43 protein-coding genes, 1 tRNA gene and 1 pseudogene are annotated in these 56,217 nt (G+C 70.5%); 20 read left to right on the forward strand and 25 right to left on the reverse strand.

Going from position 1 to position 56,217, the window contains the following annotated elements; translation table 11 throughout:
- The 4 genes from QM638_RS05805 to QM638_RS05820 form a co-directional block, all read left to right on the forward strand.
- Nucleotides 1-3,913 (forward strand): S8 family serine peptidase (locus QM638_RS05805; protein WP_415141000.1); only part of this gene is annotated, 3,913 nt, incomplete at its 5' end.
- 64 nt (nucleotides 3,914-3,977) lie between these two features.
- A complete protein-coding gene (locus QM638_RS05810) occupies nucleotides 3,978-4,139 on the forward strand; it encodes a hypothetical protein (protein ID WP_415141001.1) in 162 nt (53 codons plus the stop codon).
- The gene (locus QM638_RS05815) at nucleotides 4,136-4,654 is read left to right on the forward strand and encodes a PH domain-containing protein (protein ID WP_415141002.1); all 519 of its coding nucleotides are present in this window, start codon (nucleotides 4,136-4,138) and stop codon (nucleotides 4,652-4,654) included. Before QM638_RS05810 ends, QM638_RS05815 begins: the two co-directional genes overlap by 4 nt.
- Nucleotides 4,655-4,709: 55 nt before the next feature.
- A complete protein-coding gene (locus QM638_RS05820) occupies nucleotides 4,710-5,621 on the forward strand; it encodes a tetratricopeptide repeat protein (RefSeq protein ID WP_415141003.1) in 912 nt (303 codons plus the stop codon).
- A gap of 73 nt (nucleotides 5,622-5,694) precedes the next feature.
- On the opposite strand, the gene QM638_RS05825 is transcribed toward QM638_RS05820, so the two are convergent.
- The 6 genes from QM638_RS05825 to QM638_RS05850 form a co-directional block, all read right to left on the reverse strand.
- Nucleotides 5,695-6,453 (reverse strand): NUDIX domain-containing protein, encoded by a 759-nt coding sequence (locus QM638_RS05825; protein WP_415141004.1) that lies wholly within the window; start codon nucleotides 6,451-6,453, stop codon nucleotides 5,695-5,697.
- Between the two features lie 9 nt (nucleotides 6,454-6,462).
- Nucleotides 6,463-8,694 (reverse strand): 1,4-alpha-glucan branching protein GlgB, encoded by a 2,232-nt coding sequence (glgB, locus tag QM638_RS05830; protein ID WP_415141005.1) that lies wholly within the window; start codon nucleotides 8,692-8,694, stop codon nucleotides 6,463-6,465.
- Between the two features lie 49 nt (nucleotides 8,695-8,743).
- Complete coding sequence (locus QM638_RS05835) at nucleotides 8,744-10,270, reverse strand: maltokinase N-terminal cap-like domain-containing protein (protein ID WP_415141006.1); 1,527 nt, start codon at nucleotides 10,268-10,270, stop codon at nucleotides 8,744-8,746.
- Nucleotides 10,267-12,108, reverse strand: coding sequence for a maltose alpha-D-glucosyltransferase (gene treS / locus QM638_RS05840; RefSeq protein ID WP_415141045.1), 1,842 nt, complete (start codon nucleotides 12,106-12,108; stop codon nucleotides 10,267-10,269). The genes QM638_RS05835 and treS overlap by 4 nt, the downstream gene beginning before the upstream one ends.
- Nucleotides 12,030-14,129, reverse strand: coding sequence for an alpha-1,4-glucan--maltose-1-phosphate maltosyltransferase (locus QM638_RS05845; RefSeq protein ID WP_415141007.1), 2,100 nt, complete (start codon nucleotides 14,127-14,129; stop codon nucleotides 12,030-12,032). Before QM638_RS05845 ends, treS begins: the two co-directional genes overlap by 79 nt.
- A 119-nt stretch (nucleotides 14,130-14,248) precedes the next feature.
- Nucleotides 14,249-14,692 carry a hypothetical protein gene (locus QM638_RS05850; protein WP_415141008.1) on the reverse strand — a complete coding sequence of 148 codons (444 nt, stop codon included), beginning with the start codon at nucleotides 14,690-14,692 and terminating at the stop codon, nucleotides 14,249-14,251.
- A 112-nt stretch (nucleotides 14,693-14,804) separates the two neighbouring features.
- Between QM638_RS05850 and QM638_RS05855 the strand changes: the two genes are divergently transcribed.
- Together QM638_RS05855 and QM638_RS05860 are read left to right on the forward strand one after the other, a co-directional pair.
- Nucleotides 14,805-15,488 carry a response regulator transcription factor gene (locus QM638_RS05855; RefSeq protein ID WP_415141009.1) on the forward strand — a complete coding sequence of 228 codons (684 nt, stop codon included), beginning with the start codon at nucleotides 14,805-14,807 and terminating at the stop codon, nucleotides 15,486-15,488.
- 3 nt (nucleotides 15,489-15,491) lie between these two features.
- Entirely contained in the window at nucleotides 15,492-16,829 is a 1,338-nt protein-coding gene (locus QM638_RS05860; protein WP_415141011.1) for a sensor histidine kinase, read from the forward strand.
- Here QM638_RS05860 and QM638_RS05865 read toward each other — a convergent pair.
- Nucleotides 16,819-17,217 carry a hypothetical protein gene (locus QM638_RS05865; RefSeq protein ID WP_415141012.1) on the reverse strand — a complete coding sequence of 133 codons (399 nt, stop codon included), beginning with the start codon at nucleotides 17,215-17,217 and terminating at the stop codon, nucleotides 16,819-16,821. The genes QM638_RS05860 and QM638_RS05865 overlap by 11 nt on opposite strands.
- 235 nt (nucleotides 17,218-17,452) lie before the next feature.
- Here QM638_RS05865 and glgP point away from each other — a divergent pair, with 235 nt between their 5' ends.
- Nucleotides 17,453-20,047 carry an alpha-glucan family phosphorylase gene (gene glgP, locus QM638_RS05870; RefSeq protein ID WP_415141013.1) on the forward strand — a complete coding sequence of 865 codons (2,595 nt, stop codon included), beginning with the start codon at nucleotides 17,453-17,455 and terminating at the stop codon, nucleotides 20,045-20,047.
- Nucleotides 20,048-20,101: 54 nt separating this feature from the next.
- Here the strand turns inward: glgP and QM638_RS05875 are convergent, their stop codons facing one another.
- Nucleotides 20,102-20,854 carry a hypothetical protein gene (locus tag QM638_RS05875; RefSeq protein WP_415141014.1) on the reverse strand — a complete coding sequence of 251 codons (753 nt, stop codon included), beginning with the start codon at nucleotides 20,852-20,854 and terminating at the stop codon, nucleotides 20,102-20,104.
- A 284-nt stretch (nucleotides 20,855-21,138) separates the two neighbouring features.
- On the opposite strand from QM638_RS05875, the gene QM638_RS05880 reads away from it, so the two are divergent.
- Nucleotides 21,139-24,987: a hypothetical protein gene (locus tag QM638_RS05880; RefSeq protein ID WP_415141016.1), complete on the forward strand. Its 3,849-nt coding sequence runs from the start codon at nucleotides 21,139-21,141 to the stop codon at nucleotides 24,985-24,987.
- Nucleotides 24,988-25,019: 32 nt separating this feature from the next.
- Entirely contained in the window at nucleotides 25,020-27,077 is a 2,058-nt protein-coding gene (locus tag QM638_RS05885) for an alkaline phosphatase family protein (RefSeq protein ID WP_415141017.1), read from the forward strand.
- Nucleotides 27,078-27,128: 51 nt separating this feature from the next.
- Here the strand turns inward: QM638_RS05885 and QM638_RS05890 are convergent, their stop codons facing one another.
- The 5 genes from QM638_RS05890 to glgX form a co-directional block, all read right to left on the reverse strand.
- The gene (locus QM638_RS05890) at nucleotides 27,129-27,776 is read right to left on the reverse strand and encodes a hypothetical protein (protein WP_415141018.1); all 648 of its coding nucleotides are present in this window, start codon (nucleotides 27,774-27,776) and stop codon (nucleotides 27,129-27,131) included.
- A gap of 116 nt (nucleotides 27,777-27,892) precedes the next feature.
- Nucleotides 27,893-28,441, reverse strand: a complete 549-nt coding sequence (locus QM638_RS05895) for an RNA polymerase sigma factor (RefSeq protein WP_415141019.1) — start codon at nucleotides 28,439-28,441, stop codon at nucleotides 27,893-27,895.
- 1 nt (nucleotide 28,442) lies between these two features.
- Entirely contained in the window at nucleotides 28,443-29,387 is a 945-nt protein-coding gene (locus QM638_RS05900) for a hypothetical protein (RefSeq protein ID WP_415141020.1), read from the reverse strand.
- Nucleotides 29,388-29,466: 79 nt separating this feature from the next.
- Complete coding sequence (locus QM638_RS05905; protein ID WP_415141022.1) at nucleotides 29,467-30,189, reverse strand: hypothetical protein; 723 nt, start codon at nucleotides 30,187-30,189, stop codon at nucleotides 29,467-29,469.
- Between the two features lie 226 nt (nucleotides 30,190-30,415).
- Nucleotides 30,416-32,560: a glycogen debranching protein GlgX gene (gene glgX / locus QM638_RS05910; protein ID WP_415141023.1), complete on the reverse strand. Its 2,145-nt coding sequence runs from the start codon at nucleotides 32,558-32,560 to the stop codon at nucleotides 30,416-30,418.
- Nucleotides 32,561-32,719: 159 nt separating this feature from the next.
- Between glgX and QM638_RS05915 the strand changes: the two genes are divergently transcribed.
- The 5 genes from QM638_RS05915 to QM638_RS05935 all read left to right on the forward strand — a co-directional run bounded on the left by QM638_RS05915 (nucleotide 32,720) and on the right by QM638_RS05935 (nucleotide 36,910).
- Nucleotides 32,720-33,496, forward strand: coding sequence for an enoyl-CoA hydratase/isomerase family protein (locus tag QM638_RS05915; protein WP_415141024.1), 777 nt, complete (start codon nucleotides 32,720-32,722; stop codon nucleotides 33,494-33,496).
- On the forward strand, nucleotides 33,496-34,041 hold the full coding sequence (locus tag QM638_RS05920) for a hypothetical protein (protein ID WP_415141025.1): 546 nt from the start codon (nucleotides 33,496-33,498) through the stop codon (nucleotides 34,039-34,041). The genes QM638_RS05915 and QM638_RS05920 overlap by 1 nt, the downstream gene beginning before the upstream one ends.
- A 139-nt stretch (nucleotides 34,042-34,180) precedes the next feature.
- Nucleotides 34,181-34,969 carry an electron transfer flavoprotein subunit beta/FixA family protein gene (locus QM638_RS05925; RefSeq protein ID WP_415141026.1) on the forward strand — a complete coding sequence of 263 codons (789 nt, stop codon included), beginning with the start codon at nucleotides 34,181-34,183 and terminating at the stop codon, nucleotides 34,967-34,969.
- Between the two features lie 19 nt (nucleotides 34,970-34,988).
- A complete protein-coding gene (locus QM638_RS05930; RefSeq protein ID WP_415141027.1) occupies nucleotides 34,989-35,954 on the forward strand; it encodes an electron transfer flavoprotein subunit alpha/FixB family protein in 966 nt (321 codons plus the stop codon).
- A 29-nt stretch (nucleotides 35,955-35,983) separates the two neighbouring features.
- Nucleotides 35,984-36,910, forward strand: coding sequence for a phosphotransferase family protein (locus tag QM638_RS05935; protein WP_415141028.1), 927 nt, complete (start codon nucleotides 35,984-35,986; stop codon nucleotides 36,908-36,910).
- 17 nt (nucleotides 36,911-36,927) lie between these two features.
- Here QM638_RS05935 and QM638_RS05940 read toward each other — a convergent pair whose 3' ends face one another.
- On the reverse strand, nucleotides 36,928-38,340 hold the full coding sequence (locus QM638_RS05940; protein ID WP_415141029.1) for a hypothetical protein: 1,413 nt from the start codon (nucleotides 38,338-38,340) through the stop codon (nucleotides 36,928-36,930).
- Between the two features lie 114 nt (nucleotides 38,341-38,454).
- On the opposite strand from QM638_RS05940, the gene QM638_RS05945 reads away from it, so the two are divergent.
- The 6 genes from QM638_RS05945 to QM638_RS05970 all read left to right on the forward strand — a co-directional run bounded on the left by QM638_RS05945 (nucleotide 38,455) and on the right by QM638_RS05970 (nucleotide 41,731).
- A complete protein-coding gene (locus QM638_RS05945) occupies nucleotides 38,455-39,735 on the forward strand; it encodes a glutamate-5-semialdehyde dehydrogenase (protein ID WP_415141030.1) in 1,281 nt (426 codons plus the stop codon).
- A gap of 27 nt (nucleotides 39,736-39,762) precedes the next feature.
- Entirely contained in the window at nucleotides 39,763-39,915 is a 153-nt protein-coding gene (locus tag QM638_RS05950; protein ID WP_415141031.1) for a hypothetical protein, read from the forward strand.
- Nucleotides 39,896-40,591: a nicotinate-nucleotide adenylyltransferase gene (gene nadD / locus QM638_RS05955; protein ID WP_415141032.1), complete on the forward strand. Its 696-nt coding sequence runs from the start codon at nucleotides 39,896-39,898 to the stop codon at nucleotides 40,589-40,591. The genes QM638_RS05950 and nadD overlap by 20 nt, the downstream gene beginning before the upstream one ends.
- Nucleotides 40,588-40,965, forward strand: coding sequence for a ribosome silencing factor (gene rsfS / locus QM638_RS05960; RefSeq protein ID WP_415141033.1), 378 nt, complete (start codon nucleotides 40,588-40,590; stop codon nucleotides 40,963-40,965). Before nadD ends, rsfS begins: the two co-directional genes overlap by 4 nt.
- A gap of 10 nt (nucleotides 40,966-40,975) precedes the next feature.
- Nucleotides 40,976-41,584, forward strand: a complete 609-nt coding sequence (locus QM638_RS05965) for a histidine phosphatase family protein (protein ID WP_415141034.1) — start codon at nucleotides 40,976-40,978, stop codon at nucleotides 41,582-41,584.
- Nucleotides 41,585-41,658: 74 nt separating this feature from the next.
- Nucleotides 41,659-41,731: transfer RNA gene (locus QM638_RS05970), tRNA-Ala, on the forward strand.
- Between the two features lie 601 nt (nucleotides 41,732-42,332).
- Here QM638_RS05970 and QM638_RS05975 read toward each other — a convergent pair.
- The 11 genes and pseudogenes from QM638_RS05975 to QM638_RS06025 all read right to left on the reverse strand — a co-directional run.
- Nucleotides 42,333-43,415: pseudogene (locus tag QM638_RS05975) on the reverse strand (recombinase family protein); the annotation flags it as partial.
- Between the two features lie 156 nt (nucleotides 43,416-43,571).
- Nucleotides 43,572-43,766, reverse strand: a complete 195-nt coding sequence (locus QM638_RS05980; protein ID WP_415141035.1) for a hypothetical protein — start codon at nucleotides 43,764-43,766, stop codon at nucleotides 43,572-43,574.
- A 5-nt stretch (nucleotides 43,767-43,771) separates the two neighbouring features.
- Complete coding sequence (locus QM638_RS05985; RefSeq protein WP_415141036.1) at nucleotides 43,772-44,440, reverse strand: hypothetical protein; 669 nt, start codon at nucleotides 44,438-44,440, stop codon at nucleotides 43,772-43,774.
- A 12-nt stretch (nucleotides 44,441-44,452) separates the two neighbouring features.
- The gene (locus tag QM638_RS05990; RefSeq protein ID WP_415141037.1) at nucleotides 44,453-44,926 is read right to left on the reverse strand and encodes a single-stranded DNA-binding protein; all 474 of its coding nucleotides are present in this window, start codon (nucleotides 44,924-44,926) and stop codon (nucleotides 44,453-44,455) included.
- 93 nt (nucleotides 44,927-45,019) lie between these two features.
- Nucleotides 45,020-49,906 (reverse strand): helicase, encoded by a 4,887-nt coding sequence (locus QM638_RS05995; protein WP_415141038.1) that lies wholly within the window; start codon nucleotides 49,904-49,906, stop codon nucleotides 45,020-45,022.
- A gap of 167 nt (nucleotides 49,907-50,073) precedes the next feature.
- Nucleotides 50,074-50,622: a hypothetical protein gene (locus tag QM638_RS06000; RefSeq protein ID WP_415141039.1), complete on the reverse strand. Its 549-nt coding sequence runs from the start codon at nucleotides 50,620-50,622 to the stop codon at nucleotides 50,074-50,076.
- 229 nt (nucleotides 50,623-50,851) lie between these two features.
- Entirely contained in the window at nucleotides 50,852-52,636 is a 1,785-nt protein-coding gene (locus QM638_RS06005) for a type IV secretory system conjugative DNA transfer family protein (protein ID WP_415141041.1), read from the reverse strand.
- Nucleotides 52,633-53,400 carry a hypothetical protein gene (locus QM638_RS06010; RefSeq protein ID WP_415141042.1) on the reverse strand — a complete coding sequence of 256 codons (768 nt, stop codon included), beginning with the start codon at nucleotides 53,398-53,400 and terminating at the stop codon, nucleotides 52,633-52,635. The genes QM638_RS06005 and QM638_RS06010 overlap by 4 nt, the downstream gene beginning before the upstream one ends.
- Before the next feature lie 164 nt (nucleotides 53,401-53,564).
- Nucleotides 53,565-54,047: a hypothetical protein gene (locus QM638_RS06015; RefSeq protein ID WP_415141043.1), complete on the reverse strand. Its 483-nt coding sequence runs from the start codon at nucleotides 54,045-54,047 to the stop codon at nucleotides 53,565-53,567.
- A 117-nt stretch (nucleotides 54,048-54,164) separates the two neighbouring features.
- A complete protein-coding gene (locus QM638_RS06020; protein ID WP_415141044.1) occupies nucleotides 54,165-54,734 on the reverse strand; it encodes a hypothetical protein in 570 nt (189 codons plus the stop codon).
- Entirely contained in the window at nucleotides 54,734-56,041 is a 1,308-nt protein-coding gene (locus tag QM638_RS06025; protein WP_415141046.1) for an ATP-binding protein, read from the reverse strand. Before QM638_RS06025 ends, QM638_RS06020 begins: the two co-directional genes overlap by 1 nt.
- Nucleotides 56,042-56,217 lie beyond the last annotated feature (176 nt).

The raw sequence follows: 56,217 nt of genomic DNA on the forward strand, positions 1-56,217 counted from the left end.
GACGGCGGCGCCCGCCTCGGCGGCGGGCGGCGCGGGCGACACCGTCGTGCGCGACTCCGGGGTGCGGCTCCCCGATCGACTCTCCGAGGACCGTGCCGAGGAGGTCACCGCGGCGGTCTCCGCGCACGGGCGGCAGGCCTACCTGCTCAAGCTGGACACCATGTCGACCGGGAGCCGGTTCCGCAAGGTCAGGCGAAGCTCGGGCCGCTCGTCGGCGAGGTCCGCGGCCAAGGCCCAGCTGGTCCGGGTCGAGGCCGCGCAGGACCGGGCGGTCGGCGACCTGCCGGGCCACACCACGGTGCTCTTCCGGACCCACGCCGCGCTCTCCGGGGTGGCGGTGATGACCAACGCCGCCCAGGCCGCGAAGCTCGCCGACGTCGCCGGGGTCACGGCGGTCTATCCGATCACGCCCAAGGAGCGCGACAACAGCTACGCGGTGCCGTTCCAGAACGTGCCGGCGGCGTGGGCCGGCGACGGCACCTCGGCGGACGGCACCTACCTGGGCCAGGGCGTCGTCGTCGCCGACATCGACACCGGGTTCGACTACACCCACGCGGACTTCGGCGGCCCGGGCACCGAGGCCGCCTATGAGACGGCACACGAGACCGCCGACAGCGGGGAGGCCCCCGATCCGGCGCTGTACGACGCGGACAAGTTCCTGGCCGGCTCGAGCGAGGACCTGGTCGGCGACGACTACGACGCCTCGACCACCGCCGACGCGACCCCGGAGGCCGACCCGGACCCGCTCGACTGCGCGGCGACGTACGGCGGCGATGGGCACGGCTCACACACCGCCGGCACCATCGCGGGCTACGGGGTCGACGCCGACGGCGCGACCTACACCGGCGACTACGACGAGGACACCGACTTCGCCGACATGACCATCGGCCCCGGGATGGCGCCGGAGGCGCAGATCATGGCGCTGCGGGTCTTCGGCTGCGAGGGCAGCACCGACGTCATCTCGCAGGCCATCGACCTGGCGATGGACCCCAACGGCGACGGCGACCCCTCCGATGGCGCCGACGTGATCAACCTGTCGCTGGGCTCGGACTTCGGCTCCCCGGACGACGCCGACGCGGTCACCGCGGATGCGGCCGCCACCGCCGGCCTCACGGTCGCCATCTCGATGGGCAACTCCGGCGACGTCTACGACGTCGGCGGCTCCCCGGGCGCCTCCTCCCAGGCGATCACCGTCGCCTCCTCGGTGGACGCGCAGAGCATCGTCGACGGCCTCGGCGTCGCCTTCGACGGCACCGACCAGGACCCGTACGCCGCGGAGCGCTCGACCGCCTACGACTGGACCGGCGCGGACCTGTCCGGTGAGGTCGCCGTCCCCACCGACAACACGACCGGATGCAGTTCCTTCGACGCCGACGACAAGGCGGCGATCGACGGCAAGATCGCGCTGCTCACCTGGACCGACGACGCGCTCGAGTGCGGCTCGGCCACCCGCGGCGCCAACGTCCGGGCGGCCGGTGGCATCGGGTACGTCTTCGCCAGCAACACCGAGGAGTTCAGCACCGGCATCACCGGTGACTCCCGGATCCCCGGTGTGCTGGTCGCCGCGAGCGGTGGCGACGCCATCCGGGCGGCGATCGAGGACGGCCAGACGGTGACGGTCACCGGCACCACCGCCAGCTCGGTGACGCAGACCATCACCGCGGACAACGACTCGCTGAGCAGCTTCTCCTCCCGTGGGCTGCGCGGGGACGGTGACCTCAAGCCCGACGTCACCGCCGTCGGCAGCACCGTCTTCTCGGCGCTGCCCGGCTCCGGCGACCAGGGCCAGACCATGAGCGGCACCTCGATGGCCGCGCCGATGGTGGCCGGCCTCGCGGCGCTGGTGCTCTCGAAGCACAGCGACTGGAGCCCCGCCCAGGTCAAGGCCGACATCATGAACACCGCCGACCACAGCCTGTACGTGGACGGCTCCGCGGACACCGACTCCGGCAGCTACGCGCCGATGCGGGTCGGGGCCGGCCGGATCGACGCCGGCCAGGCGCTGGCCAACGACGTCACCGCCGCCGTCGCAGACGACGCCGGCGCGGTCAGCGTCAGCTGGGGGAGCCTCGAGGTCGCCGGCACCGCCACCGTGACCAGGACCAAGACCATCGCGCTGAGCAACGCCGACACGACGGCGCACACCTACGACGTCAGCCTCGATCCCGCGACCGAGGTGCCGGGCGTGACCTACCGGGTCTCCAGCGACTCGGTGACGGTGGAACCGGGGGAGAACACTGCGACGGTGACCCTCACGCTCTCGGTCGACCCGACGACCTGGCAGAAGACCTACGACGAGACCAAGGGCGCTCTGGCCTCCGACGTACTCGACAGCGACGGCGACGAGTACCTGCCCCAGGGCACCATCGCGGAGTCGTCGGGCAACGTGGTCTTCACCGCGACCGACTCCGACTCCGACGCGGTCCCGTCGCTGCACGTGCCCTACTACGCCGCCCCGAAGCCGGCGTCGACGATGAGTGCGGCGAGCAGCCTGACGCTCAGCAGTTCCGGCACCGGCAAGCTCGCGCTGTCCGGCTCGGCGGTCTCCACCGGTGGCGACGACCCGGTGGTCTCGCTGGTGCAGGCCTTCGAGCTCACCGCGACCAGTGGGGCTCAGCCGGGCTGCGACCAGACGCAGACCACGCTGTGCCTGACCACCACCGCGGACCAGGGCTCCGACATCGCCGACGTCGGGATCACCTCGACCTACGGGCAGACGAGCGAGTCGTGGGCGGACAACGGGGCGGCCACCGAGCAGTTCGCGATCGTGACCCGGGGCGCGCACACCACCGCCGCGGACAAGAACACCTTCGTCATCTACCTCGACACCGACGGCGACGGGGTGCCGGACCTCTACACCGTCAACACCCACTACGGCGAGGACGACGTGCTGGTCTCGGCGACCTTCGACTACGCCACCGATGACAACGTCGACGTCGAGGTGCTCAACAACTACCTCGGTGAGGTGGACACCTCGTCCTACGACAGCGACGTGCTGGTGATCCCGGTCGCGATCTCCACCCTGGCCAGCTACGGCGTGACCGCGTCCGACCCGACGATCTCCTACGGCATCGCGGCGTACGGCGTGCAGGGCACTCTGGTCGACTCCGTCGGACTGAGCTCGGCCGGGGCGCCGCAGCTGAAGGCGAACGTCTACACCCCGGGGATCGCGGCGGTCGACGCCGATGGCGATGCGGTCGGCATCGATGCGCCCTCCGGCGCGGGTGCCGACACCGCGCTCCGGGTGACCCGGCACGCCTCGTCCTACGCCACCGAGGGCGGACAGGGGCTGCTCGCCCTGCACTTCCACAACGAGGTGGGCCAGAAGGCCCAGGTGGTCACTCTCAAGAGCGCCACCACGGTGAGGTTGGGCGCGCCCGCTCGGGTCCGCGCCGGCGCGCGGACGACGCTGACCGCGAAGGTCGCGACCGTCGACGGCGTGGCACCCACCGGCACGGTCACCTTCCGACTCGGCGGCACCGCGATCGGCACCGCCCGGGTGAGCTCCGGGCGGGCCGCCCTGGGCGTGCGCTGGCGCATCCCACGGCGGGCTCGTCTGGTGGCGACCTACACCGGCGACGGCCACTACGGCTCGGCGGCCTCGGCGGCCAGCACGCTGCGGGTCGTGGGGACCGGCACGGCGAAGGTGGCGCTGTCGAAGAGGACCGTCCGCAAGGGCGGGAAGGTGCGCGTCACCGTGCGGGTGGCGAGGGTCGGCGGAGTGCGGCCGACCGGCAAGGTCACCCTGGCGCTCGCCGGCACCCGGGTGGGCCGGAAGCGGCTGGTCGGCGGCACGGCGATCTTCACCGTCCGGCCGCGGCGGCTGGGGCGGCTGACGGTGCGAGCCGACTACGGCGGTAGCTCGTTGTTCACCTCGGCGCGGGCGAGCGCCAAACTGCGGGTGACGAGGTAGCGTGTGCGGCACGCCTCCGCGTGCCTCCCACGTCCCACCCGCACCTTCTGTCACGATAGCGCGCATGAAGAAGGTGATCATCGCCGTGCTCGTGGTCTTCCTCGGGTTCTGGCTCTTCACCGACCCGCACGGGTTGGCCACCACCGCGAAGTCCGCGGGCGGTGCCGGCTGGGACGGCGCGACTCAGATGTTCACCAAGGTCATCGACTTCATCGGCGACCTGTGAGCCTGGCCTCCGCCACCGCCCCAGACATCGCCCAGCACCTGCTCCGCGACGAGGGCGAGGTGATCGTCGACGAGGTCACCCACCACTGGGCGGCGTACCTGCGCCCGGCCGTCGAGGGCGTCCTCGCCCTGGCCGCGCTGCTCGGGGTGGCCGTGGTCGACACCCGGATCGGCTGGCTGCTGCTGCTCCTCGCGTGCGCGCTCGGCTTCCATGCCGCCTGGCGGGCCCTGGCCGCGCACCGGGACCGGTTCGTGATCACGAACATGCGCGTCTTCCGGGTGCACGGCGTGCTGACCAGCAACCTGGCCACCATGCCGCTCTCCCGGATCCTCGACATCACCGTGGTCAAGCCGTTCCTGGGCAGGATGCTCGGCTACGGCCACTTCGTCTTCGAGTCCGCGGCCCAGGAGCAGGGACTGCGCGACATCCGGTACGTCGCCCGGCCCTATCAGCGCGATCTCGCCATCCAGCGGGTGGTACAGCGCTCGGGGCTGCGCGGGCGGCAGGTCAACTGAGCACCTACCGAGATCCAGGCTCAGCCCGGTGAACGCCACGTCCTAGGATTGCGGCATGACGCAGCAGCCGTTCTCTCGTCCTGGAGCCGTCGACCTCTCCGCGCTCTCCCGGCCCGCTCCGGCCGCCTCGGGCGCGACCGGGGGCGCCTACACCGTCAGCGTCGACGAACAGAACTTCCAGGAGGTCCTGGAGGCCTCCGTCACGGCGCCGGTCGTCCTGGTCTTCTTCTCCCCGTCCCGCGCCCCCGAGAGCAGCACGTTCGCACAGGACGTCGCCAGCGTGGCCGAGGAGTACGACGGGCGCTTCCTGGCCGGTCTGGTCGACATCGACGCCTCGCCGCAGATCGCCCAGGCGCTGCAGGTGCAGCAGATCCCGCTGATGTACGTCCTGGTCGACGGTCGGCCGGTGACCCAGCCGATCCCCGGTGCGCCGCCGATCGACGAGTTGCGCACCTTCTTCAACCAGCTCGGCCAGCAGCTCACCGCCCAGGGGGTCGCCGGGCGGCACAAGCCGCGCTCCGGTGCGCCGGTGGCCGAGGGCGAGGAGGCCGGGGTCGATCCCCGGTTCGTCGCCGCCGAGGACGCGCTGGCCGCCGGCGACGTCGATGCGGCCATCGCCGAGTACGCCAAGCTGGTCGAGGCCAACCCGGCCGACAGCGAGGCCGGCGCCGGGCTCGCCCGGGCCGAGCTGATCAAGCGCACCCAGGGCGTCGACCTGAACGAGGCTCGGGCGGCGGCCGCGGCCAGCCCCGACGACCTCGAGGCACAGCTCGTGGTGGCCGACCTCGACGTCCTCGGCGGCCATGTCGAGGATGCCTTCGCCCGGCTGGTCGAGTTGATCCGTCGTACCCGGGACGCGGAGCGCAACACCGTGCGCGAGCACCTCATCCGCCTCTTCGCCGTGGTCGGCAACGACGACCCACGCGTGCTCGCCGGACGCCAGGCGCTGGCCTCGGCCCTGTTCTGATCGGCTCTTCCGGGCGCCTGTCTGATGGCCCTGTGCTGGGCGGCCGGCGATCGGGCAGCCACGAGCGGGTGGCTCAGGGCCGGCCGGACTCGGTGTAGCGCGGGCCGCCGTGCAGGGCGGCCAGGGCGGCCTCGACCCGTCGGGCGGTGAAGTCGGCCGCGCGTTCGCGCACCTGGTCGGGAGTGCAGAACTCGGCGGTGCGGATCTCACGCGGGTCCGGGGTGATGCGCTCGACGATCGCCGCCGCCGTCGTCCCACCGTCGAAGACCAGGCAGACCGCGTCGTCCCAGCCACCCCACGGTGGCAGCCAATCGGTCAGCACCAGCTCACCGGGCTCGACGGTCAGGTCGAGCTCCTCGCCGATCTCCCGGCCGGCGGCGAGACGCGGGGACTCGCCCACCTCGACCACGCCCCCGGGCAGGTCCCAGTCGCGCTTGTAGGTCAGCTGGCACAGCAGCACCCGCCCGTCCGGGTCGCGGATCAGGGTCTGGGCGATCGCGCGCTTGCGCGGCAGGAACGAGTTCAGCAGTGCCCGGAAGCCGTCCGGCTCGGTGACCGGCAGGTCGGTGGCCAGCCGGGCGTAGAGCACCCGGTCGGTCGGGGCGCCGTCGGGGTCCAGCGGTCCGCGCAGCACCCCCTCACGGTGCATGCCCGCCCAGGTGGCGGTGCGCTGCTCGGTCACCGCGTCGACCGCCAGGACCGCCTCCACCCGGGCGAAGCCGACCAGGGCGGCGGCCACCTCGTCTCGTACGACGTCGGCCGACTCCCCGGTGGGCCAACTGATGCGGGCGACACCCTCGGCGACGGCGGTGACGGTCGTCCGGGCGCTCACGGATCCACCCTACGACCCCGTGGTCTCATCGCCGCGCGGCCCGAGCCAGAGGGTGGCCAGCGGGGGCAGGACGAGCCGGGCGTGGGCAGGCTGCGAGCCCCACGGCTCGGCCACCGCCGTCACCGAGCCGAGGTTGCCGACACCGGAGCCGGTGTAGGTGGCGGCGTCGGTGTTGACCAGCTCCTCCCACACGCCGGCGGCGGGCAGCGCGAGCGGGTAGTCCTCCTGGGGCACCGCGGCGAAGTTGGCCACGCACACGATCGGCGAGCCGTCCCCGCCACGCCGGATGAAGGAGTAGACGTTGTGGGCCGCGTCGTCGGCGTCGATCCAGGAGAATCCGGCCGGGTCGGAGTCCAGCTCCCACAGTGCCGGGTGATCGGCGTAGCTGGCGTTGAGGTCACGGACCAGGGCGTGCAGCCCGCGGTGCTCGGGGTGGTCGAGCAGCCACCAGTCGAGCTCGCGCGACTCGGCCCACTCGGCCTCCTGGCCGAACTCGCCGCCCATGAAGAGCAGCTGCTTGCCCGGATGCGCCCACATGTAGCCGAAGTAGGCGCGCAGCGTGGCCAGCTGCTGCCAGCGATCACCGGGCATCTTGCGCAGCAGCGACCCCTTGCCGTGCACCACCTCGTCGTGGGAGAGCGGCAGCACGTAGTTCTCCGACCAGGCGTAGGTCAGCGCGAAGGTGAGGTCGTGGTGGTGCCAGGAGCGATAGACCGGGTCGTAGTGCAGGTAGTCGAGGGTGTCGTGCATCCACCCCATGTTCCACTTGAACCCGAAGCCGAGGCCGTCGTACGCCGTCGCCCGCGTCACCCCGGGCCAGGAGGTGGACTCCTCGGCGATCGTCACCACGCCGGGAACCCGCTTGTAGATGGTGCCGTTGACCTCCTGGAGGAACTGGACCGCCTCCAGGTTCTCCCGGCCACCGTGGATGTTCGGCGTCCACTGACCGGGTCCGCGGGCGTAGTCCAGGTACAGCATGGAGGCGACGCCGTCGACGCGGAGCCCGTCGGCGTGGAACTCCTCGGCCCAGTAGATCGCGTTGGCGACCAGGAAGTTGCGCACCTCCCGGCGGCCGAAGTCGAAGATGTACGAGCCCCACTCCGCATGCCAGCCGCGCTGCGGGTTGGGGTCCTCGTACAGCGGCGTGCCGTCGAAGCGGGCCAGCGCCCACTCGTCGACCGCGAAGTGGCCGGGCACCCAGTCCAGGATCACCCCGACCCCGGCCTGGTGCAGTGAGTCGATGAGGAACCGGAGATCGTCCGGGTCGCCGTACCGGCTGTCGGGGGCGAAGTAGGAGGTGACGTGGTAGCCCCAGGAGCCGCCGAAGGGGTGCTGCATCACCGGCATCAGCTCGACGTGGGTGAAGCCGAGGTCGGTGACGTAGCCGACCAGCTCGTCCGCCAGGTCGCGATAGCTGCGGCCGCGCCGCCACGAGCCGAGATGCAGCTCGTAGATCGACATCGGCGCCTCGGTGGCCTGCGTCTCGGCGCGCGCGGCCAGCCAGGCCTGGTCGCCCCACCGGTGGTGTGACTCGAAGACGACCGAGGATGTCTGCGGCGGGACCTCGGCATAGGCCGCCATCGGGTCGGCCTTCTCCCGCCACACCTCGTCGGCGCCGAGCACGACGAACTTGTACATCGCACCGGAGGTGACCCCGGGGACGAACAGCTCCCACACGCCCGAGGTGCCGAGCTGACGCATCGGGTGCTCGCGGCCGTCCCAGTGGTTGAAGTCGCCCTTGAGCCGGATGCCCTTGGCGTGCGGCGCCCAGACCGCGAACGAGGTGCCGGTGACCGGCTCACCGAACCCGTCGTAGTGGTGCACCCGGGCGCCCAGGACCTGCCACAGCCGCTCGTGCCTGCCCTCGTTGACCAGGTGCAGGTCCAGATCGCCCAGGGTGGGCAGGAAGCGGTAGGGGTCGTCGACCACGATCGGGTCACCGTCGTAGCTGACCCGGAGGCGATAGTCGGGCACGTCGTCCCCCGGGAGCACCCCGGTCCAGATGCCGTCGTACTCGTGGGTGAGCGGAGTCTCGTGCCGAACTCCGCCGGAGTCCAGATGGCTCACCACCACTGCGGAGGCGAGCGGCTTGAACACCCGGAGGGTCACGCCGTCCGGTCCCGGGTGTGGGCCGAGCACGGAGTGCGGGCTGCCGTGCCGGCCGGCGACCAGGAGGTCGAGCTCGGCGCGGTCGACCGGGGGCGGGATCCGGTCCACCGGGCGGTTCCTCGGGTGGTTCATCGGGGTCCCCGTTCGAAGCGGAGCGGAGCGAGCATTCGGATGGGGTGATTCATCGGGTGTCTCCGATCCGGGCCAGGGCGGCGAGCGGGATGTCGAGCCAGGTGGGGCGGTTGCGAGCCTCGTAGACGCACTCGTAGACCGCCTTGTCGGCCACATAGGCGTCGAGCAGGATCCGGTCGGTCTCGTCGAGCTCGCCGCCGGCGTAGGCGACCAGGAAGAAGTTGCGGTTCCGGTTGGCCCACTCCGCCGCCCGCAGCCGGAGCTGCTCGTCCTCGGCGCCGGCGACCAGACCGCGCAGCACCGCCTGAGGCACGTATTCGAAGGAGCGCAGCATGCCGGCCACGTCGCGCCACCGGGAGTCCGGGCGCAGGCGCTCGGCCAGCGGCTTGGCCGGCTCGCCCTCGAAGTCGACGATCTTCCAGCCGACCGAGGTGCGCAGGGTCTGACCCAGGTGCAGATCCCCGTGCACCCGCTGGACCTCGATCTCGCTCAGCCCGGCCACCTGCGCGAAGAGGGCCCGCAGGGTCGCGGCGTGCTCGGCCAGGGCCGGCACCACCGGCAGCGCCGCCTCGAGCCGGCGCGACATCGCCGCCGCGAGGTCGGCGGCGCCGGCCGCGCCGTACCGATCGGTGGGGAAGCGTTCGGCGAGGGTGCGGTGGATCTCGGTCAGCGCCTCGCCGAGCCGGGTCGCCTCGCCGGCGAAGTCGCCGCCGGAGCCTGCCGCGTGCTGCTCCGGCTCGGCGAACAGGGTCCGCACGCTGGCGAGGGCGAACTCCCAGCCGTCGGTGGCGGTGCGCAGGAACGCCTGCAGCATCGCCAACTGGATCATCGCGCCGCCCTCCGGGTCCTCGCCGGGCGGGACCGCGTCCAGCCAGCCGTAGAGCGGGGCGACGTAGGGATCGCCGGCCTCGGTGAGCGCGGCGCCGATGGCGATGTCCGGGTTCACCCCCGGGGTGACCTTGCGGAAGACCTTCATCAGCGAGTCGTCGCCGAAGGCGACCGAGGAGTTCGACTGCTCGCCGGCGAAGAGCGTGGAGTGCACCTCGACGTCCAGGTCGTGGCCGGGCAGCCGGTGGAACCGGAGTACGGCGTCCGTGGTCGGCGCGGGCGCGCCGGCACCGGTCCCCGGCTCACCGGTCCCCGGCTCCGCGGTCGCCGGCCCACCGGGGCCCTGCGGCGCGGTGGCCGCGAAGGAGCGCAGCCAGTGGGCCATCGCCGCTCGGTCGTGCAGCGCGTCGTAGGCGTGCACCCAGCCACGCTCGGGGTCCTCCCACCAGCCGACGAAGGCGTGGTCCAGCCGGGGCTCGGCGTGCTCGTAGAGCGCCAGCGGCACCTGATAGAGCTCCGTGTCGGGTCGGCCCGCCGGCTCGACGGCGGGGTCGGCGTAGGTCACCTCGACCAGGTAGATCACCACCACCGGATCGTCGCCGGCCTCGTCCTGGGTCCCACCGGGCACCTCGCCGAGCGAGGAGATGGCGGTCACGGCGAACTCGCGGCCCTTGCCGCCGAACCACCTGGTCCGGTGCAGGTAGCCGGCGAAGGTGTCGGCGAAGACGGTGGGATCGAGGCCTGTCACAGCAATGCTCCCTCCTGACCGGTGGAGTCCCCGGCACCGGTCAGCTCGAACCAGTAGAAGCCGTAGCCGGCCAGGGTCAGCTGGTAGGGGAGCTCGCCGATCCGGGGGAACGGAACCCGTCCGGTCACCTCGACCGGCACCATCGCCTCGAACCGGCGCAGGTCGAGCTCGACGGGCTGGGGGAACCGGGACAGGTTGTTGACGCACAGCATCACCTCGCCGGTGCCGTCGGCCCGCTCGTGCTCGCGGACGTAGGAGAGCACGCACGGGTTGGAGCCGCCGAGGTCGGTGAAGGTGCCCAGTCCGAAGGCCGGGTACTGCTTGCGGGCGGTGATCATCTTGCGGGTCCAGTGCAGCAGGGAGGACGGGTCCTCGGTCTGGGCGTCGACGTTGACCGCCTGGTAGCCGTAGACCGGGTCCATCACCAGCGGCCGGTCCAGTCGGCCCGGGTTGGCCATCGAGAAGCCGGCGTTGCGGTCGCCCGACCACTGCATCGGGGTGCGGACGCTGTCGCGGTCGCCCAGCCAGATGTTGTCGCCCATCCCGATCTCGTCCCCGTAGTAGAGCACCGGCGAGCCGGGCAGGGAGAGCAGCAGGGCGGTGAACAGCTCCATCTGGTTGACGTCGTTGTCCAGCAGCGGCGCCAGCCGGCGCCGGATGCCGATGTTGGCCTTCATCCGCGGGTCCTTGGCGTACTCGGCCCACATGTAGTCCCGGTCCTCGTCGGTGACCATCTCCAGGGTCAGCTCGTCGTGGTTGCGCAGGAAGATGCCCCACTGGCACCCACGCGGGATCGCCGGGGTCTGCTCCAGGATCTCCGAGATCGGGAAGCGGGACTCGCGGCGTACCGCCATGAAGATGCGCGGCATCACCGGGAAGTGGAAGCACATGTGGCACTCGTCGCCGACCAGCTCGCCGGTGGCCGGGTCCGGCCTGCCGCCGAAGTAGTCGACCACGTCGGCGGGCCACTGGTTGGCCTCGGCCAGCAGCACCGTGCCCGGGTAGTGGTCGTCGACGAAGCGGCGCACCTTCTTGAGGAACTCGTGCGTCTGCGGCAGGTTCTCGCCGTCGGTGCCCTCGCGGACGTAGAGGTAGGGGACCGCGTCGAGCCGGAAGCCGTCCAGGCCGAAGTCCAGCCAGAACCGCATCGCGTCCAAGATGGCGTCGTGGACGGCGGGGTTGTCGTAGTTGAGGTCCGGTTGGTGGGAGAAGAACCGATGCCAGAAGTACTGGCCGCGCACCGGGTCCCAGGTCCAGTTCGACGGCTCGGTGTCGACGAAGATGATCCGGGCGTCCGGGTAGGCGGTGTCGGTGTCGGACCAGACGTAGAAGTCGCCGTACGGGCCGTCGGGGTCGCTGCGGCTGGCCTGGAACCACTCGTGAGCGTCGCTGGTGTGGTTGACCACGAAGTCGATGATCACCCGGATGCCGCGGTCGTGCGCCGCGTCCAGGAACGCCTTGAAGTCCGCCACCGTGCCGACCTGGGGGAGCACGCCGGTGTAGTCGGCCACGTCGTAGCCGCCGTCGCGCAGCGGGGAGGGGAAGAACGGCGGCAGCCACAGGCAGTCCACGCCGAGCCAGGCGAGATAGTCGAGCTTGGCGGTCAGGCCGCGGAAGTCGCCGACGCCGTCGCTGTCGGAGTCGCTGAAGGAGCGCACCAGCACCTCGTAGAAGACCGCCGTGCGGTACCACTCCGGCTCGTCGTTGAGCGCCACCGCCGACCGGGTGCCGGGCTGGAGCAGGCTCGCCGCCTCCGCGCTCACCGGGGGCCTCGCACCGTCAGGATGTGCGCCGGCTCGACGAACGGGTCGAGCCGGACGTAGTTCTCCGCGCCCCAGGTCCAGTCGGCACCGCTGAGCTCGTCGTGGACGACGAACGAGTTGGCCGCGGGCAGGCCGAGCGCGTCCAGGTCCAGTCGGACGATGGTCTCCCGGGCGCCGTGCGGGTCGAGGTTGAGCACGACGATCACGGTGTCGGTGACCTCGCTGGTCTCGAGCAGGGCCTGCTCGTCCCTCGCGGGTCCTGCTCGACCGGCGGTGGCGACGCCGGCGCCTGGGGTCTCGCCGGTCGAGTAGCGAGCGTCGGCGACCGTATCGAGACCCGCGGCGGTCTTGGCGAAGCACAGCACGTGGTCGTCGTCGGTGGCCTGGACCGTCAGGTTGCGCAGGAGCTGCAACGCCGGGTGGGCGCGGCGGATCTCGTTGAGCCGGGTCAGGTATGGCGCCAGGCTGCGTCCCTCGGCCTCCGCGGCCGCCCAGTCGCGCGGCCGCAGCTGGTACTTCTCGGAGTCGAGGTACTCCTCGCTGCCCGGTCGCACCGCCACGTGCTCGCACAGCTCATAGCCGGCGTACACCCCCCAGGACGGCGAGCCCATCGCGGCGAGCACGGCGCGGATCTTGAAGGCCGCCGGGCCGCCGTACTGCAGGAAGCCGTGCAGGATGTCGGGGGTGTTGACGAAGAAGTTCGGCCGCATCAGGTGGTCCGAGGCGTGCGACACCTCGGCCAGGTAGTCCTCGATCTCGTCCTTCTCGGTGCGCCAGGTGAAGTAGGTGTAGGACTGGTGGAACCCGACCGAGCCGAGGCCGTGCATCATCGCGGGACGGGTGAACGCCTCGGAGAGGAAGAGCACGTCCGGGTCGCTCGCCCGGACCTCGGCGAGGAGCCACTGCCAGAACGCCAGCGGCTTGGTGTGCGGGTTGTCGACCCGGAAGATCCGCACCCCGTGCGACATCCACACCCGCACCACGCGCAGCACCTCGGCGGCGATGCCGTCGGGGTCGTTGTCGAAGTTGATCGGATAGATGTCCTGGTACTTCTTCGGCGGATTCTCCGCATACGCGATGGTGCCGTCGGCACGGGTGGTGAACCACTCCGGGTGGGTGCTGACCCAGGGGTGGTCCGGCGCGGCCTGCAGCGCCAGGTCGAGCGCGACCTCGAGACCGAGCCGGTTCGCCTCGGCGACGAAGGCGTCGAAGTCGGCGAAGGTGCCGAGATCGGGGTGGATCGCGTCGTGGCCACCGGCCGCGGACCCGATCGCCCACGGACTCCCGGGATCGCCGGGAGCGGGGTCGAGGGTGTTGTTCGGGCCCTTCCGGTTGACCTCGCCGATCGGGTGGATCGGCGGCAGGTACACCACGTCGAACCCCATCGCCGCCACCGCCGGCAGGCGCTTCGCGGCGGTGCCGAAGGTGCCGGAGCGCAGCTGGCCGGTCCTCGGGTCGGCGACCGCTCCCTCCGAGCGTGGGAAGAGCTCGTACCAGCTGCCGAACAGTGCCCGCGGCCGGTCGGCGTACGCCGGGAACGGACCCTCGACGCTGAGCAGCTCGCGCAGCGGATGGTCCCGCAGGATCTCGGTGAGCTCCGGCGAGGTCAGCGCGGCCAGCCTGGCCTCGATCGGCCGGGTGACGTCCTGCGCGGCGTCGAGGGCACCGCGCAGGACGGCGACCTCGGGGGCGGGGAGTCGGCCCGGGTGTTCGTCCAGGACCCGCTCGAGCAACAGCCGACCCTCGGTGAACATCAGCTCCACGTCGACCCCGGCCCGGATCTTGATCGGCGCGTCGTGCAGCCAGGTGCCCAGCGGATCCGACCAGGCCTGGACCTGGAAGGTCCAGGCGCCCTCGGCGTCCGGACGCACCCAGGCCTGGTAGCGGTCGGTGCCCGGCGCCAGCTCGGTCATCCGCACCGGCGCGCGCGGTACGCCGTCCGGCCCGGTCGCGACCACCTCCGCACCGAGCTGGTCGTGGCCCTCGCGGAACACGGTGGCGCGCACCGGGAACGGCTCGCCGAGGGTGGCCTTGGCGGGCAGCCGGCCCTGGTCGAGGAGGGGGGAGACGTCCATCACGGGAATGCGTCCGACCATGCGACCAACCTATCCGTCCCGTCCGGATCGGGGTGAGGACCCGCCTGATCGGATCGACGGCGTCCGGTCCGGCTCAACTGGGTTCAGCCGGGTTCAGCCGGGTCCGGTCTCAGCCGGGTTCAGTCGTCGGGGTGGGTCTCGCGCTCGAGGTCCGCGATGGTCGGGCGCCCACGGTTGCAGTAGACCTCGATCTCGACGGACCGCTGGCCCCGGCTGAAGGTGGCACCGACGTCGTCGTCGGGACCCGCCTCATAGCTGGTCGTTCGCCAACCGGCGGCCGGGGCGGCTCGCACCGCGGAGGCCACCACCCCGTGGCAGGCGGCGGTGAGCGCGCCGTACTCGCCGCGGAAGGTCCGCTCGAGGGTGGTGGATCCGGGCTGCGGGCTCGTCGCGCCGGACGGATCCACCTCGTCGACCGCCTCACCGACCGGGCCGTCGTGGTGCAGGCTGGCACCGACCGAGGAGACCGCGACGGTGCCGACGGTGACGGCCGCGCCGGCGGCGACCACCCAGAGCGCGACCAGGCCCGCCTGACGACGGGCTCGTCGGTGCGGTGGCGGCATCGCCCCATCATCGGACCCGGCGGCCCAACCGATCGTGAGGTGGAGGTTAAGCCGAGGCTAAGAGGCGCCGAGACCGGCGCGGACGGTGGTCGTGGAGTCTAGATTGACTGGCGTGGCCCAGGTCTTGATCGTCGAGGACGACCCGCAGATCAGGCCGCTGCTGATGCGCGCCCTCGATGAGCGGGGACATGCCGTCGCCTCGGCGGCGACCGGCATGTCCGGGCTGAGCGCCGCGGTGGAGACGCGGCCCGACCTGGTCATCCTCGACCTCGGCCTGCCCGACGTGGACGGCGGACAGGTGTTGACCATGCTGCGGTCGGTCAGCGACGTCCCGGTCATCGTCGCGACCGCCCGGGATGACGACCCGTCCCTGATCGCCTGCCTCGACGCCGGCGCGGACGACTACCTGGTCAAGCCCTTCTCCACCGCTCAGCTCGAGGCGCGCATCCGGGCGGTGCTGCGCCGGGTGGGCGGTGGCCGGCGGGAGCAGCCGTTGACGGTGGGCGGTCTGCGCATCCAGGTCGCCGCCCGGCGGGTCACCCTGGACGGCCGCGAGCTGGATCTCTCGCCTCGTGAGTTCGACCTGCTGCGTCATCTCGCCGAGAGACCCGACGAGGTGGTCACCAAGCGGGAGCTGTTGACCGATGTCTGGCACCAGGCATGGGGCGGCTCGGACAAGACGGTAGACGTGCACCTGTCCTGGCTGCGCCGCAAGCTGGGGGAGACGGCGGCGGAGCCGCGCTACCTGCACACGGTGCGCGGGGTCGGCGTACGGCTGGTCGATCCGACGGACTGAGCGATGCGACGGAGCATGATCCTCACCGTGGCGGCGGTGGTCTCGATGCTGCTGCTGGCGATGCTGGTGCCGACCGCGATCCTGTTGCGGGACTACGCGCTCGCCGACCGCGTCTCCCACGCCGCGCTGGGGGTCCAGGCCACCGAGACGGTGGTCTCCGGGCAGGACAAGGGCGCGGTGGCCACCTATCTGGAGCGGGTGAACCGGGACAGCCATGTGCAGACCACCGTGCTCTACCCGCCGTCGGCGGCCCACCCCGAAGGGGACGCGATCGGGCCGACACCGGGAGAGGACGACGACGTCGCGCGAGCCCGCCGGACCGGTCGGGCGAGCATCGAGGCGTCCGGTGGCGGGGCGGAGCTGCTGGTGCCGGTCTCGCTGGGCGGGAGCAGCGCGGCGCCCGCCGACACGCCGGTCGTCCGGGTCCGGGTGAGCCAACCCGGCTTCGAGTCCGAGATGGCCCGCAGCTGGCTGGTGCTCGCCGCGCTCGGGGTGGTCCTGTTCGCCGGTGCGCTCGTCCTCGCCGATCGGCTGGGCCGCTCGTTCGTGCTCCCCATCCGCCGGCTCGCGGAGTATGCCGGGGCGCTCGGCGGCCGGTCGGCCCCCGCGCCGGTGGCGCCCGCGGGCCCGGCGGAGGTTCGCGAGCTGACGGTGGTGATGAACCGGCTGGTCGGCCGGGTGGAGACCATGCTCGAGCGGGAGCGCAACGGTCTCGCCGACCTCTCCCACCGGCTGCGCACCCCGATGACCGCCCTCCGGCTGCGGATCGAGGGCATCGGCGACTCCGAGGAGCGCGAGCGGCTGAACGCCGACCTGGGGCAGTTGCAGGAGACCGTCGACCGGATCGTGCGACAGGCCAGGTACGCCGGCCAGGGCGGGGTCGCGCCGGAGTGCGACGGAGTCTCGGTGCTGGCCGAGCGGGCGCGGTTCTGGCGGCCGCTGGCCGAGGACCAGGGGCGTGACCTGGCGATCGAGGTCACCGCCGCCGCTCCGCGGCCGGTCGCCGTGCCGGAGGAGACGGTGCAGGCGGTGATGGACGCCCTGCTCGACAACGTCTTTACCCACACTCCCGAGGGCACCGCGGTCGCGGTGTCGATCGCCGGGCTCCCCGGTGGCGGCCTGGAGCTGACCGTGGACGACGGCGGGCCGGGATTCGCCACGGGGCTCGATCCGGTCGGTCGCGGCTCCTCCGGCGGCGGCTCGACCGGTCTCGGCCTCGCCATCGTGCAGCAGGCCGCCACCGAGTCCGGCGGCGGCCTGCGGTGGGAGTCCTCGCCGTCGGGTGGCGGACGTGTCGTCGTACGCTTCGGGCCCCGGTCCGACGAGGGGCTCAGCGGCTGAAGACCAGGGTCCGCACCGCCTTCCCGCCGCCGGCTCGCAGGATCGTCACCGTGAAGGTGTCCTTCCCGCTGGTGTTGCGGGAGCCGACGTCGCGGAAGTCGACCTCGTAGCGCCCGTCGTCGCGCTCCGCGGTCCGCTTCTGCTTCGTGATCAGCCGACCGTCATGACGCACCCGGAGCTTCCAGGTCGAGCCCTTCGCCACCCCGTCCAGGTCGACGCTGACCTCGTAGCGCTTCTCCTTCTCGATCTCGATGTCGTAGTGAGCCTTGCCGATGGTGCCGCTCGCGTGCCGTTCCGGACCGTCGGCGAACGCGGTCGCCGACGTTGCGACGACCGAGCCGGCCAGCACGGTGCCGGCGGCGGTGAGAGCGATGGCGCGGTGGGACATGATCCAGCCTCCTGAGTAGCGGTGGCGGCGTACGTCGAGGAACGCCGCTGCCACGATGGTCGTGACGGCCTCAGCCTGGCCACGGCGTCGCTAGGGTCGCCTCAGCCGATGCCTAAGGGGGCGATAAGAGCGTGCGTCTCGGGCCCGGATCGATCCGCACCGGAACCTGGAACGAGCCGTCCGGGTGGGCCTACCCGCCTTGGATCGATCAAACATCTCCGCTAGTTTCACGTTCATGCGTGCGATCCGACGTTTCACCGTTCGTCCGGTCCTCCCCGAGCCGCTGACTGCCCTGGGAGTGCTGGCCGGCAACCTGCGTTGGGCCTGGCATCCGGCCACCCAGGATGTCTTCGCCGAGATCGACCCCGAGCTGTGGGAGCGCACCGGACGGGCGCCGGTCAGGTTCCTCGGCGAGGTCGCCTCCGAGCGGCTGAGCGAGCTGACCGGCGATGGGGCGTTCCTCGAGCGGCTGGGTGCGGCCACCGCCGACCTGGACCACTATCTGAGCGCCGACCGCTGGTACCAGCGTGCGGTGCCCGACGGGCCCCGGTCGATCGCCTACTTCTCGCCCGAGTTCGGCATCGCCGCGGCGCTCCCGCAGTACTCCGGCGGACTCGGCATCCTGGCCGGCGACCACCTCAAGGCGGCCAGTGACCTCGGCGTGCCGGTGATCGGGGTCGGACTGCTCTACAAGCACGGCTACTTCAAGCAGTCGCTCTCCCGGGAGGGCTGGCAGCAGGAGAGCTACCCGGTGCTCGACCCCGACGAGCTGCCGATCTCGCCGCTGCGCGAGGCCGACGGCAGCCGGGCGAGCGTCTCGATCTCGTTGCCCGGCGGCCCACCGCTGGTCGCCCGGATCTGGGTCGCCAGTGTCGGACGGGTGCCGCTGCTGATGCTCGACACCGATGTCGAGGGCAACCCGGCGCACTACGTCGACGTCACCGACCGGCTCTATGGCGGCAACTCCGAGCACCGGCTGCGCCAGGAGCTGCTGCTCGGCGTGGGTGGCGTGCGGGCGCTGCGAGTCTGGTCCCGGATCACCGGGGCTGCCGAGCCCGAGGTCTTCCACACCAACGAGGGCCACGCCGGCTTCCTCGGTGTGGAGCGGATCCGGGAGTACACCACCCGCGAGCCCGCCGCCGACCAGGAGCGTCCGGAGCTCGATCTGGACACCGCTGTCGAGATGACCCGTGCCTCGACCGTCTTCACCACCCACACCCCGGTGCCGGCGGGCATCGACCGCTTCGAGCGGTCGCTGATCGAGCAGTACTTCGACCAGGCCGGCGGTGCCACTCCCGGAGTGCCCACCGAGCGCATCCTGGCGCTGGGCGCCGAGGACTACCCCGGCGGTGACCCGGGTGTGTTCAACATGGCGGTGATGGGGTTCCGCCTGGCGCAGCGCGCGAACGGCGTCTCTCAACTGCACGGACACGTGTCCCGGGAGATGTTCAACGGCCTCTGGCCGGCCTTCGACGAGGCGGAGGTGCCGATCGGGTCGATCACCAACGGCGTCCACGCCCCGACCTGGGTGCCGCGCGAGCTGATCGGGCTGGCACGGCGCCACGGCGCCGACGTCGAGGACGCCGACTCGTTCTGGCCGTTGATCGAGCAGATCCCAGGCGGCGAGATCTGGGCGGTCAAGCGCCAGCTGCGGCAGCGACTGGTCACCGATGCGCGGCGTCGCCTGCAGGCCGCACACCTGGAGCGCGGCGCCTCTCCGGCCGAGCTCGGCTGGGTCGAGGATGCACTGGATCCGGACGTGCTCACCATCGGCTTCGCGCGTCGTGCGGCGTCGTACAAGCGGCTGACGCTGATGATGCGCGACCCGGAGCGGCTCAAGCGGCTGTTGCTCGATCCGGAGCGCCCGGTGCAGCTGGTCATCGCCGGCAAGGCGCACCCGGCCGACGACGGTGGCAAGAAGCTGATCCAGGACATCGTCCGACTCGCCGACGATCCCGAGATCCGGCACCGGATCGCGTTCCTGCCCAACTACGACATCGCGATGGCACAGCCGCTCTATCCCGGCTGCGACGTCTGGCTGAACAACCCGCTGCGGCCCTACGAGGCCTGCGGCACCTCGGGGATGAAGGCCGCGCTGAACGGCGGGCTCAACCTGTCGATCCTCGACGGCTGGTGGGACGAGTGGTACGACGGTGACAACGGCTGGGCGATCCCCACCGCCGACGGCGTGGCCGAGGTGGACCGCCGCGACGACCTGGAGGCCGCCGCGCTCTACGACCTGTTGGAGCAGGAGGTCGCGCCCCGGTTCTACGACGCGGCGGCGACCGAAGGCTCCGAGCCGTCGCGCTGGCTGGAGATGATGCGGCACACCTGGACCTCGCTGGGTCCCAAGGTGCTCGCCACCAGGATGGTGCGCGACTACGTCGAGCAGCTCTACGCGCCGGCGGCCCGCAACGCCCGCTCGCTGAACGCGGACTATCACGGCGCCGCCGAGCTGGCCGGGTGGAAGGCCCGGGTGCGGGCCGGCTGGGAGGGCGTGCACGTCGAGCACGTGGACAGCGACGGCGTCTCGGACGCGCCCCAGGTCGGCCAGACGCTGACCGTGCGCGCCTACGTCGCGCTGGGTGCCCTCTCGCCCGATGACGTCGAGGTCCAGCTGGTGCACGGACGGCCCAGCGAGGGGGACGAACTCACCGACCTGGCCGCGACCCCGCTCGCGGTGGTCGAGGCCTATGAGGGTGGCCGGTACTGCTTCGCCGGCACGTTGACGCTGGCGCGCTCCGGCGGATTCGGCTACACGGTCCGGGTGGTGCCGCGCAACGCACACCTGGTCTCGGTGGCCGAGCTCGGCGTGGTGGCCGTCGCCTGAGCCCGGTCCCTCGGCTCCGACACACGTCGGCCGCCTCGGCTGTTCGGCCGCCTCCTAGCCGCGCAGCCACTCCCGCAGGACGAACTCGCACTGGGTCAGCTGCGCGGTTGGCACGTATTCCTCGGGCGTGCGGGCGAGGGCCGGATCGCCGGGGCCGAACCCGACCGACGGGACGTTGAGATCCGTCATCGAGGTGCCTCGCGGCGCGATCGGCTCCGCTTCGGTGAGGGCGAGGAGTCTCCGGGCGGCGGGGTGCTCCAGGTGGTGCGGGGTGCCCTCGACGCGGGCCTCGGTCGGACCGAGCAGCACGGCGAAGTCGGCTGCGCAGTGGGCTGCGCAGTCGGCTGAGTAGTCGGTGCCGACGACGTCGACACCCTCCGGGCCGGCCTCGTCGCCGTGGAAGACGAACGTCACGTCGCGGCCGGGGAGCGCGGCCGCGGCGGACTTGAGCATGACCGCCATGCCCCCCTTGCGGCATGCGGAGGGCCCGAAGAGCCTGCCCATCTCGACGTACGCGAGCGGATGGTCCCCGCCGGCGCGCGGATCGAGGCGGCCGGTGACCAGGATCCGCTCGGGGTGACCGTCGTCGGTGCTCGCCACGACCGTGTCGCCGACGCGGTCGACCCGGAGGTGTGCCAGCGGGCGAAGAGTCGCGTCGATCGCATCGGCGATCGACCCGTCGGGACCGCCGTCCGCGTCGATGTTGATCAACGTCATGGTCAGCGACACGACGTCGAGGAAGAGCGGCACGGGCATCGTCTGGGCGTTCGTCTGGGCGCTGATCCGGGTGTTCGCGGTGGTGTTCACGGGCCTCACCCTCTCAGGTCGAACAGCCGCCGTTGAGCCGTTGGAGAGCGCCCCCGCCGATGTCGGCGAACGATTCTCCCAGGCGTCTCCCACGGTTGGGCTCGGCGGCGTCAGCTGTTCACATCCTGGCCGAAGCCTGTGCCTGCAACGATTCAGCCGGGCCCTGGAGAGCGACGTCTTCGGGGCCCGTTCCGTGGGGCGTGAAGAGAGGTTGCCGGGTGGCATCGAAGCACGACTGGCGAACGCGATTCTCCCGAGTGATAGCGGGAGGCACCATCACCGCCGTGGCGACAGCCACGATCTCGGTGGCCATGACCATGACGACGGCGCCGAGCGCCTCGGCCGCGACCGGATCACAGAGCTACGACCTCACGACCGACGCCTACTGCACGTCGGCGACCGGTCAGGTGACCCCGGCGCTCAACCAGAACCTGATCTCGAACTCGGCCCCCACCGCGGACAGCGTGACCGCACTGAGCGCCCTGTATCCGGACGCGACCCGCGTCGCCGTCAGCGGAACGAGCTACGACAACTATGTCGACGGCGACGGCAACGTGGTCCTGGCGGGCGGCCCGTCGGTCACCGATCCCGGCACCACCGCGCTGCCCGACTGCTGGCTGGACACCTCCTCGCTGGCGGCGACGGACCCGGCCAACGAGATCGCGAGCGCGACCGTGCCGAGCTACCCGGGTTCGCTCGGCGGTGACGGCACCGGCCGCTCGAACCTCTACGGCGGGAAGAGCGCCGACGACGCCGCGGCCGCCGGCACCACCACCGGGCTCTCCCAGGTCATCGATCTGACCGCGCTCGGCGACGTGGACGGCAAGCCGTTCGTGCTGGCCGCGACCCTCGGTGGCTACACCACCCAGACCGACAACACCGTCATGACCGCCACCTGGCTGGCCTCCGACGGCAGCACGTTGGGCCAGACCACCATCGGCCCCGATCTGCCGGCCAGCCGGGACGGCATCTCGATGCAGGACCCCTACACCGCCGCCGGCACGGTTCCGTCCGGGTCGGCCTCGGTCCGTGTCGCGCTCACCTTCACCCATGGCAGCGCCGGACACAACGACGCCAGCGCCTCGGTGCCCTACCTGGCCATCGGCGACCAGCCGTCCTTCACCGCCGACGAGAACGACTACGCCGCGACCTGCTCCGCGAGCGAGACGGTCGCTCCGGTGGTCGGCCAGAATCTGCTGGCCAACCCGAGTGCCGAGCACTCGACCTCGATCGCCCCCACGACCGGTACCGGCCAGACGCAGGCGGTCGTCCCGGACTGCTGGACCTCCCGATCGGGCTATTTCGCCCAGGGTGTGGTCCCGATCGCTCAGGCCGACCGGACGACCGCCGGGGTCAAGGTCACCGCCGACACGGCCGCCAGCTCGGGCTACTACCGCGTGGATGACCCGGACACCGACAACGGCGTCGCGACCGCGGACAACTACCAGGTCTTCTACGGTGGGACCGGGATGAAGACCGGGTCGGTGGCCACCCTGACCCAGACCGTCGACCTGTCCGACCTCGAGGACGAGGACGGCAACGCCGTGACCGCGGCCGGTCAGAGCTACCTGCTCAAGGCCTGGCTCGGCGGCTACACCACCCAGGCGGACAACGCGAAGGCGACCGTCACCTTCACCGACGCCGACGGCACCACGCTGGGCGCGACTCAGATCGGTCCGCTGAGCAGTGCCGTCCGCTCCGCCTACGGCACGCCGAACGGCACCGACAACACCATGCTGCTCCCGCTGTGGAGCAGCGGCACCGTTCCGGACGACGCCACCTCGGCCACGGTCACCATCACCATGGCCGCCACCAAGGACGGCAACAGCGACGGCATGGCCGACGACATCAGTCTCGTCGTCGGGGGTGATGACACCGGCGACTCGGGCGAGGCCCAGTCCTATGACGCCACCGGGTCGACGTACTGCACCGATCAGGTGACCCCGGCCCTCGACACCAACCTGATCTCCAACCCGGACGCGGAGGAGTACGTCTCCGCGGTCAAGCTCGGCGCGCCCGGCGACTCCACGGTCACGGTGCCCTCCTGCTGGGTGAGCGCCTCCGCGCTGGCGGCGCCGAACGCGGTCGCCGAGTCCTACGCGCAGTCGACCACCACCTATCCCTCCGACGACGCCGACCGCGACGCCACCAGCACGCGGGTCTTCTGGGGAGGCACCAATCCCGGTGGCGGCATCGCCGGCGTGGCCACCACCTCGACCCAGACGATCGACCTCGCCGGCCTGGGCGACATCGACGGGCAGTCGTACAAGCTCTCCGGGCTGCTCGGCGGCTACGCGACCCAGAACGACAACGCGGCGGTCACCGCCGCCTTCCTCGACGCCGACGGCAACACCCTGACCACCGGCTCCATCGGCCCGGTGAAGGCCGCCAACCGCGGGTCGGTCTCGAGCCTGGTCACCCAGGGCTGGTACGGCACCGTCCCCGACGGCGCGGCCACGGTGGTCGTGACCATCACGATGACCGCGGTGAGCTCGGGCAACGACAACAACGGCGAGGCCGACAACCTCAGCCTGGTCATCGGACCGAGCACCACCCCGACCGGTCCGATCCTCCAGACCCTTCCCTACGACGCGACCGGCGGCGAGGTCTCGATCGACCCCACCACCGGGCTGCCGCTGCCGCCGGCCGGAGGTCTGTATCGGCCCGGCGGCGTCTCGGCGGCCGACGGAACCGTCTACGCCTCCAACACCGGCGACAACGTGCTGGCCGCGATGGAGAACGGCTCGAGCAGCGTGATCGCCGGCTCGCTCAGCGGGTACGGCGACACCGGTGACGGGGGGCCGGCCGTGGACGCCACCCTCTATCAGCCCAACGGGACGGCCGTCGACGACGACGGCAACCTCTACATCGCCGACACCGGGGACAACGTGGTCCGCGAGATCACCACGGACGGCGTGATCCACCGCATCGCCGGCACCGGCAAGGCCGGCGCGGGTGAGCTGACGGGCACCAGCGTGGCCACCGACACCGCGCTCAACGGGCCCCAGGCGGTAGCGGTCGACGACGACGGGAACGTCTACATCGCCGACACCAACAACAACCGCGTCGTCGAGGTCGGTGCCGACGGCACGATCACCGCGGTGGCGGGCACCGGCAAGGCGGGGTACGACGGCGACGGCGACGTGGCCACGGCGGGCGAGCTCAACAGCCCGAGTGGTCTCGCCCTCGACGCGCGGGGCAACCTCTATATCGCCGATGCCGCGAACAACCTGATCCGTCGGGTCGATGCGAGCACCGCGCAGCTCACCACCGTGGCGGGCGACTACGACCTCGACCAGAGCAACGACGGGCTGGGCGGCTACAGCGGCGACGGCGGCCCGGCCACCTCGGCCCAGCTCAACGACCCGCAGGGCGTCGCTCTGGACGGCGCCGGCGATCTGTTCATCGCCGACACCTTCAATCATGCGATCCGACAGGTGACCTCGGACGGCACGATCTCGACGATCGTCAACTCGTCCGCCACCGCCGGGGGCGAGAGCAGCGGCACGGCGCCGACCGAGTCGCATCTCGACACCCCTCAGGGCGTGGCCGTCGACTCCTCGACGGAGTCGATCTACATCGCCGACACGCACAACAGCCAGATCGCCCAGGTGGTCGGCATCGCCGCGTCCGGCAGCGCCGCCGGGCCGGTCGAGCCCCCTGACCTGATCCCGACGCCCGGGGGCGGTGTCGACGAGGAGAAGCTCAAGGCCGACCGGGCCAAGCTCGCCAAGGACCGCGCGAAGCTGGCCAGCCACCGGGCGAGGCTGACCACGGACCGGGCGAGGCTGACCAAGGCCAGGGCCGGCCTCGCCAAGGACCGGGCGAGGTTGGCCACGGCCCAGCGGAAGCTCACCAAGGACCGAGCCAGGCTCACGACCGCCAAGCGACAGCTCAAGAAGGCCACGGGCGCGAGGCGAGCCGAGCTGCGGAAGAAGGTCAGGTCGCTGACCCGGACGGTCCGGGCCGACCGCACGCGGGTGAGGTCCGACCGCAGGGCCATCACCGCGGACCAGCACCGCGTCCGGGCCGATCAGAAGGCCATCGCCGCAGATCAGAAGGCCATCGCCGGAGACAAGAAGTCGATCGCGGCGGACAAGCAGGCCATCGCCGACGACCTGGCCGGCTCGTGAGCCGGCCGACCACACCGAACGAGAGAAGCGCCATGACGGATCAGGCAGTCGATCCCGCCAACCCCGAGGACCCGCACCACGCAGACAACCCCGCCAACCCCGCCAACCCCGACAACCCCGACGGTCCCGGGAGGACCGACGGACCCCGGCTCGGCTCGGTGCGCGTCTCCCGGCGCACCATGGTCGCCGGAGCGGCTGCGGTCGCGGGCATGGCCGGCATGTCCGGCGTACTGCCGAAACAGCTCGCTGCGGCCGCGGCGGCGGCCGAGCCGACCGACTTCGACCTCGCGCAGATCAAGCACGTGGTGTACGTGATGCAGGAGAACCGGTCGTTCGACCACTACTTCGGGACGTTCCCCGGCGTGCGTGGATTCGACGACCCGACGGCGATGGTCCTGGCCAACGGCAACTCGGTCTTCCAACAGCCCGACTCGGCGAACCCGGATGGCTACCTGGAGCCCTTCCACATGGACACCGCCACCACCGGCGCGGCCGCGATCCCGTCGCTCACCCACGATTGGCGTGACCAGCATGCGTCCTGGAACGACGGCGCGATGGACGGTTGGCTGCACGCCCACATCGCCGCGGACGGGGCCACCAAGGGCTCCTACACGATGGGCTACATGAAGAAGGCCGACATCCCGTTCCACTGGGCACTGGCGGAGAACTTCACCCTGTTGGACAACTACCACTGCTCGGTGATGGGTCCGACCTACCCGAACCGCGCGATCTGGATGTCGGGCACCAACGACCCGCAGGGCGAGCTCGGTGGCCCGATCCTCGAGACGGTGGCCCCCAACACGTTGCAGTGGAAGTCTGCGGCCGAGGTGCTCTACGAGGGCGGCTACACGGTCAAGACCTACACCAGCTCCGGCTCGTACAACTACTTCTCCTGGTGGGCGAAGTTCAAGAGCAAGGGGCTGGTCCCCGATGAGCTCTACAACCGGATCATGGTCAACGGGACCCTCTTCGGGGACGGGAACGGCGGCGTGGGCGACCCGTTGAACCCGACCCTGGCGACCACGGCGTATCTCGGGTTCGAGGAGGACTGCGCCAACGGCACCCTCGCCGACGTGTCGTGGCTCTTCCCCGACGGTCCGTACGCCTCCGACGAGCACCCGCCGAACACACCGGCCGCGGGCGCCTACTTCCTGGCCTCGAAGCTCGAGGCGCTCGCCGCCAACGAGCAGCTGTGGAACTCCACGGTCTTCATCATCAACTACGACGAGAACGACGGGTTCTTCGACCACGTGCCGCCGCCGGTGCCCTCGGCCGACGAGTACCCCGAGGAGTACGTCTCGCTGTCCTCACCCAAGGGCACGCCCGGTGGAGGTCTGCCGGTCGGCGCGGGGTTCCGGGTGCCGTGCCTCATCGTCTCGCCCTGGACCGTCGGCGGTCACATCTACTCCCAGGTCTCCGACCACACCTCGCCGCTGCGGCTCATCGAGGAGATCACCGCGGCCGGTGGCCTCTCCGGAAACGGGGCGGTGAGGTTCGAGGCGATCACCGACTGGCGTCGCGCGACCTTCGACGACCTCGCCGGTGCCTTCCAGACGGAGGCGCAGGATGCGCCGACGGACACCGAGTTCGACTCCGAGACCCGCGAGGCCAACTACGAGGCCCAGCTGGCGGCGTCGACGCAGCCGATGCCGGCGCTGCCGGGCGCGACCCAGTCCCTGCCGCACCAGGAGGACTCGACCACCTCGACGGAGGTCGAGGACGGCACCGTCACCGCCGCTCCGGACCAGACCCCGACCACGGCGGCGGAGTTGGCCAGTGCCGCGGCGAAGAAGGTCCGGGTCAAGGTCACGGCCACCGTCATGGCCGGGCACAAGGCCGCCGTCACGCTGGCCGGCCTCAAGGCCGGCTCGACCATCGTGGTGCGCAATGCCCGCGGCAAGCTCGTGCTGCGCGCACACGCCAATGCCGCGGGCAGGGCCACGCTCAAGATCACGACCAAGCATCTTCACGCCGGCAAGCACGGCTTCACGCTGATGTTCGTCGACACGGCCCGGCGCCATCACACCAACAACATCCGGATCACCGTCAAGGCCCGGCACCGCGGCAAGGCGCATCGGTCGAAGCACTGATCGGTACGGCGTCCGTTGACTGGGCGCCGGAGGATCGGCACGTCGTCCTGTCTAGTCGTCCTTCACGTCGACGACGAGGCGGGACGGGTTGGTGAGCGCGAAGACCCGGAACGGGGCCTTGTCGCCGTCGATGCCCAGGAACAGCTGGCTGTAGCCCTCGAAGACGCCGCCGACGTTGAGGTCCTCGATGTCTCCGCCGTGCTCGGGTGCGAAGTGCCGGGCGCCGTGGAAGAAGTCCTCGGCGGTCTTGGGGTACCCCTTGCGGATGGTCACGCCGGAGATGCTGACCTCGAGGACGTGGTCGCCGTCGACGTCGACGACCTCGCCGCTGCCGTCGGCTCTCGGCGTCTTGACGTACCGCGCGCTCCAGCCCGGAGTGCCGGTGCCCTTGAACTCGACCACCACCCGGTCGAAGCCGTCGTGCTCGCTGACGCGGACGTCGCGCAGCACGAGATCCCAGGCTCCCGTGTTCTTGCCGAACTGACGAGCGGTGCCGGAGGGGAAGTCCAGGGCGTTCACGTCCGCCGCGTCCGAGGGCGTCGGGGTGGTCGACTGGGTGGTCGACTGGGTGGGAGTGGTCGTCGTACCGGTGCTGCCGCCCGACGCGGGGGCGCCGGCATCGGTGGCACCGGAGCCGCAGGCCGTCAGCAGGGACGTTGCCGCCACGAGCCCGAGCATGGTGGTGGTTCTGCGTCGCATGATCGCTCCTTCACAAGGGACGCCAGGGTGCGTCCGGCATGGGGGGAGACACGCCGGTGGCCGATTTGGTTGCCGCCCGCCGGAGCTGGCGGCCGCGGTGGCCCGACCGGTTCGCCCTAGGGCTGCGCCGAGTGGGAGGCGGCCGCGGAGCTCACGCCCGAGCGCCCCGCGACGAGGTCTCGCAACTCCGGGTCCGCGGCCAGGGCCCGCCGGATGCGGTGCAGGCGTACGCGCGCCGTACCCGGTCGGATGCCGAGTACGACCGAGACCTCGGCCGTGGTCATGCGCTCCCACTCGACCAGCTGGATCAGCTCGCGGTCGTCGGGTCGGAGGCGGCCCAGCGCGGCGGTCACCACGCCACAGGTGTGCTCGCGCTCGGCGTCCGGCGCCGGGTCGGGCCGTGCCGCGGCGTCTTCGCCGACCTCCTTCTCCCGATCCCGCCTCCGGGCATCGGTGAGAAGCAGCCGACGCGCCGTACCGAAGAGCCAGGCTCGGCGCAGCAGCGCCGACGGCAGATCCGCGCGGCGGCGCCAGGCGATCGCGTACACCTCGGCGACCAGGTCCTCGGCGTCGAGAGCACCGCGCCGCCGGACGTAGCCGAGAACCTCGGTCGCGGTCGCCCGGTAGAGCTGCTCGAACTCCGATGCGGCGATGGTGCGCGCCATCTCAGTGCTTCAGCGGATTCGACGGGAGATCCGACGGCACCGCCTGCGGGAAGTCCGGCATCAGATCGGGATCGCAGGTGCCTTCGTCGGCGAGCACCGAGCCCATCTCGGCGGCGTCGTCGCTGAGCGCGGCCTTGCGGAGCAGCGGGAAGTAGCCCGCGACGCTGCCGATCCGTTCTGTCTCCATGCGGGTGACCCGCTTGCCTCCGACCCGGCGCAGAACCTTGTCGGGCGTGCCGTCCTGGCCGAGGATGGAGCTCTTCGTGATCCTTCCGCCTGCTCGGTAGGTGACCTTGACCCGTACCGTCCGCATCGTCTGCTTGGCGTCGATGGCGGTGACCGCCGACCACGACGGCGCCTCCTCGAGCATCTTCGCGGCGGTCTCCTTGGCGGAGGTGTCGCCCGCCGCGCCAGCGGCAACCCATTCGTTCGCCCAGGCGCAGACGGCTGCCTGGGCGGTCCAGAAGCGCATCGCTCCGGTCGACTCGGTCGACGTGCCGATCGGTTCTCGTTGACCGTCCTGGACCAGATCCTGCCGCGAGATGCGCCGTGCCTTGTCGCTCGGGAAGGGGATGTCGGTGGTCTCCTGGTCGACCACGTCGCCGAAGTCGGGAGCGGCCGGATCCAGGTACTCGCCGGGGCCGCCCAGCCTGAGATCCTCCGCGTCGGAAGGGTAGCGCCCGGTGTGGGCGGAGATCACTCCCGCAGCGGCGACTCCGCCGAGCGTCATGGTCACGGCGGCGATCACGCCACCGACGACCAGGCGAGCCCGCCGCCGACGCCGCGCCTTGGCAGTGGGCATCCGGTCTCGAACCCCGCACCAGATCAGGTCGAGCTCCTGCTGCGAGACGTCCGGGACCGGCGGCGCGGCGGCCGCGATCGTGCGGGAATGCTCCTCTGTCCACCGCGGGGTGTGCACCGGTTCCTCCAGGAGTGTGTGAGCCACATCTTCACCCATGAAGTGTCGAGGTGTTACAGCTCCGCGAGAGCCGTGCGGCTCGACGGCTCCGCGGACCCGCGTGCTGTCACGCCAGCAGCCGGTCGACCCGAGAGAAGAATCGCGAGCCGGCATCGATCCGGGGACCGACGACGGACCCATGCCGCCGCAGCGTGAGGGACGGGTCGCAGCCCGATCCTCCCGTCACGGTGTAGACCCCATCGGGGCCGGTGAAGCGGAGCCGGTAGGTCTGCGAGACCCGCATCATCGGGCAGCCGCGCACCACCGCCACCACGGTGGCCCCGGGGAGGGCGTCGAAGCGCCGGACCAGGCGACGGACCGTCGCGGGCTCCGTGATGGTGGCGGTGGCCACCCGGCGCCGCCGGGGCGAGTCGGCCGGGATCGAGACCCGGCGGATGGTGACCCGGTCGCTGGACACCGGAACCACCCGGTGACGGGCGCGCCGAGGATCGACGAAGTCGTCGAGCCACACCAGCGTGTGGTCGCCCCGGGCCACGTACCCCAGATGGAGCTGCGGCGCGGCGTACGCGGTGGTGTCGCGGCCGTCGTACCAGGCCTCGAGGAGGGTGCCGGACGACGACGTCGTCTGGCCGGAGGGGATGCCGCCCTCGACTCGCAGGCCGTCCGGCCGGTTCCGGCGCAGCCATCGCTCCAGCGCGGCTCGCCTCAGCGGTACCGACCACCAGCGCTGCCGGACCAGTCCGGCTCGAGTGGCGTCGAAGTAGCCCCTCGGCGCGCCCCGTGGTCGGACGATGCGGGTCGATCCGGTGGGCAGCGGGAAGTCGCGCACCAGCCGCGCCGCCGTTGTTCGGGCCGTTCGGACGTTGCCGGCGGTCGTGGGCGACGACGCCGCCTCGACCGAGGACCCGGGGGCGACGCAGCCGGTGACAGCCGTGACGGTCCCGACCAGGAGCGCTGCGAGCGATGCGTGCAGGCGACGGTGACTGTCCATACCGGGGTGACCCATACCCGGAGGACGCCGCACCGCCACCCGGCGTTGCAGCTCCGTGCGCCTGTCAGTACGCCTGGATGACCACCACCGTGCGCGCGCCGAGGACCAGCTGCTGGCCGGCGTGCACCGCGGTGGCGGCCGGCAGGGCCGGGTCGGTGGAGATCACCACGTCGCCGGCCTGCACCCAGTCGTTAGTCGGCAGCGTGATCGGCACCGGCTCGGCCGAGGCGTTGAACCACATCACGAACGAGGCGTCGACCAGCTGTTCGCCGTGCGGGCCGGGCTCGCGCAGCGGGTGACCGGACATGAAGACGCCGAGCGTCCGCAGACCGGCGTCGGCCCAGTCGCCGTCGTTCATCTCCCGGCCGTCCGGGTGGAGCCAGGCCAGGTCCTTGGGCCCGCCGACGATGGTCGGGGTCCCCTCGAACCAGTGCCGCTGCCGCAGCGCCGGGTGATCGCGCCGGAGCCGGAGCGCGGTCTTGGTCAGCTCGTAGACGTCGAGCCAGGCGTCGTCGGGGCGCCAGTCGATCCAGGAGATCTCGTTGTCCTGGCAGTAGGCGTTGTTGTTGCCGCGCTGGGTCCGGCCTCGCTCGTCGCCGGCGGTGATCATCGGGACCCCGTTCGACAGGCACACCGTGAGCATCAGGTTGGCCGCCTGACGTCGCCGCAGCGCCACGATGGCGGCGTCGTCGGTCTCACCCTCGACGCCATAGTTGTCGGACCGGTTGTTGTCGCTGCCGTCCCGGTTTCCTTCGCCGTTGGCCTCGTTGTGCTTGGCGGCATAGGAGACCAGGTCGCGGACGGTGAAACCGTCGTGCGCGGTGATGAAGTTCGCCGAGTTGTACGCCGACCGACCGTCGTCGGCGTACAGGTCCGAGGAGCCGGCGATCCGCGTCGCCACCGTCCGTACGCCGTCCGACCGGCCCCGCCAGAAGTCTCGGATGGTGTCTCGGTACTGGTCGTTCCATTCCACCCACGGCGGTGGCATCCGGCCCACCAGATAGCCGTCCATGGAGGTGTCCCACGGTTCGGCGATCAGCTTGACGTGGCGCAGGATCGGATCCTGGCCGATGGCGATCAGCAGGGCGCAGTGGAAGTCGATCTCGGTGCCGGTCCGGGTCAGCGCCGAGGTCAGGTCGAAGCGGAACCCGTCGACGTGCATGTCGGTGACCCAGTAGCGCAGTGAGTCCAGGATCAGGCGCAGCGCGAGATCGTTCCAGGTGTTGACGGTGTTGCCGCAGCCGGTGACGTCCCAGTAGGTGTCGTCGAAGCCGTCGGCGCTGGGGACCCGCTTGTAGAAGCCACGGTCGTCGAGCCCGCGGAAGGAGATCGTCGGGCCGAGGGGCCCGGCCTCGGCGGTGTGGTTGTAGACGACGTCGAGGATCACCTCGAGGCCGCCGGCGTGCAGCGCCTTGACCATCTCCTTGAACTCGCGCACCTGCTCGCCGCGGTCGCCCGAGGAGGAGTAGCCGGCGTCGGGGGAGAAGTAGGAGACGGTGTTGTAGCCCCAGTAGTTGACCTTCCCGCGCTCCAGGAGCGACGGCTCGGAGAAGAACTGGTGGACCGGCAACAGCTCGACGGCGGTGACCCCGAGATCGCGCAGGTAGTCGACCACGTGGGGTGTCGCCAGCCCGGCGTACGTGCCGCGCAGCGGCTCGGGGACCCGGTCGTGGAGCTCGGTGAAGCCCTTGACGTGCAACTCGTAGATGACGGTGTCGCGCCAGCGGGTCCGCATCGGCGCGTCGCCGGCCCAGTCGAACCGGGGATCGACCACCACGCTGCGGCCGGTGATCGGCGCGGAGTCCAGGCTCGAGGCGGCTGTCGGATCGTTCCAGTCGTAGCCGAACAGCGCGGGGTCGTTGCGGATCGTCCCGGATGTCGCGAGCGCATAGGGGTCCAACAGCAGTTTGTGCACGTTGAACCGCAGCCCCTGGGCAGGGGCCCACGGCCCGTCGGCCCGGTAGCCGTAGCGCTGACCCGGCGCGATCCGGGGGATCGCGCCGTGCCAGATCCCCTGGGACGGCTCGGCGAGTCGGTGCCGGGTCTCCTGGTCGTCCTCGTCGAACAGGCAGAGCCAGACGGCCGTCGCGTTCGGCGCGTAGACCGCGAAGTTGGTCGACTCCGGCGTCCAGGTCGCGCCCAGCGGCCAGTTGCGCCCGGGCCACACGCGGGCTCGCTCACCCAGTTCGTTCCACATCTGCGCGCTCACGGGCGGCATTCTTTCCGATGTTCGCCCCGAGGCAGGGCATAACCCCCGAAGCACCCGGGCGTTCACCCTGGTAACCAGCCAGTAACGTGACCCCTGTAACAGTTCGCCACGCGATCGTGAGCGGGGGCTGCCGCCGCTCACGATTCAGGGAGGGAAGCCATGGAGTTCGTGCGGCTCGAGGTCGACGACGGCGTCGCCACGTTGCGGTTGGACCGGCCGAAGATGAATGCGATCAACACGCAGGTCCAGGCCGAGCTGCGCGAGGCCGCGGCGGAGGCCAGCAGCCGCGAGGACATCCGGGCGGTCGTGCTGTACGGCGGCGAGCGACTCTTCGCCGCCGGCAACGACGTCAAGGAGATGGCCGACCTCTCCTACACCGACATGGTCGATCTCGCGGATTCGGTGCAGCAGGCGGTCACGGCCGTCGCGCAGATCCCGAAGCCGGTCGTCGCCGCGGTGACCGGCTATGCGCTCGGTGGCGGCTGCGAGCTTGCGCTCGCCGCCGACGTGCGGATCGCCGCCGAGGACGCCACCTTCGGCCAGCCCGAGATCCTGCTGGGGATCATCCCGGGCGCCGGCGGGACCCAGCGCCTGGCCCGGCTGGTCGGCCCGAGCAAGGCCAAGGACCTGATCTTCACCGGCCGGTTCGTGCCGGCCGAGGAGGCGCTGTCGATCGGACTGGTGGACAGGGTCGTCCCCGCCGAGGAGGTCTATCCGGCGGCACGGGCGTGGGCGAGGACGTTCCGCACCGGTGCGGCGTACGCCTTGCGAGCGGCCAAGGCGGCGATCGACCATGGTCTCGAGGTCGATCTGGCGACCGGGCTGGCCATCGAGCGGCAGCAGTTCGCCGGGCTGTTCGCGACCGAGGATCGGGCCATCGGCATGACCTCGTTCGTGGAGAACGGACCGGGCAAGGCAGCGTTCAAGGGGCGATGATGATCAAGGCAGGTGACCATGATGCGGCCAAGGATCGGCGCGGCGAGGTGAGCGAGCCGGACGAGACTCGGGCCGCCGAGCCAGCGACCGACGAGAAGGCGGACGCCGTACCGGACGAGGCGAAGGCCGATCCGGATCGGGTCGAGGAATCGCGGCCCACGGCGGCGCAGTCAGCCCCGGCGCAGCAGAAGTCGGAGAAGGCCGCGAGGAGGTCCCGCGGCAGGATCGAGGTCGGCAGGACCGTCCGCACGATCCGCACCTACCTCGGACGACTCGTCTGGCTGGTGTGTCTGCTGGCTGCGTTGGTGCTGGCGGTCGGCGCGTTGTTGATCGCGCTCGGGGCCAACCAGGACAACGGCCTGGTCAAGGAGGTCTTGAAGCTGGCCGATGTCGCCGATCTCGGGGTGTTCTCCCGCGACAACGGGATCAAACAGTTCAGCCCGCCGGACGCGGCGACCAAGAACGCCCTGTTCAACTGGGGCATCGGTGCGCTGTGCTGGCTGATCGGCGGCCGGATCCTCGACCGGATCATCCGCCCTCGCTGAGGCCGGGCCGAGCCCGAGCCATGTGAGATTCTCAACGCCCACCTCGGGTGTCGCGGCCGAGTGACTGGCCCGTAACATCGCGAGCGAACTACGACGAGTGCAGGAGGGGCCGTTCCGGCCACACGCCATGAACATTGTTGTGCTTGTGAAGTATGTCCCGGATGCGACCGCGGACCGGAAGTTCGAGGATGACTTCACCGTTGATCGGGTCGAGGTCGACGGGTTGTTGTCGGAGTTGGATGAGTATGCGGTGGAGCAAGCGCTGCAGATCAAGGAGAAGCGCACCGACGACGAGGTCGTGGTGACGGCGTTGACCGTGGGTCCGCAGGCAGCGGAGGCTGCGGTGCGTAAGGCGTTGCAGATGGGTGCGGACCAGGGCATTCATGTGGTTGATGATGCGATTGCCGGCTCGGACGCGGTGGCGACCTCGTTGGTGTTGGCCAAGGCGGTGGAGAAGGCCGGTGCCGAAGCCCCGGTGGACTTGGTGATCGGTGGGTTGGCGGGTACCGACTCGATGATGGGGGTGGTGCCGGCGATGCTGGCCGAGCGGTTGGGCCTTCCGCAGGTGACCCAGGCCTCGGTGGTCGAGACCCAGGGTGATCAGGTCCGGATCAAGCGCGACGGCGACACCGCGACGGAGGTGATCGGTGGGACGATGCCGTTGGTGTTGTCGGTGACCGACCAGTCCGGTGAGGCCCGGTATCCGTCGTTCAAGGGGATCATGGCGGCGAAGAAGAAGCCGATGCAGACCTGGTCGTTGGCGGATCTGGGCGTGGAGCCCGATCAGGTCGGTCTGGCGGCGGCCTGGACCCAGGTCGCGGAGGTGACGGCGCGGCCGCCACGGACGGCCGGGGAGATCGTGAAGGACGAGGACGGCTCGGGCGCGAAGGCGCTGGCCGGTTTCCTCGCGAGCAAGAAGTTCATCTGAGGACCAGGGGGTCGTGGATATGTCTGAGGTTCTGGTTCTCGTCGACCAGGTCGGCGGCGCGGTGAAGAAGCCGACCTATGAGTTGTTGACGATCGCTGGGCGGTTAGGTGAGCCGGCAGCGGTCTTCATCGGTTCTCCGGATCAGGCGGGGGCGGTCGCGGAGGCGGTCAAGGCTTACGGCGCGGAGAAGGTCTATGTGATCGACGATGCGCAGATCAGGGGCTATCTGGTGGCGCCGAAGGCCGAGGCGCTGGCTCAGCTGGCGGCCGACAAGGATCTGGCGGCGATCTTGTTGCCGTCGAATGCGGAGACCAAGGAGGTCGCGGCCCGGTTGGCGATCAAGCTGGAGTCCGGGGTGATCACCGATGCGGTCGAGGTGACCGCGGGTGGTGAGGGGTCCGCGGTGGTGACCCAGTCGGTGTTCGCCGGTGGTTTCACCCTGGCGGGCACGGTGGTCAAGGGGACCCCGATCATCACCGTCAAGCCGAACTCGGCGACACCGCAGGAGTCGCCGGGTGCGGGTGTGGTGGAGCAGGTCGCGGTGAAGATCTCCGAGGGGGCCAGGACGGCGCAGATCGTGGCCTCGCAGCCCCGGGCGGCCTCGGGTCGGCCGGAGTTGACCGAGGCCGCGATCGTGGTCTCGGGGGGTCGGGGGACCGGGGGTGACTTCGCTCCGATCGAGGCGTTGGCCGATGCGTTGGGTGCCGCGGTGGGTGCCTCGCGTGCCGCGGTGGACTCGGGTTGGATCCCGCACACCTTCCAGGTCGGCCAGACCGGGAAGACTGTGAGCCCGCAGTTGTATGTGGCCAACGGGATCTCCGGGGCCATCCAGCACCGGGCCGGGATGCAGACCTCCAAGACCATCGTGGCGGTCAACAAGGACGAGGAGGCCCCCATCTTCGAACTCGTCGACTTCGGTGTGGTCGGCGACCTCCACACCGTCCTGCCCGCCCTCACCGACCAGATCAACCAACACAAGAACTAAGAAACGCCGAGCAGCGAGACGCACCACGCATGACTTCCGAGCCCTCGTTGCGCCCGTTGGAGGGTGGTTGGTCGGGGGAGACGTTCCTGTCCGACTTCGCCGGCGAGCGCAGCGTGGTGCGGCTCTTCGCCGGTCCGCGGCACAACCCACAGGCAGCGCAGATCCAGGCCTCGCTGCATCGACTCGTGGCCGGGCTGGTGCCGGTGCCGCAGGTCCGCGAGGTGCGGCTCGCGGACCCGGCCACCGGTACGCCGGCGATGCTGATCACCGAGTTCGTCGACGGCGTCCGCGGGGACCTGCTGCTGGCCGAGCTCGGCGGTGACGACCGGTATACGGCCGGGGCGGCGCTCGGCGAGGTCGCCGGCACGCTGTCGCGGATCCCGATGCTTCGCGCCGGGACCTTCCTCGACCCGGACCTGCGCGTCGAGCCGTTCGAGCTGTGGCTGCCCGACTGGCTCGAGCGGTACGCCGACCGGCTGGGCCTGGCCGCGGACGAGCTGGGCCGGCTGCGCGAGGTGGTGGACGAGGTCGCCGAGACGTTGGCGGAGCACCCGCGGGTCTGCCTGGTGCACAGCGACCTTAATCCGAAGAACGTCATCCTCGACCCGGACTCGCTCACCGTCCGGGCGGTCGTGGACTGGGAGTACAGCCACGCCGGTCATCGGTTCACCGATCTCGGCAACCTGGTCCGCTTCGACCGCCAGCCCGACTACCTCGCCGGGGTGCTGACGGGATGGCGGCAGGCCGGCCTGCGACATGCGGGCGAGGCGACCCCGAGCGACGAGACGATGCTGACGCTGGCCGGCGGCGCCGACCTGGTCGCGCTGATCGAGCTGGCCGCACGGCGTACCGCCAACCCGGTCGCGGCCAGAGCCCATCGCAAGCTGCGCGCCATCGCGGCGACCGGCGATCTCGCCGCCCCGGTGCCCGACCAGTCCTCCCCCACGCACGCCTGAGGCCCTCGTCGGTGGCCTCAGCGCCCGGCGAGGCGTCGCCTGTTCGCCTCCAGGTCGTTGTGCAGCTCGACGTCGCTCTTGTGGATGTCGCGCCCGACGATCTCCAGCACCGAGGCGGCATCGTCGATGTTGCGGGCGTTGTCGGCGAGATAGCCGGCCAGGGTCGACGCGAGCCCGCTCACCTCCGGGAAGGGCCCCGTCGCGCCGATCCCGATCCCGGAGGGACGTGCCCAGCAGGCGCTGCTGCCGCTGATGTCGTCCAGACCCTTCTCCGCGGAGCGATAGGCCCCACTGAGGATGGGCATGATCTCGGTGGCCACGAACTTCAGGCCGGAGAGCTTCATCTCCAGGTCGTTCGAGGTCCGGTAGTCGCTCGCCGTGGTGTCGCCGAGCAGCTGGGGCGTGCCGAGGGAGAAGCTGCGCTGCTCGGTGCCGTCGGTGATGGTGTCGTGGTCGGTGGTCATCGCGGTGCGGATGCCGTCCTCCTCGCCCCTGATCTGGCTCTTCAGCGTCTCGATCGCCTGGGCGACGTTGCTCAGCACCCCGAGGGGATCGCCGGCCTGGAGCGGCTGGTGCTCCGGCTTGCTCTTGGGCACATGGCTGTAGGCGGTCTTGAGCACGGAGTTGATGGTCGAGACCGCCTTGGCGCCCTCGCTCACCCCGGGGATCAGGCCGGCGACGTCGGCGACCGAGCCGATCACGTCCAGTAGGACGGTCAGGTCACCGCCGCCGCGGCCATCGGCGCTCTTCATCGCCGCGGCGGCCTGCCCGGCGATGTCGGCGATGCCCTGACGGGCCTTGGCCCAGACCTTCTGCTCCCCGACGACGGCGATCCACAGCGCGCACGCGACGGCTTCCTGGGACGCCGTCACGTCCTCGAGCGGGTCGGCGTAGAGCAGCTTGAAGGTCCGGATCGCATAGCCGTCCATGCCGTCGAGATCCTGGTCGAGGTTCTGCAGCGCCGAGCCGAGCTGCGGGTCGCCGCCGAAGAGATCGTTGCCGGGGGTCTCCACCTTGTCGGCACTGAAGGCCAGGGCGCTCGCGGCCGTGCGGGCACCAGCGATCGGGCCGTCGAAGCCGGGCGTCGCGCCGGGCGGGGTCGGTGCCGGGATCCGGTACCAGTCCTCGAACAGTTCGTTGACCCGTTTCCAGTAGTAGTTCTGCATGCTGGGGATGTCGTCGAAGGGCCATTCGGGGCGGAAGTGCACGAACGACTCGTACTGCCCGGTCGGATCGGTCACCCGTCCGCCGGGCTCGAACGTGCTCCCCACGTAGCGGCCGCCGAGTGGTGCGACCCGGACCAGCGGGTCGCCGCCGGAGTAGCCGTCGTCCTTGTTCCCGCCGTACCCGTTGAGGTGCATGGTGGCGTCGATGGCGCCGTCGACGATGTCGATCAGGTACTGCGCGAAGTTGTCGAAGCTGTAGCTCACGATTGCCACGTCCCTGGGTCGGCTGCGCCTTGTCTGGTCGAGAGGGCACGTTCCCGGCAGGCCGCCGCTGAAACCGCCGCTCCTCCCGGGCCGCCGCCCGACTAGGCTGGTGCCATGACTGAGGCCGATGCCGAGACCGCGATCGGGGCCGCCGGGGCAGTTCGCGAGGTCGCGCTGCGGGCGCGGGTGGCGAGCTACGAGCTGGCCGTGGCCACCCGGGCGGCCAAGGATGCCGCGCTCGGTGCGATGGCCGACGCCCTGACCGGGCGGTCCGCGGAGATCCTGGACGCCAACGCCGAGGACGTGGCGCGTGCGGGAGCGAACGGTACGCCGACCAACATCATCGACCGGCTGCGACTCGACCAGGACCGACTGGCGGGGATGGCGACGGGGCTGCGCGACGTCGCCGCGCTGCCGGACCCGGTCGGGGAGGTGGTGCGCGGCAACCTGGTCGCCAACGGCCTGGAGATCCGGCAGGTCCGGGTCCCGTTCGGCGTCATCGGGATGATCTACGAGGCCCGCCCCAACGTGACCGCCGACGCCGCCGGGATCTGCCTGAAGTCCGGCAACGCGGTGCTGCTGCGCGGCTCCTCCAGCGCACGCGCCAGCAACGCGGCGATCGTGGCGGTGCTGCGCGATGCCGCCCGGGCGTGCGGCCTGCCGGCCGACGCCATCCAGCTCGTGCCGGGCGAGACCCACGAGAGCGTCAAGGCACTGATGCGGGCCCGGGGACTGGTCGACCTGCTGATCCCGCGCGGGGGAGCGGGGCTGATCGACAGCGTGGTCACCGAGTCGACGGTGCCGGTGATCGAGACCGGCGTCGGCAACGTGCACGTCTATGTCGACGCCGCCGCCGACCTCGACAAGGCGCTCGCCATCGTGCTCAACTCCAAGACCCACCGGACCTCGGTGTGCAACAGCGCGGAGTCGCTGCTGGTGCACACCGACGTCGCCGGGGAGTTCCTGCCGCGGGTCTCGGCGGCGCTGCAGCGGGCCGGGGTGACCATCCACGGCGACTCTCGCTTCGCGGAGCTGGACGGGGTGGTCCCGGCCACCGACGAGGACTACCAGCGGGAGTACCTGGCGCTGGACATCGCCGCGGCCGTCGTACCGGATCTCGAGGCGGCCATCGCGCACATCCGGCGCTGGTCCAGCGGACACACCGAGGCGATCGTCACCGAGGACCTGGCCGCGGCCCGCCGGTTCACCGCCGCCGTCGACTCGGCCGCGGTGATGGTCAACGCCAGCACCCGCTTCACCGACGGCGGTGAGTTCGGCTTCGGCGCCGAGATCGGGATCAGCACCCAGAAGCTGCACGCCCGCGGGCCGATGGGGCTGACCGAGATGACCAGCACCAAGTACGTCGTGGTCGGCGACGGCCAGGTGCGTGAGTGAGCCGGGCGGGGCTGTAGCCTTCGGTCTATGTCGTCTGTTCTCCTCGCCCGGGTGAGTGCCGAGGCCGCCGAGCACTCCGAGAAGGTCAACCACTGGATCGTCGGCGCGGTCGCGCTGGCGGTGCTCCTCGGCGCGCTGCTCGCCATGCTCCTCTTCGCCGGTGGGCGCGAGCACTCCTGAGCCCGGATCGGCCGGGTCGCCCTGCTCGTCCGATCGGGGCGGGTCCGCCGGCAGGGCAGGCGCACGCCGGGTCGGGGTGATGGGTGGCACCTTCGACCCGATCCATCACGGCCACCTCGTGGCCGCCTCCGAGGTGCAGTCCTACTTCGACCTCGACGAGGTCATCTTCGTGCCGACCGGCGCGCCCTGGCAGAAGGCCGACCGGACGGTCTCGCCGGCCGAGCACCGCTACCTGATGACGGTGATCGCCACCGCGGCGAACCCGCACTTCACCGTCAGCCGGGTCGACATCGATCGGGGCGGGCCGACCTACACCATGGACACGCTGCGGGATCTGGGCGCGGCGCTGCCGGATGCGGAGCTCTTCTTCATCACCGGCGCGGACGCGCTGGCGGAGATCTTCACCTGGCGCGGTGCCGACGAGCTCTTCCGCTACGCCCAGTTCGTCGGCTGCACCAGGCCGGGCTACACCATGGATCCCGAGGTGCTCGCCAAGATCCCCTCCGACCGGGTCACGATGCTGGAGATCCCGGCGCTGGCGATCTCCTCGACCGACTGCCGGGAGCGGCACAGCCGCGGTGAGCCGGTCTGGTATCTGGTGCCCGACGGTGTCGTGCAGTACATCGGCAAGCACCGCCTCTATCAATCGCCCCCGACCAGTCAGGATGGGCAATGACCGCCACCGAGCATGCGCTCGAGCTCGTCGTCACCGCCGCCCGCGCGGCCTCGGAGAAGCTCGCCACCCAGATCACCGCGTTCGACGTCAGTGACCAGCTGGCCATCACCGACGCCTTCCTGCTCGCCTCGGCGCCCAACGAGCGCCAGGTGTCCTCGATCGTCGACGAGATCGAGGAGAGGCTGCGCGAGCTCGACGCCAAGCCGATCCGCCGGGAGGGACAGCAGGAGGCCCGCTGGGTGCTGCTCGACTACGGCGACGTGGTGGTGCACGTGCAGCACGAGGAGGAGCGGCAGTTCTACGCGCTCGAGCGGCTGTGGCGCGACTGCCCGACGATCGCGCTGCCGGCCGACGTCGTCTCGCACGAGCGATAGGCCGGCCCGGGTGCGCCGACTGATCCTGCTGCGGCACGGCGAGACGGCCTGGAACGCGGCCGGGCGCTGGCAGGGGCATGCCGACATCGAGCTCTCCCAGGCCGGAGTGCTGCAGGCGAAGGCAGTGGCGGCCCGGCTCGCCGAGCTGCAGCCGGAGTTCGTGATCGGGTCGGACCTGGCCCGGGCGGCCCGGACCGCACAGATCGTCGCCGAGGCCGCAGGCGTGGTGGCGTCGTACGACGAGCGGCTGCGGGAGATCCACGTCGGCGAGATCTCCGGGTTGACCGGCGCCGAGGCGATCGCCCGCTTCGGACCCGGTCCCTACGACCACAGCGAGCACGGCGGCGAGCACCGTGATCAGGTCGTCGTACGCATGCTCGCGGTCGTGCACGAGGCGCTCGCCCGACTGCACGACGGCGCGACCGGCGTGCTCGTCGGCCACGGCGCGGCGCTCCGGATCGCGGTGCCCGACATCGTGGGCTGGCCGGCCGAGGTCGTTCCGACACTCGGCTCACTGGCCAACTGCGGCTGGATCGAACTGACCGAGGAGGCACCCACCTCCGAGCGCCAGCTGCGCTGGCGGCTGGCGGCGTACAACCGGGTGGCCCCGATTTCCTGAACCCTCGGGCCGTCCGCTAATGTTCTCGTCGTTGTCCGGACGTCCGGGCAACGCCGGTCGGAGTGATCTGACATGGGGCTGTGGCGCAGCTGGTAGCGCATCTGCATGGCATGCAGAGGGTCAGGGGTTCGAGTCCCCTCAGCTCCACGTAAGTTGAGAAATTCGAGACTTGCCCCGTCTGATGGCGGGGCAGTTTTGTTTCCGGGCCTGGTTGGGTGGCCGCGCCGGGATGGGCGTGCGCGAGGACGGTGGCGACGGGCTCGTCGGCGATCGTGGTGATGGTTTCGTCGTCCTCGACGATGATCTTGGTGAACAGGGCACGGTTGAGCATGCGGCGTTCAGTGGGATCGCATTTGGCGTAGAGGTCGTCGAGGTTGGTCAGGATCGAGAGGATCTGATCGAGCCCGGTGCGCGCCTGGCGGTAGGTGGTGGACAGGCTGTCGAGCCGGGCGGTGATCGCTTCGAGACTGGTGCGGATGCGGTCTTGCTCGGTCTTGAGCAGGTCGAGTGGGATCGCGTCGGCGTAGTGGGCTTGGACGAGCTTGAGTCGTTCGGCTTCGAGCTTGTCGCGCTGGCTAGTGAGGACGGCTCGCTCATCGTCGCTGGAGGCTTCGAGGTGGTCGAAAACGGAGTGCAAGACCGCGCGGACGTGTTCTGCCTCGGCGGGGGTGAGGCTGTTGGTGCCGTAGTCGCGTTCGACGCGTTCCTCGACGCGGTGGGCGTGGATGGCGGTGCGGGTGCAGCCGTTCTTGCGGCGTCGGCCGGCGCAGGTGAAGTATTCGTAGCGGTCGCCGTTCTTGTCGCGGGGCCGTTCGATCATGAGCTTGGCCCCGCAGGAGCAGTGCAGGTTGCCTTTGAGGTAGTGGTCGTACTTTTGTGGGCGTTCCCCGACGGCGTTCTTGGAGTCCAGGACGGTCTGTACGCGCAGCCAGGTCTCGGTGTCCACCAGAGGCTCGTGGGTGCCGTCGTAGGTGACGCCGCGGAACGTGACGGTGCCGTGGTAGTAGGGGTTGGTGAGCACTTTGTGCAGCGTGGTCGTGGTCAGCGGTTTGGCTGGCTGGGACGGGGTGGGCCGGGTGGTCAGGCCGCGGTGTTCGAGTTCGCGGGCCAGGGACGACAGTGACCAGTCGCCGCTGGCGTAGGCGGTGAATGCGAACCGGATCAGGTCGGCCCGTTCGGGGTCGAGTTCGACGTCGCGGACCTCGTGGCCCTTCGTGTCGGTGGTGCGGATGTTGAGGTAGCCGATCGGTGCCTTGGTGGGGGTGCCGCCGATGGTGGCCTTCTGGACCATGCCTTTGACGACTTCTTGGGCGAGGTTGAGGGAGTAGAACTCGGCCATCGAGGCGAGGATGCCGTGCATCAACATCCCGGAGGGGGTCTCGTCGATGTTCTCCATGACCGACACCAACTGAATGTTGGCCCCGCGCAGGGTGGCATGGATGATCGCGTCGTCGAGCCGGTTGCGGGCGAGTCGGTCGACCTTGTTGATGATGCAGTAGCGGACCGGGTTCGCGGCGATGTAATCGAGCATGTCCTGCAACGCGCGGCGGCGGGCGGTCTTGGCGGACTCGCCGGGTTCGATGAACTCGGCGACGATGATCGCTCCGAGCTGGTCGGCCTTGCGGCCAGCGGCCTCGCGCTGGGCGGGGATGGACAGCCCTTCTTCGAGGCCGTTGCGGGTGGCTTGGTCCTTGGTGGAGACCCGCAGGTAGGAGATCGCGGGTAGCAGCCCGTCCGGGTTGGGTGTGATGTCGCCCGGCTGTGGTTTGGCGTTGGCGAGAGTGCGGAGTGCCGCCAGGTCGATGCCGGGGGGAAGGTCGATGAGTGTCATCGGTGTGACCGCCTTTCAGCGAACCCGACTTGCGTTGGGCCTCTGGGGCGCCTGGTGGCGGTCACGTTGATTCGGAAAGAACACCGACGGCTCTAACGGCCGATCGGCTTAGGGCTGGTGCCAGCAGCGCCGTGATCTATCTTTTCGCTCCCGAGTTTACCGCTTGGGTGCGAGCAGATGCCGGAGGTAGTCGCCGGTGCGTGCGGCCTCGCCGTCGGCGGCGCGCAGAGTGAGGCGGATCAAGACCTCGGCGACCTTGTCGGCGTCGATCTGCTCGCGCCGCTCGAACCGGACACGGATGGCGCGTTCCGCGTTCTGATGGTCGGTCTTGCGCTCGTATCGCCGCACCATGTGGGCTACTCCGCGTCGCGGCCCTGATCCGGGCTGTCGGTCCGCGCGCCGCCGGGCTGGTCCGCGGCGTTCCCGTCGTGTGGGGTCTGCTCGCGCAGTTCACCGGCGCTGGTGTTGATGGAGGCGTAGAACTCTGCCTCGGCGGCGCGGCGGCGGGCGGTGTCGTCCATGACGAACTGCACGAAGTCTTCGTCCCGGTCCTCGATGACGGTCTCGGTGACCGGTTCGGCCGGGTCTTCTCCGGGCCAGGAGGTCTGGCGGGTGGGGCGATCGTGGTCGAGTCGGGTGCCTGATGCGGTCACCCAATCGCGCAGTCGCTGGCGTGCGTCGGCGAAGTCGCGATGCCAGCCCAGCGGCGCGCTGCCGTTCTGCTCGGGGTCGTAAGCGCACAGCCAATGCAGCTGGAGTGCGGAGAGTTCCCAGACCAGCTCGGGGTGGCGGTGCCAGTACGGCGGGATCACGCTGGCGGGCAGCCCGTAGGTGCGGCGTAGCCAGTTCACCCAGGCGTTGAGATCGAGCCATTCGGCCTCGGCCTCGTCCGCGGTGAGGAGGTTCCAGTTCACTGGGCGTGGGGGTTCTGCCAGCAGGCGGTCATTGTCGAGATATCCGGCTTCGGTGTCGGCCGGCTCGGGCTCGTCGAGTTCGGGCGGCGTCTGCGGCTCGTCGGTGCTCATGGCTTTGGCCTGTCAGAGCGTGGGCACGGCCGCGCGGGTGGTGGGGACGCGAGCCGGCCCGTCGTGCCCCGGCGGTTGGCGGCTCGGACCGTCGTGCCGCACGTCCTGTTGCGTAGCCGGGCTCTGGCGTCCGGTGCGGTCGACCTCGTAGGTCGAGCGGGCGGTGTCGTGGCCGATCTTCTTCGCCACGAACTCCTCGCCCCGGATCTGCTGTCCGTCACGCGTGTAGGTGTATTCGTGCGCGTAGCCCTCGGCGACGAAGCTGTCGCCCTTGGCGAAGCGTTCGTACGCGCGTTCGGCGGTGGCCCGGTAGAGCACGAGGTTGTAGAAGCTCGGTTCCAGCTTGGTGAAGGAGCCGTCCGATTCCTTGTGGTAGTTCTCGTGCCCAACCCGGGCGTAGAACCGAGCGTCACCTTGTTCGGTGTAGGTCAGCTGCGGGTCGGTGGCGATGAAGCCGGAGAGCGACTGCTGAGTGTGAATAGCCATCGGTCTGTTCCCGTCCTGTCTCGTGACGGCCGCATTCCGGGGCCGTCCTCGACGGGAAGGTGCACGGCAGCACTCCCGGGTCGGGCGAGTGCGCTACAGACTCGGCCCCAGTCCGCGCGCTGGAACCTGTGCCGCGGCTCGTTCGAGGGGCTGGACATCGACCGACCGGCTGGGATCGGGACGCAACCCGAGCGCCGGCCGGTGGGCGCGTACCGCCTCGACGGTGAGCCCGTCGTCCGGTTGTGGTGTCTCGGCTGGTCGGGCGTCGGGTGCGTTTTCGATGTCTTCTTGCATTGCGGCCAGCCGCGTCTCGACGTCGGCGAGGTCTTCTTTGGCGTCGGCGAGCGCCTGGGCGTGCCGGAAGGGTTGCCCGATCCGCTGTTGTGCCTCGGTGGTGGCTTCCTCAGCGGCGGTCAGGTCGTTACGTGCGTGGTCGAGCAGGCTGGGGATACCGGAGACGCGGTTCTCGATGCGTTGGATCAGGCCGACGCCGCCGTCGAGGAAGGAGTCGCGGGTCACCACGAACGAGCAGCGTGGCACGCCGGCCAGACCGATGTGGACCATCGGCTCGCCGCCGAAGGCGGGGCTGGTGGCGAGGGTGATGTCGAAGCCGCTGATCGAGCCGATAGTGCCGTAGTCGCGGCTGGCGTACCGGGGTGCCCATTTCAGGTCTGAGGCGTGTGCCCACGCGGCGAGGGCGTTCCCGGCGTCGATGCGGGAGGTGTAGGTGCGCTCGGCCAGGTGGATGCGGAAGCGGTCGCCGGAGGTGTCGATGATCCGTGGGAGCGCGGCTTCCAGCGTCGTGATGTCGTGGCTCGCGCGGCGGGCGTCGTCCCGCGCGCGGTCGCGTGTGTGCACGAGCATGGATTGGTTGCGGTGGTAGGCGCGTTCCAGGCGCTGCAACCGGGTGACTTCGTTCTGGATGGTGGAGTGCTCCAGCAGCAGCGGGTTGCCCGAGCTGATCGCCTTGGCTTCCGCGGCCGACAGCGCGGCAGAGTCGATCTCCTCGATCTCGCGGGAGTCGAGCTTGCCGCGCATCAGTTGGGCGATGAACGTTGCTTTCCGCTCGACGCCTTGCCACATGTAGGAGTCGAAGGACCGCTCGGTGACGAGCCGGACGATCGCAACCTCGGGGTTCTGGTTGAGTTGGCGAAGTATTCGGCCTTCGCGTTGGGCGATGTCGCTGGGTCGCCACGGGCAGTCCAGGTGATACAGGGCGACGGCTCTGGCTTGGACGTTCGTGCCGACGCCCATCTTCTCGGTGCTGCCCATCAGGACCGCGACGTGACCAGCCCGTGCGGCGGCGAACAGCCGCGCTTTGTCGGCGTCGGTCTTGGCTTCGTGCATGTATCGGATCGCCTCGGCCGGCATCCCGCGCTGGACGAGTTGACGGTGTAGCTCGTCGTAGGCGTTCCACCGTTCCCGGTTCGGGGTGCCGATGTCGGAGAACACGAGTTGCAGCGCACCGCGAACGGGCGAGGGTTCTCCGGTGATGGTGTCGAGGTATTCGTTGTCCTTGGTCTGCTGCCAGACGCGGTAGATGGTGTCCGCGGCGACGTCGACCTTGGTCGGCCCGGACGGATCGTTCGGGACGATCATGCGGATGTCGAGGGCGGCCTTGCGTCCGTCGGTGGAGATGACCAGCATGTTGTCTTCGTTCGGGGACACGCTCTTGGTCGCCACTTTGTCGGCCCGCTCGCCCAGGTGCTCGATGAACCGCTCCAGTTCGACCGTGGGCTGGACGGAGACGGTGGCGGGGGCACGCTTGCCGTCGTCGCGCTCGGCCAAATCGGGGACCGGCAGGTGCAGGTCTTCGGCGGTCTTGACGTCGGCGAAGATTGACCAGAGTTTCAGCATCTCGGGGACGTTGGAGAACTTCGCGAAGCGGGTCTTCATGCGGAACGTGTTGTTCCCGGTTGGGGCCATCTCCATCTGCGTCACGGTTTGCCCGAACGTCGCAGCCCACGCATCGAACGATCCGATCCCGGCCGCCTCCAGCAGGTCGGGACGTAGATACTTCTTCATCACGTACGCCTCGGTGACGGAGTTCGAGATGGGGGTCGCCGTCGCGGCGGTCAGCACGCGTTCGCGGCCTTGACTGCGCAGGTACTCCAGCTTCATGTGCAGGTCGGTGGCGCGTTCCGCGCCGTCGATCGCGGCGTCGCGGATGTTGGATTCCGTGGACAGGTTCTTGTACATGTGCATCTCATCGACGACGACGTAATCGAAGCCGGTGTCCTCGAAGCAGACGCCCAGGTCGCGGTTGGTGTCGACGCGCTCCTTGGCCTTGTTCTCCAGCAGCAGGAGTTTGCGCTGGATGCGCTTGACGCTCATCCGGTCTTCGCCTTCAGCGTCTTCTAGGACATGCCGCAGTCCATCGACCTGCGTCTGGATGTAGGTCTGTTGAGTCTCGGGTCGCAGCGGGATCTTGGCGAACGCGCCCTGGGTCATGAGCACCCCGTCCCAATCGTTCGCCGAAGCGCGGGCGACGAAGAGGCGGCGCTTGTCCGCGGTGAGGTCTTTGCTGGACGCGGCCAGAATCCTTGCCCGCGGATAGATTTGCAGCCACTCCCTGCCGAATTGTTCGAGCATGTGATTCGGGACGACGAGCACCGGCTTGGCGATGAGGCCCATGCGGCGCATCTCCATCACGCCCATGATCATTTCCGCCGTCTTGCCGGCTCCCACTTCATGGAAGAGGCCGGCGGAGGGTTCGGCAATCATGCGGGCGACCGCGGACCTCTGGTGCGGTCGCGGGGTGAAGTTCGCCGCCAGGCCGGGCAGCGTCAGGTACTCGCCGGCCCCGGTGTAGTCCCGCAGGACGATGCTGTTGAACCGCCGGTTGTACTCGCCCACGAGGGCGCGTGCGCGTTCGGGGTCTTCCCACACCCACTCGCCGAAACGTTCCTGGAGCTGGTCGGCTTTCTCCTGTGCCGCTGTCGTTTCGACGGGGTTGAGGACTTGGCGCTTCTTTCCGTCGATGCCTTCGACCTCGTCGTAGACCAGCAGCGTGCGTTGCTCCATCACGGCCTGGGCGATGTCCAGGGCGGGGCGACGCTGGGTGCCCCACTCGCTGGTGGCCAGCAACCCCTGCCGGCCGCCGCGGACCTCCCACATGCCGGCGAGCGGGTTCTCCACCCGTACCTCGCGGGTGCGTAGCAGTTCGTTGAGGAACTGCTCGTGGACTTCGGCGCTGATCCACACGGCTCCGAGCCGGGCGGAGATGTCCTCCACGCCGAGGGTTTCCGGCATCACCTCGGTCAGCGCGTCGACGTTGACCTGGAACGCGGGGTCCTGGGCGGCGCGGGTCTTCGCCGCGTCGAGCTTGTCCCGCACGTTCCCGGACAGGTAGGCCGGAGCGTGGATGAGCTCGTCCGTGGTTGGGTCGACGAACACCAACCCGGTCATGGCCGTGCGCGCCTCGGACTCGTCCATGCCGAGCATGTCGGCGATCAGCGGCAGGTCGATCCCACCGGTGCGGTCCAGGCTGACCGCGATCGCGTCGGCCGGGGTGTCCACGCCCTGAATCTCGGTGCGCGGGGCGACGACCCGGCGGGACATGATCGCTGCGGGAGCTGCGGTCTGGTCGGTGTCATCGAACTGTTCGAGGGCCAGGACGAGCGCGCCGAACGGATCGGATCGCAGGAGGCGGACCGGAGTGGGGACGACCCGGGAGTAGGTTTCCTCTCCGGCATCGTTCGTGCGTCCGGTGCGGCGCAGCGAGTAGCGGTTGAGCGGACCGTACGTGCCGAGGTACTTCCGGTAGTCCCGGCGCAGTCCCTCCCGCGCTCGGCTGATCTCGTCGGTGTCATCGACCGTGGCCGCTTCCATGCTCAGCAGCCCGGTAGCCGCGTCCCGCAGCCCCAGCAGCGCACGCAACTCGACCGCGGCGGACTTGGGCACATCGAGCGGTTCGACGCCGCTGTCAACGACCGTGCCGAACTGGCCGCCGTCGGTCCTCACGATGCTGCCGTCCCACAGCTCGGGCGGTGCGGGCACGAACGCGGCCCGTCTCGTCTGCTGTTCGCCGGTGCGCTCGGTCATCGTCAGCCCGAGGCGACGGGCGGTGAACGTCACCTGGTCGATCGCGTCCGCCAGCTCGTCGTCGAGCCGGTCGAGGGTCCCGCGAACGATGAGGGTGTCGTTGCCGTGCATGCCGTGCCCGACGCCGAGGTCGCCGAGCACCCGCTCGGGATGGTGGTCGAAGTAGGCGTTGATCTTGATCGTCCGCCCGTCCACGCTGATCGGGGTGACCGTCTCCCACGAGTCGTCGATCGGTGGCCGGTCATCTTCCCTGCGGCGGAAGATCAGCAGGTCGCTGACCACATCGGTTCCGGCGGCGCGGCGGTGCGCGCCGGTCGGCAGTCGGACTGCGCCGACCAGATCGGCGAGCAGATTCATCTCGCGGCGCGCGCCGGGGTTCTGTGCGTCCATCGTGTAGTGCGAGGTCAGCATCGCGACCATGCCGCCCGGCCGGGTCAGCCGCAGCGACTTGAGGATGAAGTGGTTGTGCATCGACTGCCGGGTGGCGTTGTGCAGCGGGTCATGCAGGGTGATGTTGCCGAACGGAACGTTGCCGATGCCCGCGTCGAAATGGCCCTCGGGGAACCGGGTGTCGGCGAACGACTCGGCACGCACCGCCGCGTGCGGATACAAGCCGCGGCTGATCGCCGCGGTCAGCGGGTCCAACTCGACACCCGTCATCGCCGCGCTCTCGGGGGCGAGGCCGATGAACGTTCCCGCCCCCGACCCCGGTTCCAGCACCTCGCCGCCGGCGAATCCGAGGGACCGCATCGCCCGCCACATCTGCCGGGCGATGACGGGATCGGTGTAGTGGGCGTTGATCGTCGTACGGGCTGCCTGCGTCCACTCGTCCTGCGACAGCAGGCCGCGCAGTTCGTCGCGATCGGCGTTCCAGTCGCTCTTGGCGTCGTCGAAGACGTCCGGGATTGCACCCCAGGAGGACCATCGAGCGAGCACCCGCTGTTCCTCCGCGGTCGCGGGCCGGTCCTGGTCGGCCAGCGCACGGACGACGCCGATCGCGGCGACGTTTGCGCGGAACCGCGCTTTGCCGCCCGAGGGAGCCAGGTCGTCCTGCGAGGCGGGGACGAACCGCGCCGCGCCGACCGCGGGCGCGTCGGGTGAAGTTAGCGGACTTCGCGAAGGAACCGGATCGTCGCCGCTTCCTCCAGCAGCGCCCGGTTCGCTTCCATGTACTGCCGCGGAATCTCCGCCGCGACCAGGCCCTCCAGGAACTCCATCGGGACCGCCCACTCGCGGGCCTTGTCCTCCAGTTCCACGGTGGAGTGCACCGGGTACGGGGAGTCCTGCATCCGCTCCGCCCAGGCCACCAGGTTCTCGTCCGAGGGCCGGGTCTGCTCCCACTCCTCGCGGGCCTGACCCAGCGGCAGGCTCGGGTCGCTGACCCAGGCGAGCTGGTTCATCACGACCTCCTCGGCGATCCTGCGCGCCGTCGTCCGGCGTGCCACGTCCTGCAAGTAAGTCTGCTCCGAAGAGCGTGTCAGCTCCAGCATCAAGGCCGGGTTGCGCTCCAGTCTGTACGCCAGGTCCGACACTTGGCCCTGGATCTCCAGTCCCAGGTCGGTGAAGAACGCCTCCGGGTTCTCCAGGTTCGCCAGCCGGCGCGGGGCGTGCTTCTCCCAATGCTCTCTGGCTCGTGCCGCGTACTTGTTCATCCGCTTCGCTCTCCTTCGGCTCGGCCAGCGTGCCCGCTGGCTCGGTCAGCGTCGCGTCGGCGGTGGGCTCGTCCAGCCCCCACAGGTCCAACTCGAGTTGCCACGGCGGCGTGGCGCCTCGGCGCCGTGCCATTACCACCACCCCCGCAGCGGCGGGTGCTCACCAGCGCGGAGCGCGCCCGCCTCCCACGCCCGGCCCGGTCGTGCTGGACCGCGCCGCGTGCCCTGCTCACGGCCGCACATCGGGAGCCTTCTGAAGCATCGCCTCGATCTGTGCACGGTCCTTGGTTAACTGCCCGGCGTCCTCTCGTGCGGTCCAGGGCCGCAGGTTGGTGACGATGGGCGGCGCGGCGCGCAGCAGCGTGACGCCGGTGCCGAACGGGAGCGTGCGGATCCGGTCAGGCGGAAGGATCGGGACGCGGCGGATGGAGCGTTGCGCGGATCGGGAGCCGTAGTCACCGACCGTGGTGGAGTCGGTGTATTCATCGCGTTCCCCGACGAGCGTGGTGAGGTCTTGGAGGTCGCGGGAGTTGGACGCACCGCCAAGAACGATCTTGACGATGCTCGCGTCCCAGATCGCACCAGCGGCGTTCTCGGTCCACTTCTCCCTGGCTTGGGCGAGGGATTGGAGGACGGGCATGGTGGTGATGCCGGTGCCGCCGCCTTCGGCCATGAGTGTCGGCAGGCTGGGTAGGGGTGCGAGGTTGGCGATCTCATCGAGGGCCAGCAGCAGCGGCGGATCGAGCCGCGCTCCGGGTGAGCGTGCCGCGATCCTTCTAGCGGTCTCGATGAGGTCTTCGACGAACGCGGCGACGAGGGCGGCACTGGCCCCGGCGCCGGCTCCCGTCGCCAGGAGATAGAGCGTTCCACACTGGGTGAGGAAGGCTTCGGGGTCGAAGTCCTCACCCGGCCGCGGCGACACAGCATCCAGGACGCGGGGATCGGCCAGCGCCCCGAGGGCCAGGGACACGCCTTGCCAGATGGAATCACGGGTGCGTGGGTCGGAGTCGATCATCGCCTCAAGCGAGTCCGCCCACCCCGTCGCCGCTTGGGGCGAGTTGGTCAGGATCGCGACCGCTTCGGCGGCTGCGGTGGGATCAAGCGTCCAGCGGAACAGCTCGGCCGGTGGCCGGTTGTCCAGCGCGGCGGCATGAAGCAAGGACTGCAATGCCGTCCTCGTCTTTCCTTCCCAGAACCCACCGGAGTCCACACCGCCCGAGGACAGGCCGGTGGCGGCAGCGAGGCCGGTCGCGCGGATCATCGCGGTCAACGGATCGTCGCATCCGCGGATCGGTGACCACCGCAGCCCGGCCGGCACGCCTTCGGCCAAATGTTGCGGGTCGAACACCGCGACCGGCCCGAGCCGCTGCCTGGCCCGCAGGGTCGCGGTGAGGTTGTCGGGGCGGGTGCTGGTGGTGAGCACGGCGCCAGGTGCGTCCAGGATGGCGTTGATGACGATGTGCAGGCCCTTGCCGGAGCGGGGCGGGCCGATGAGCAGGATGGAGTCTTCGACCGAGGCCCACACGGTCTTGCCGCGCGAGACCCCGAGCCGGTATCCGACATCCGCAGCGTGTGGCTTGTCCAGCGATGGGCGCAGATGCGCTGCCCGGTGGAGCAGCGCGGGCTCGGAGGCCGCCTTCGCGACCTCGCTGCGGGTGGCGACCCCGGCAATCCGGTAGGGGTCGGTGCTGGTCTGCCGGCCGTGGTCGCGGACCAGCCGCCACACCCACCACACCAATGCCGTGCCGGCCAGGATGAGCACGGTGGCGGTGAGCCAGTAGACGACCGGGTTCAGCCCCGGTGCGTCGAGCGGGATCGCCGGACGTGTCGGGTGGGCCAGGACGCCGAGCCCGGCCGCGATCCCACCGGCGGGCTGGCGCAGGCCGGTCAGCCACGCCGCGACAGACCCGGCGCCGCGCAGCACGGCAGCGAGGACCACAGCGGCGGCCAGAGCACCGAGTCCGAGGTTGGTCAGCTCGTCCCCGAGCGGCCCCCGCGGTGGCGGCTGCCTCACAGCGACGGCCCGCGACCCTGGACCGGGTTCGTACCGGTAGGTCCGGGTGGCGGGGCGAACCAGTCCCACGCGTCGCTGCCCGGCGACGTGCGCCGGGGTGCTGTCGGCCCTGGATGGGCGGGGGTTGGGATGTCGATGCCGAGCAGGGCCGGGTCGGGCAGGGCGTCGTACTCGCGAAGTAGTCCGACGTAGCCGAAGGAGTGGTTGTAGGTCAGCGTGTAGACATCGCGGGTCGCGATCCGATCGGTCGCGCCGGTCGGCACCGTGTCGTAGACGTAGCCGTTCTCCAACGCGGCATCGACGGTCTCCTCGCCGTAGTCGTAGCCGGCCAGGTGCTCGATCGCGGCGTCGGTGCCGTGCCGGTCGATCAGGTCCAGTGCCTCGTCGGCCTCGTCGCCTTGCAGGAACACGACACTGATCCACCGCCGGGGCGCCGGCCCCGGCTCATCGGATGCCGTCAGCTCGGCTGGCCGGTCCGGTTCGGTTGGCGGGTCTTGGGCGAGCAGGGCGAGGGCGTCGGCGTTGCCTCGGGCGGCCTCGGCCAGCCAGTCCGGGAACACGCCCTCGTGCTCCGAGGTATGACCGGGGTTGTCGAGGACGTATTGGCGGGACTCGCCCGCGGCGGACAGGTAGCCGGCCAGGTCCCGCAGCGCGCGGTCCGGGTCGACCGGCTGCCCGGCGCCAGTGAACAGGTCCCGACCCTGCACGGTCTGCCCGGTAGTGGCCTCGGTGATGCGGTAGGCGTACCGCTGGTGCTCGCCCACCGGCTCGTCGGGCCAGACCGTGACGGTTAACGGCCCGACCGTCCGCGTCGTCGCCGTCGTTGGCGTGGGTGTGGTGGGTTCCGCGTGGTTGTCGTTGTCCATGCCGGACAGGTGCTCGACCGGGCACCCACGGGCCGGCAGTTGATCTCAGCGATCTCAGCGGGTCACATCGACAGTGGGTGCCCCTGGCCGCGGTCGGCACGGGAACCCTTCGGGGTGAACGGATCACCGAAACCGTCCCGCCCCGAGACCGGCTGAGGTGATCGGGACGGCGACGACATCGTGTGTTCAGGTACGGGGTCGGGGTACCAGGCGATCCGCCCGGTGTGTTGGAACCCGGCATCCAGCCGTGCCACCGCGGCGTCCAGGAGGGTGCCGGCCCGGTGCAGCTCGTCCGCGGCCGAGTCGGCGGCGACGATGCCGGCGGTGTGGTCGCCGGCATCGTCGTGGGCCAGCCGCAGGTGGTTCAGGTGGGCGGCGGCGAGCTGGTCGATGACCTGGCGCAGCGATCGCGTCCCGGCGAGCAGGCTGCCGATCACCGCGTAGGTGTCGGCCGGATCATCGAGGGTGCGGGTGGCGTACGCCAGACCCCGCAGCGCCTCGGATGCCTCGGCGGCGTCATGGGTCGGGTCGTGAAAGGTCGGCATGATTGAAGGCACCTCGTTCCGGGACGGCAGCGATAGGTGGTCGCCGGCCAGGTGCACCACCCACCCATCGGCCGGCCCACCCGGTGCCGGTCATTCGGGCCGGTGGCTCCGGCCGGGCTATTCGGGGTGGCCGATGGTGAGGGTGTGGGAGATGCGGCCGATCAGGGCGACCTCCCCGGTCGGGGCGTGGGCGAGTTCGCCGGGGGTGAGCAGGCCGCGGGCGGTGCCGTCCGGGCTGGCTTCGCTGTGGGCGACGATGACCGCGACGGCCACGTCTTCCCCGGCCACGTAGCCGTCCCCGTGCAGGGCGACCAGCCGCAGCGCCGGTTCCGACCCGGCCGGCGGCGTGGGGTCGGGTGGTGTGACGCGGTGCCGGGCCGGGGTGATGATGTCGGTGAAGACCGTCCCGTCGACCTCGCGGACCTCGACTCGGATCGGGGTGCGCCGTTGGTCGGTCAGGGTGTCGATGATGCCGGCGAAGGAGCCGCGTTGCCACGGCGGCGCGAACGGCTCGGGCTCGAACGGTGACCCGTCGATGGTGACGGTCACGGTCTCGTCCTCATGTACGGCGAATACGAGGTGCGGCAGCACCACCGGCACCTGCACCGCCTCGTGACCGCTGGTGGTGTCGGTGGCGCTGGTGGTGTCGTGGGCGGAGGCTCGGTCGGCGCGGGATCGGGGCCGCATCACGCCCCCTGTGCGCCGGTCATACGGCCGGTGGTGTCGAAGACGGCCAGCTCGTCGGGGTGGAGCTGGTGTTGCACGATGAAGGAGCGGTCTTTGATCCGCCACAAGCCTTGCCCGGTCCCGAGGCTGGGGATGAGTTTCTGCTCGGTGCCGGTCAGCCCGAGCGCGTCGGCGGTGCTGCCCAACTGGTCCGGCTCTTGCCGGTAGATGATCCTGGTCTCCGCGTTCGCCAGCAATGAGGAGGCCAGCGCGCGCATCGCGGAGCCTTGATCGCCCACATTGTCCAAATCGGATAATTTATGGAACACCAGGCAGTTCGCGATCCCGTAGTGCCGCGAGAGCCGCCATTGTGCGTCCATCCGCCGCAACAAGGAGGGGTAGGCCATCAATCTCCAGGCTTCGTCGTAGATCACCCACCGCTGCCCGCCGTGTGGGTCGGTCAGCGCGGCTTCCATCCACGCCGAGGAGCAGGTCATCAGCACCGAGACCAGGGTCGAGTTCTCCGCGACCCTGGACAGGTCGAGGCTGACCATCGGCAGCGTGGGGTCGAAGGCGACGGTGGAGGGTCCGTCGAACAGTCCTTGGAGGTCGCCGGCGACCAGGCGGCGTAGGGCGTGGCCGACCATGCGGCCGTCCTCGGCCAGGCGCCCGTCGGGGTCGTCGGCCGGGTCCGGGGTCAGGATGCGGTCGACCACCATCGGCAGGATCGGCACGTCGTTGCCGCGCACCGTGCCGGCCAGGGCGATGTCGATCGCGGTGTGTTCCAGCGGTGTCAGGGGCCGGTCCAGTACGGTCTCGGTCAGCGCGCCGATCAGGTCGCGGCGCCGGGCCGCGACCTGGGCGACCCATTCCGCATCCGAGATGCCCGCGGGCCGGTGCCCCTCGTCCAGGGGGTTGAGCCGGTTGCGCAGGCCGTGGCCGAGCACGATCGCCTTGCCGCCGACATGTTCGGCGACCGGGGAGTGTTCGCCTTTCGGGTCACCGACGACGTAGACCTTGCGGCCGAACGGGATCGAGCGGGTGTAGAGCGACTTGACCAGCGAGGACTTCCCGGCGCCGACGATGCCGGCCACCACGAGGTTGGGGGCCGTGATGAGCCCCTGGGCGTACAACTCCCACGGGTCGTACACGAACGATCCGCCGGAGTAGAGGTCCTGGCCGATCAGCACCCCGTTCGACCCCAGCCCGCCTTCGGCCAGGAACGGATACGCGCCGGCCAACGCGGCGCTGGTGTCCTGGTGGGCCGGCAGCCTGAACCGTCGCCAGGTCCGCAGCCCGGCCGGGCCGGGCTCGCCGCTGCGCGGCAGATACGTGGTCGCCGCGCGTTCGGCGCGTTCGGCGTCGGCTTCAGCGCGGGCGGCTGCCTTGCGCTGCGCGGCGTCCGCGGCGTAGGGAGCGACCGTGGCCGTCGCGAAGGTCGACGAACCCGCCCAATAGCCGGTGCCGGGGCCACTGTAAACATAGCGACCACCGCCGCCGGCGC

The sequence above is a fragment of the Nocardioides sp. genome (assembly GCF_047606145.1).
In the GTDB taxonomy this organism is placed as follows: Bacteria; Actinomycetota; Actinomycetes; order Propionibacteriales; family Nocardioidaceae; genus Nocardioides.

Coding starts and splice junctions, on each gene's coding strand:
- QM638_RS05810 (WP_415141001.1), top strand. CDS start 3,978: ATGAAGAAGGTGATCATCGCCGTGCTCGTGGTCTTCCTCGGGTTCTGG.
- QM638_RS05820 (WP_415141003.1), top strand. CDS start 4,710: ATGACGCAGCAGCCGTTCTCTCGTCCTGGAGCCGTCGACCTCTCCGCG.
- glgB (WP_415141005.1), bottom strand. CDS start 8,694: ATGAACCACCCGAGGAACCGCCCGGTGGACCGGATCCCGCCCCCGGTC.
- QM638_RS05845 (WP_415141007.1), bottom strand. CDS start 14,129: ATGGTCGGACGCATTCCCGTGATGGACGTCTCCCCCCTCCTCGACCAG.
- QM638_RS05850 (WP_415141008.1), bottom strand. CDS start 14,692: ATGCCGCCACCGCACCGACGAGCCCGTCGTCAGGCGGGCCTGGTCGCG.
- QM638_RS05860 (WP_415141011.1), top strand. CDS start 15,492: ATGCGACGGAGCATGATCCTCACCGTGGCGGCGGTGGTCTCGATGCTG.
- QM638_RS05865 (WP_415141012.1), bottom strand. CDS start 17,217: ATGTCCCACCGCGCCATCGCTCTCACCGCCGCCGGCACCGTGCTGGCC.
- glgP (WP_415141013.1), top strand. CDS start 17,453: ATGCGTGCGATCCGACGTTTCACCGTTCGTCCGGTCCTCCCCGAGCCG.
- QM638_RS05885 (WP_415141017.1), top strand. CDS start 25,020: ATGACGGATCAGGCAGTCGATCCCGCCAACCCCGAGGACCCGCACCAC.
- QM638_RS05890 (WP_415141018.1), bottom strand. CDS start 27,776: ATGCGACGCAGAACCACCACCATGCTCGGGCTCGTGGCGGCAACGTCC.
- QM638_RS05895 (WP_415141019.1), bottom strand. CDS start 28,441: ATGGCGCGCACCATCGCCGCATCGGAGTTCGAGCAGCTCTACCGGGCG.
- QM638_RS05915 (WP_415141024.1), top strand. CDS start 32,720: ATGGAGTTCGTGCGGCTCGAGGTCGACGACGGCGTCGCCACGTTGCGG.
- QM638_RS05920 (WP_415141025.1), top strand. CDS start 33,496: ATGATCAAGGCAGGTGACCATGATGCGGCCAAGGATCGGCGCGGCGAG.
- QM638_RS05930 (WP_415141027.1), top strand. CDS start 34,989: ATGTCTGAGGTTCTGGTTCTCGTCGACCAGGTCGGCGGCGCGGTGAAG.
- QM638_RS05935 (WP_415141028.1), top strand. CDS start 35,984: ATGACTTCCGAGCCCTCGTTGCGCCCGTTGGAGGGTGGTTGGTCGGGG.
- QM638_RS05945 (WP_415141030.1), top strand. CDS start 38,455: ATGACTGAGGCCGATGCCGAGACCGCGATCGGGGCCGCCGGGGCAGTT.
- QM638_RS05950 (WP_415141031.1), top strand. CDS start 39,763: ATGTCGTCTGTTCTCCTCGCCCGGGTGAGTGCCGAGGCCGCCGAGCAC.
- rsfS (WP_415141033.1), top strand. CDS start 40,588: ATGACCGCCACCGAGCATGCGCTCGAGCTCGTCGTCACCGCCGCCCGC.
- QM638_RS05980 (WP_415141035.1), bottom strand. CDS start 43,766: ATGGTGCGGCGATACGAGCGCAAGACCGACCATCAGAACGCGGAACGC.
- QM638_RS05985 (WP_415141036.1), bottom strand. CDS start 44,440: ATGAGCACCGACGAGCCGCAGACGCCGCCCGAACTCGACGAGCCCGAG.
- QM638_RS05990 (WP_415141037.1), bottom strand. CDS start 44,926: ATGGCTATTCACACTCAGCAGTCGCTCTCCGGCTTCATCGCCACCGAC.
- QM638_RS06000 (WP_415141039.1), bottom strand. CDS start 50,622: ATGAACAAGTACGCGGCACGAGCCAGAGAGCATTGGGAGAAGCACGCC.
- QM638_RS06015 (WP_415141043.1), bottom strand. CDS start 54,047: ATGCCGACCTTTCACGACCCGACCCATGACGCCGCCGAGGCATCCGAG.
- QM638_RS06020 (WP_415141044.1), bottom strand. CDS start 54,734: ATGCGGCCCCGATCCCGCGCCGACCGAGCCTCCGCCCACGACACCACC.